Here is a 56,651-nt window from a genome sequence, read left to right as displayed (position 1 = left end):
CCGGCCAGGTCCTGCGCTTCCTCGCCGGTCAGGTGGGTCACCAGAATGGAAGACAGAGTCCTTTCATCGACGAGGTGGCCGCAGAGAGTGAGCTCGCCAACAGCAGCCGCAACCTGGCTCTCGCCTACTTCCTGAAGGACTTCGGCAACCTGCGGCGGCCCGCCCACGCAGTGGTTGAAAACTACGTCAGGCAGTGCTCCATCATGATGAGCTGCGTGGAGGTGGCCAAGGCCGGACTCTTCCTCGCGCAGGACGGCCGGGGAGCCCAAGGCACCGTGGTCTCCCGGAGCGAGGCCAAACGCATCGGCTCCATCATGCTGACCTGCGGCATGTATGACGCGGCCGGCGAGTTCGCCTACCGCGTGGGACTTCCCGGGAAGAGCGGTGTGGGCGGCGGCATCCTGGCCATCGTCCCCGGCGAGGGCGCTATCTGCGTCTGGAGCCCCCGGCTGGATGCCAAAGGCAATTCACTGGCCGGGACAGCGGCCCTCGCTGATCTGTCCGACCGCACCGGGTGGTCGGTCTTCTGACCTGACCCCGGCTGTCCCCACAATTTCCTGCTAGAACCCCCCATTTGGATCTTTGACAGGTCGAAAGGAACACCCATGCCCAACAACCCCAATGACGCGGTTGGTTTGAACGAGGCCGACGGCGGCCACGCCCACGCCCCGGATGCCCTGATCCATGCCGAAGACGCCGGCTACCACAAGGGCCTCAAGGCGCGGCAGATCCAGATGATCGCCATCGGCGGTGCCATCGGCACCGGCCTGTTCCTCGGCGCGGGCGGCCGGCTCAACGCGGCGGGCCCGTCCCTGGTCATCGCCTACGCGGTCTGCGGCTTCTTTGCTTTCCTGATCCTCCGGGCGCTGGGCGAACTGGTGCTGCACCGCCCGTCGTCGGGCTCGTTCGTCTCCTACGCCCGTGAGTTCTTCGGTGAGAAGGCGGCCTTTATCTCGGGCTGGTTCTACTGGATCAACTGGGCCACCACCACCATCGTGGACATCACCGCCGCCGCGCTCTACATGAACTTCTTCGGCAAGTACGTCCCCTGGATGGGCGCGGTGCCGCAGTGGGCCTGGGCCCTGATCGCGCTGGTGGTGGTTCTTTGCCTCAACCTCGTCTCGGTCAAGGTCTTCGGCGAACTCGAGTTCTGGTTCGCCCTGATCAAGGTGGCGGCGCTGGGGGCGTTCCTCATCATCGGCACGTACTTTGTCATCTTCGGCACGCCGGTGGACGGCCAGGATGTCGGGCTGAGCCTGCTCTCCGACAACGGCGGCATCTTCCCCAACGGCCTGCTTCCGATGATCATCCTGATGCAGGGTGTGCTGTTCGCCTACGCCTCGATTGAGCTGGTGGGCACGGCCGCGGGTGAGACCGAAAACCCGGAAAAGATCATGCCCAAGGCCATCAACTCGGTGGTGTTCCGCATCGCCGTGTTCTACGTGGGCTCGGTCATCCTGCTGGCGCTGCTGCTGCCGTACACGTCCTACGAGAAGGGTGTGAGTCCCTTCGTGACGTTCTTCGGCTCGCTGGGGATCCAGGGCGTGGACGTCATCATGAACCTGGTGGTCCTCACCGCCGCGCTGTCCTCGCTCAACGCGGGCCTGTACTCCACGGGCCGCATCCTGCGCTCCATGTCCATGGCCGGATCGGCGCCGAGGTTCGCCCAGCGCATGAACAGGGCAGGCGTCCCTTACGGCGGCATCGCCCTCACGGCGGTGGTCTCGCTGCTGGGCGTCCCGCTGAACTACCTGGTGCCCGCGCAGGCCTTCGAGATCGTGCTGAACGTCGCCTCGGTGGGAATCGTCGTCACGTGGGCCACCATCGTGGTGTGCCAGATCCAGCTCAAGCGCTGGGCGGACAGGGGCTGGGTGGAACGCCCCTCCTTCCGAATGTTTGGTGCGCCCTACACCGGCTATCTGTCGCTGCTGTTCCTGCTCGGCGTGCTGATTATGGTCTTCATCGACTCGCCGCTCACCCTGCTGGTGACCGTCGTGGCTTCTGCCCTGATGGTGGCCGGCTGGTATGCCTGCCGGAAACGGATCCACGAGATCGCCGAGACCCGGAAGGGCTATACGGGTGCCGCGCCCGTGGTGGCCAACCGGACTCCCATCCGGTAGGCGATTACCCTGCCACCGGCCCCCGGTTCCGCTGCCCAGCCCAAACCTCAAGAAACGACTGAAAGCCCGATGAAGCTACTCAATCCGCTGAGCCACAACACCCCGCCTACGGAAAGCCAGGCGACAGTCGGTTGCGAGGACGGCTGCTTCTTCTGCACCGGACCGGAAACAGACTAAGCACCACCAATCGTTCCGCTGGATTCGGCGGAACTGCCCTGCACCCTCACTCAACGCATCCAAATCCAACCCAACCCGAGAAGACAAGAAGTGATGACAACGGAGTCCGCATCCACCATGACCGCAACCGACACGCAGCCGTTCGAAGGCGACACCATCCACCAAGGCCCCGTACAGCTCGTCCCATCGACTATCCCGGCGAACCTGAATGGCGGCAGTACCCTGAAATCCGCCGGGCACGTGATTGTTGACTCCCTCGTGGCCCACGGAGTCGAACGCACCTATGTTGTTCCCGGCGAGAGCTTCCTGGACGTGCTGGACGGGCTGCACGGCTCTGACATCGACACGGTGGTCTGCCGGCATGAGGGCGGCGCCGCCTACATGGCCGAGGCTGACGGGAAGATGAACCAGCGTCCGGGCGTGGCCATGGTCACCCGTGGACCCGGCGCGGCCAACGCACATGTTGGCCTGCACACCGCCTGGCAGGACTCCACCCCGATGCTGCTCTTCGTCGGGCTCATCCCTTTTGCCCACCGGGACCGCGAAGCGTTCCAGGAATTTGATATCAAGGCCTGGTTCGACACAGGAGCCAAACGCGTTATGGTGCTTGACCATGCCGAACGGGCGTCCGAGATCGTTGCGGAAGCGATGTTCGCGTCAATGAGCGGACGGCCGGGCCCGGTGGTGGTGGGTCTGCCGGAAGACATCATCCGCCAGCAGGTGGATCCAGCCCTGCACCCCACCATCCCCGTGGCCACCGGCGGAATGAGCACCCCGGATGCCGAAGCACTCGCCGCGGCCCTGGCAAATTCCTCGAAGCCCCTTTTTGTCACCGGCGGCAACGACTGGTCCCAGGAAGCGGCCCACCAACTCACAGAATGGCTCGAAAAGCACCACATCCCGGCCGCCGCGGAATGGCGCACGCAGGGAACAGTTCCCTTCGACTCGCCGAGCTACGTGGGCCCGATCGGTTACGGCCGCCCCCGCCCCACGTACGACCTGCTCGAGGAAACCGACCTCCTCGTTTTCGTCGGGACCGTCCCGGGGGACGTGATCACGGACGGCTTTGTCTGCAGGCAGGACTGGAACAAGAAGAACTTCCTGGTGACCATAGACCCCTCGTTGCGCGGCCGCTCAGGTCCGGTCTCGAGGCAGATAGTGGCGAAACCGGATGCCTTCGTCCGGGATCTCGTTGAAATCGACCTGCCTATGAAAGAGGAGTGGAAAGCGTGGACGGCCAGGATGCGCGCCGAGCAGACTTCCTTCGCCAGCCTGCCGCCGGTCACCCCCTGCGAAGGGCCTGCAAGGATGGACACCCTGATGGCGAACCTGGTCCCGCGGCTTCCCGAGGACGCCATGGTGACTTTCGGGGCGGGCGAGCACACCAACTGGGCACACCGGTACTTCCCCACCCGGCGCTACGCTTCGATGATCAGCGCGAGAAACGGCTCCATGGGCTACTCCATTCCCTCGGCCATCGCCGCCTCGCTGGCCAGTCCGCAGCGCCGCGTGGTCACCATCGCCGGCGACGGGGAATTCCTCATGAACGGCCAGGAGCTGGCCACCGCTGCCCAGTACGGAGCCACGCCGCTCATCATCGTGATGGACAACCAGGAATACGGCACCATCCGCACCCACCAGGAACGCCACTACCCGTCCCGGGTTTCGGGCACGCAACTGAAAAACCCTGACTTCGGCCTCATGGCCCAAGCCTTCGGCGGCTTCGGCGTCACGGTCACCCAGGACAAGGACGTGCCGGCCGCCCTCGACGCTGCGCTCCAGGCCATCGACCAGGGCGGGGTGTTTGCCCTCATCCACCTCATCGTCGAACAGCGCGTAAAGGCCTACTAACGAACGCCTTCCGGCTTCCGCAGGAAGCGGAAGCGGACGACGGCGGGAACCCCCGCCGTCGTCCGCTTCCGTTAAAGCTCCGATGGGTTAGCCCTGGCGGGAAGTCCGCTCCGTACGCCGTGGCCGGCAGCACAGGTCCGGGCGGTCGGCGCGGAGCCGGGAGCGCCCAGGCCGCAAAGATCCTCGACGGCGCACTCGCACGGGTCACCGACGCGAGCACCGTGGAGCGGGTCGAAGCCCTTGCCTACGGCGCAGAGCTGGCACTCGCGCTGCAGGATCCGGACAGGGCAGCCGGACTGCTGGCCGAATTGGACGGGATCCGCTGCCCCCAAGGGACCGGAGCACTTGGCCGCAACTCTTGCTGCCGTCTCGGACTTGCGGCGGGACGGGAGCCCCGGCGCAAGCAGGAGCCACGCTAACGAGGCACGGGCCCGCTCCGGCTCGCTTGCGCAGAAGATCGGCCGCGGCGGAAATCTAGGCAGCTGTCTTGGGAGGTTCGTGGAGGCCCAAGGCTGAGCCCTGGTCATCCTTGCAGAGCTTGAACCTGCCGTACTCCGCGGCACTCTCCTCGCCGCCAAGATCAGCGTCATCGACCGAGCCGCCAAGCTTTCGGACCCGGTCCAGCGCAGCATCCATGTCGTCCACTCGGAAGAATAGGTACGGCACAGCGCCGGGGTCCCCGCCGTGCATCCCGCCGGAGATCCCGGACGTGCCGATCATGAATCCTCCTCCTTCGGAGGGTCCGGGAGTAAAGTCCCAGCCGAAGAGCGCCCCGTAGAACGCCTTGCCCCGCTGGGGATCTTCCACGCCGATCTCAAAGAATGCCGGCTCGCCGACATCGTTCCTCCTGGTCTTGGGTGAGAACGCACCACCCTAGGACCGAATGCCCCGGCGCACAATGGTGCGGTGCCTACAGCGCCGACCAGCCGCCGTCGGACGCGGCGCGCGTGGACGCGGTGGACGCGATGCCCCGGGCGGAAGGGCTCAAGCGGCCTGCAAACTTTGCCGAAGCAGCGGGAGATTCTCACCCGTTGAGACATTCCAGGGCCCCAATCGCAGGCCCTGAGGTCAGATCTCAGACGCGACGAGTCTCGCCCCGCGTACTTAAGAAAACCTTGGACGACGTCGCCACTCGGGAAGTCGTGCAGGCCGGTCGCCGCCGAGACGGGCGACTAGCGGCGGTCGGGACCGTCTTCGTGGCGGCGAATGGCGAATCGCGAGCGTGGACACGCCCTAGTCACACTTGTCCCCGCAGCGCGCGAGCAGCCCGCGCTCCAGGACCGTCTTCCGGGACAGGGTCTTGTAGCCTTCCTGCTCGAACAGCACCGTCAGGATGTCGTCGTCGTGCCGCCTCACCAGGCCCGGGCCCCATTCGCTGTGCTCCACCCGGGAGTTCAGCGGGAACGGCTCCGCGTCCGTCACGGCTCCGCCGCCGTGGTGCTCCTCCTCGCGAGGGGCGTCCACAGAACCGTCGGTGCAGTTGTCGCAATTGCCGCAGGGCCCCGGCAGATCCTCGCCGAAGTAGCCCAGCAGGAACTGGCGCCGGCAGCCGTCCGTTTCGGCGTAGCCGCGGATCATCTCGATGCGCGATTTGTCCATGCGTTCCCGCGCTTCGGCCAACTCGACTGCGCGGCCCACCACCTGGTCAAGGTCCGCCTTGCGGCTGAGCCGGACACCCCGCTTGCCCACCTTTACGGCGCCGGTTTCCTGCAACTGGTTCAGCAGCCCGGTGAGCGTGCGGGCGGGGATGCCGGTCTGCTCCGCCAGCGCCGGCCGGTGGACCGGGATCCCGGAGGCGGCGGCCTCGCGCAGCACCCTGAGGACGGCCAGCAGCCGTTCCTCGTCCGCGTTGTGACTGGCAAAGAAGCGGCGCAGGCCTAAGTCCTCGGCGCGGTAGTGCAGCACCGCGGCCGCGGGCGCACCGTCCCGCCCGGCACGGCCGAGCTGCTGGTAGTAGCTGTCCAGCGACTCGGGGATGTCCGCGTGGAGCACGAAGCGGACGTCGGGCTTGTCGATCCCCATGCCGAAGGCCGTGGTGGACACCACCACGTCCAGCTCGCCGTCGAGGAACTGCTGGTGGACGGCCTCGCGCTCGGCCGGGGTGCGGACGGCGTGATAGGCCTCGGCGCGGAGGCCGCTCCTGACCAGCTTCGCGGCGTACTTCTCGGTGTCCTTCCGCTTCGCGGCATAGACCAGCCCGCACCCGCAGCCGCCCTCGTCGGCGGGCCCGGCTTCACGGAGCCCGGCAATCAGCTCCGTGGCCTGCCGGAGTACATTGCGACGTTTGTCCTGGTCCTCCTGCTCGCGGAGCACGTCGAGGCGGATGTTGGGCCGGTCGAAGCCGCGGACGAGGGGCAGCGGGTCGCGCAGGCGGAGCCGGGCCAGGATTTCCTCGCGGACCGGGGGAGCGGCGGTGGCGGTCAGGGCGGCGGTCGTCGGGTTGCCCAGGTGCTCGCGGACCTCGCCGAGGCGCAAATAGTCGGGCCGGAAGTCATGGCCCCAGGAGGAGACGCAATGGGCCTCATCCACCACGAACAAGGCGATGTCCAGGGCTGCGATCCGTTCCACCGTGCTGGTCTTGGCCAGCTGCTCCGGGGCCACGTACAGGAAGGTGGCCTCGCCGCTCTCCACCGCCTGCCAGGCGCGCTCCTGCTCGGCGGCGCTGTGCGAGGAGTTGACCGCGACAGCGCCCCGGGGACCGAGCACCTCCCGCAGGCCGTCCAGCTGGTCCTCCTGCAGGGAGATCAGCGGGGACACGACGACGGTGGGGCGTTTCAGGCGGCGGTGCAGCTCCAGCGCGGCGACCTGGTAGATGGCCGACTTCCCGTAGCCGGTGGGCATCACGGCGAGGATGTCCCGGTCGGTGGTGAGGGCGCGAATCCCGCTCAGCTGGCCTCCACGGAGGCGGGGGAGGCCGAAGGCGACGTCGGCGAGCCGGCGGAGGCCGGCGTCGTCCGCGGCGCGGGCGGGAACCGCGGCGGGAACACCGGCGGGGGACATAGGCGGCAACTGGCGCTCAGCGTCAGAAGATAGGCCGAAGGGAGGTTCTGCGATGGTGTCGGTCATGTGGTGCTCCGCTGGGACGATCGGGGCGCCGGTGGCTTCGGCCGTCCGTCCAGCCTAACGCCGTCCGCCGCGGCGCCGCGGACTCGCCCCGGGACAAAGGACCCTCGGCACCGGGCCCGATTCTGGGTACGGTGTCCTCATGCAAAAGATATCGATCGAGGCGCTGGCCCGGCAGCAGCTCGCGGCCGCGCTGGCGGCAGGCAGCGGCCGGGCGGCGGACACGGTGTTCGGCGGGCACGAGAAGGTCCTCCGGCAGACGGTCATGGCGTTCAGGGCGGGAACCCAACTGAGCGAACACCTGAATCCCGGCGAGGCGACCGTTTTTGTGCTCCGGGGATGTGTCCGCTTGCGGGCCGGTGAGGACTCGTGGCAGGGAAAAGCCGGGGACCTCCTGATCGTTCCGGACGGCTTGCACAGCCTGGAAGCGGAAGAGGACTCGGCGATCCTGATGACGGTGGCGAAGATCCGGACCTGAGCGGCGATCGTGGCTACGCCCCCGCGAGAGCGGAAAACTGATCCTGTGGAAAGACTTGCCGGGAGCAAAGTCTGGGCTGAGTACAACGCCGCCCAGGCAACGCGATCCGTGCGCCCGCTCTGCCTCGACGCCATGGCCCTCGCCGGTCCAGGGAACGGCCGCCAGGCCATAGATCTGGGCTGCGGCGCGGGAAAAGAAACACTGGCCCTGCTGATTGAGGGCTGGCGAGTGCACGCCATTGACTCTCTCCCCGGCACACGCGAGCGGCTGCTGGCAATTGTGCCGCCGGCGAAGGACCGGTTCCTGTACGTCGACATGAGGCCGTTCGAGGACATCAGAGGCCTGCCGGAGGCGGACCTGATCTTCGCCGGCTACTCGCTGCCCTTCATCCACCCGAAGGACTTCGGACGCATCTGGCGGATGATGCTGGATTCGCTCCGGCCCGCCGGCGTCATCGCCGTGAACCTGTTCGGGGACCGGGATTCCTGGGCGGACGTTGCCGAATGGAACTTCCACACAGAGGCGGCGGCGCGGCAGCTCTTCGACGGGCTGAAGATCCTGAAGCTCGAGGTGTACGACGACGACGGTCAGTCCTTCAGGGGGCCGAAGCACTGGCACATTTTCGATGTGATCGCCCGGAAGTCGTGAAGGCGGAACCGGCCTTGTTGTGATCCCGCTCGTGCTTCGATGGCCCCTCTGCCTCGGGCATCTCCCGGCATCGACCCTTGGGTGGTTGTTGCTGGCGTGAACCTATCCGGGCAGACGTCACTGGAGGCAGTTTTTTCGGTCCCGGCCGCGCGGTCTTCCGCGGTTTTCCGGGAGATCCCGGCCGCCGCAGGGCTGAAAGTCTGCCCTGCGTGACGCGTCAACCGGCCCATGCCGCGGCATGTGGTTCGATTTAGGCTGGCGCCGTAGGACAGACTGTTGCCGTGAGCAACTCTTCCCGCAACAGCCTCGCCGTCGCCGGCCTCAGCCTGGGCACGTCTCTGAATCCGCTGAACTCGTCGATGATCGCGGTGGCCCTCGTGGTGCTGCGCGCGGATTTCGGGCTCGACGTCGCCACGGTCACCTGGGTGATCACGGCGTTCTACCTCACCTCAGCGGCGGGCCAGCCGCTGATGGGGCGGCTGGCGGACCGGTTCGGGCCGAGGCGGCTGTTCCTGTCCGGGATGCTGGTGGTGGCGGTGACGTGTGCGCTGGCGCCGTTCGCGCCAAACTTCGCACTGCTCTGCGTGGCACGGGTCTTCATGGCGCTCGGCACCGCGACGGCCTACCCGAGCGCCGTCGTCATGGTCGGGGCGCTGGTCCGCGAGGCCAAGGTGGAGTCGACGCGCCCGCTGGGGCGGATCCAGATGGCGAACACCTCGGCGGCGGCTGTCGGGCCGGTGGTGGGCGGGCTGCTGGTGAGCCTGGTGGGGTGGCAGGCCCTGTTCCTGGTCAACGTGCCGCTGTCCCTGGCCGCGATCTTCATCGTCCGGCGGTTCGCCCCGGCCGACGCCGAGCGGGAACGCGGCAGCGCCGCTGAGCTGCTGCGCAGCTCGGATATTCCCGGGATCCTGGCCTTTGTCGGAGCGCTGCTGCTGGTGATGATGGCCCTTCTGGATGTCCTGCCGGAACTCCGCTGGTGGCTGCTCGGGGGAGGGGTTGTGCTCGCCGCGCTGTTTGTGTGGCGCGAGCTGCGGTTCAGCCCGCCGTTCCTGGACCTGCGGCTTCTCGGCCGGAACCGGCCGCTGCTGCTGGTCTATCTGGGCTTCGCCGTCTTCAACGGCATCTACTACTTCGCCTTCTTTGGGCTGCCGCAACTGCTGCAGGAAGCGGGGGGCTACGATCCCGGCGTCGTGGGCCTGCTGATGCTGCCGCTGGCCGCCATGTCGGTGGTGGCGACGCCGTTCGCGGTCCGCGCGATCGACCGTTTCGGCGTGAAGCGGGTGCTGATCGCCGGCGTCGTGCTGCTGGTGGTGGCGGCCGGATCGATGTGGCTGCTGACGGCGTCGTTCGCCATCCCGCTGGTGCTCGCCGTCACGGCGCTGATGGGCGTGCCGTGGGCTGTAGTCAGCATCGCCTCCAGCCAGGGCATGTACGTCTCCACCCAGCCGCAGGAGCGGGGCGTCGCCGCCGGGATCTTCCAGACCTGCCGCTACCTCGGGGCGATCACCGCGACCGTGCTGATCGGCATCTTCTACGGCAGCGGCGTCAACCAGGACAACTGGGGGCTGATGGTATTCGTGATGCTGGGCCTGGGTGCGGTGGCGTTTGTGGTGACGCTGGGGTGGCGGGAGCAGCGGTAAGCACGACGGCGCAGGGAGCGGCTCCTGCCGGAGCCGCACCCTGCTGTTGTGATTGCCGTCAGTCCTTCTTGAAAGCGTCCTTGACTTTCTCTCCGGCCTGCTTCAGGTCCGACTTCACCTGATCGCCCTTGCCTTCGGCCTTCAGGCTTTCATCGCCGGTCGCGGCACCGGCGGCTTCTTTGCCCTTGCCGCCGATGTTTTCGGCGGTGTTCTTGATCTTGTCATCCAAACCCATGGTGATTCTCCCTGCGGTTGGTTGCTACCGGCGGGTTGCCAGCAGATCACCATTTAATCCTAGACACTGTCCGGGTCCGACCCAAGCCTTCGGCACCATGCAGTCATTGATGCGGCAGGACCGCCGGTGGAAAATCGTGGGTTTGCCGGACCCTGCCGACCCTGCCTTGAGATCCTTAGCGCTGTTCCTCACGCTGGAGGGCTTGGTCGTGCTCGGCGTGCGCCTTGTGGAGGAGGTCCATGAATTCGGTTTCGTGGCGGATGAGCCGTTTGTACTTTTCCGGGAGCTTCCTCAGCTGGGCCTCTTCGCCGGTCATCTTGTCGAAGATCCGTTCGCGTTCCGCGATGTCGGTCTCGTAGTTCAGGTCCAGGTAGTCGATGGCGTGCCGTTTGGCGCCGGACACGGCGTTCTTGGCCTTGCCCTTGGGGCTGAAGATGGAGGCCAGCACGGTGATGGCCAGGACGCCGAGGATCACGCCCAGTGAAAGGCCGGTGCTTATTTCCACTACCTTGACGTGTTCGCCGTCGTTGATGAACGGCAGGTTGTTCTCGTGCAGGGCGTGCAGGACGAGCTTCACGCCGATGAAGCCAAGGACGCCGGCGAGGCCGTAGGCGAGGTAGATGAGACGGTCCAGCAGCCCGTCGATGAGGAAGAACAGCTGCCGCAGGCCCATGAGCGAGAAGGCCGTCGCGGTGAAGACGATGAAGACGTTCTGGGTGAGGCCGAAGATGGCGGGAATCGAGTCGAGCGCGAACAGGATGTCGGTTCCGCCGATTGCCACCATCACCAGCAGCATGGGCGTGAGGACGCGTTTGCCGTTCTGGACGGTGAAGAGCTTGTCGCCGTCGTAGTGCGCGGAGGCCGGAAGGAAGCGCTTGGCGAGCCGGACCACCAGGCCGTCGGAGTCGTCGTCGTGCGAGTCGGGTTTGAGCAGGTTGCCGGCGGTGATCAGCAGGATCAGTCCGAAGATGTAGAACACCCAGGCGAAGCTGTTGATCAGGGCAGCGCCGAGGAAGATGAACGCCGTGCGGGCGATCAGCGAGAAGACGATGCCGAAGAGGAGCACTTTCTGCTGGTCGGCGCGCGGGACCCGGAAGCTGGCCATGATGATGAGGAAGACAAAGAGGTTGTCGACCGAGAGGGCCTTCTCCGTCACATAGCCGGCGAAGTATTCGGTGCCCATCGTGGGTCCGCCGAAGGCCAGGATACCGAGCCCGAAGAGCAGGGCGATCCCGACGTAGATGGCCGACCACGTGGCCGATTCCTTGAGCGTGGGCGTGTGGGCCTTCCGCACGTGGAAGAAGTAGTCGAAGACCAGCAGGCCCACGATCCCGATGACGGTCAGAATCCAAACATAGGAGGGAACTTCCATGCTCAATCCTTCGCTTGCGGCCAACACCGCTGCATGGGGGGGCGGGCATGTCACCCTCGTATTCAGCCTGCCTCGCGAACAAGCCTATCCGCAGCGGCGGAAGCGCGCGCCGTTGATGTGCCATGGCCGGAGTGGGAAACTTGGGCTGCGGTCTCATCCACTGTAAGGAGTCGGAAATGGCTGACGGGACTGGAATGATCAAGCGGTTCTACACAGAGGTGATTGGGGACGGAAATCTCGCCCTCATCGATGAACTGGTGAGTGACGACTTCGTCGATCATGATCCCCTGCCCGGGCAATCGCCCGCCAAGGACGGCGTTGCGTTCTTCGTCAACGCGATGCGGACGGCGTTCCCGGACCTCAAGGCCAAGACCACGGAACCGGCGTTGGTGGATGGAAATCTGGAGGCGCAATACGTGGTCCTGACCGGAACGCACGAAGGAGAACTGATGGGTGTCGCGCCCACCGGTCGCCGCGTCGAATTCAGCGGCGTTGACATCATCCGGGTCGATAACGGCAAAGTCGTTGAACATTGGGGAGCCACGGACACGATGACCCTCATGCAGCAGATCGGCGCCGTGCCCGAATAAGGCGCAGCAATAGTGCCCAGCAAGGGGCCCTGCCGGTCGGGAGTGCAAGCAGTCTGCCCGAGGGACTTGGCTTTGTCATGCAGCTGGCCCCCCGGGGGAGGGTCAGGACGAGTCATCGGCTGCCTCCCGCCGCAGCTTCTGGGCCAGTGAGAACGCGGCTCTGTCCCTCAGCACCAGCACGATGTCGACGCCGATGCGGGAGGCCAGTTCGGTGGAGGCATCCAGGATTGCGCGCAGTGCAGCGCCCAGGTGGTTCCCGGCCCCGCCCCCGGCGGTCCGGAAGAAGGGCAATGCCAAGAGCCGGTAGGGCCGGTGGGGCCGGTCGTCTGGATCTGGAAGAGCAGACACGGCACAGCCCACTTCAAGGCGTTCGGCGGCGGCGGACGGGCCCCATCCGCCGTCGTCGGGGACGGCCGTCATGATCGGCAGCGGTTCCGCCGGATCCCACGGGCGGACCGGCTCGGCCAGCGCGCTCCCGTTACGGAACTCTGCCGAGGCAGACGCCGCCGCCATGGTCCGCAGCTCCGGATGCGCCTGAAGCCGATGCTGCTCAATCCTGACCCTGGAGTCGGTCGGCAGCAGTCACGCGACGCACCGGAGGTTCAAGATGTCGGCCATGGCTACAAAATCATGCGGTTGCGTCATGAAATCTGTCTATCAGACGCCGCTGGTGGCGGAGACGCCGAAGCGGGGGCCCGGCATCGCGGACGGACAGATCAGGCGCCGAGTCCGAAGAGCAGGGCGATCCCGACGTAGATGGCTGACCAGGTGGCCGATTCCTTGAGGGTGGGCGTGTGGGCCTTCCGCACGTGGAAGAAGAAGTCGAAGACCAGGAGGCCCACAATTCCGGCGACGGTCAAAATCCAAACATAGGACGGAACGTCCATGCTGGTGTGCCTTTCCGTGCGACGACGGCCGTGGTGACGGGGCTGCTGCCGCACCCGCAAGACGGCAACCGGTACTGGGACCTAGCCTACCCATAGGGGTGCGTGGGCAGTGCGCCGGGTACGCGCCCCATACGCTGTCAGCGCGTGGGGCACGTACCGTACGACCTTCACAGCGGCCTAATGCCGTCCCGATTGGGCCTCCGCTGGGCGCGAGCGGAGGCCGGGCGCTTCCGTTCAGTCTCGTCGATCAAGGCGTCGCTGCAGCTGCGGACGACGTCGAGCGTCGTTTCCGTAAATCGGCTGCCCAAATGCCGGGAGTAGCGCCCTGGTGGAAGATCCGGACTGCGCTCAGTCGCGCAGGGGGAGTCCCTTGGCATCGTTCCGGAAGTAGGAGGCACCGGCGAAGATCATGATGCCTTCGACGAAGCCCCACAGAGCGACCAGCCCGAACGTGAAGATCCCCAAGAACACTGTGAGGAGAATCTGGACGATGCCGATCGTGGTGTACCCAAGGTAGAAGCGGTGAATGCCGAGTCCGCCCAGGAAAATGCCCAGGAGCCCGGCGACGAGCCTGGACTTCGGCTGCGGGTAGCCGTAGGCCGGGTTCAGCATCGGGGGCTGCTGCTGGTACTGCTGGGGAGCGGGCGGGGCGTACTGGTCGGGTGCCGCCGGTTGGTACGGCGAGGTAGCCGGGGCGGACTCGTAACCCTCCGGTACGGCTTTGGCGGGGTTTACGTTCCCCTCGGGGTGGGGCTGGGTCATGGTGGCGCCTTTCGATGACGTGAGATGTGATGCTGCCAGGGTGCCGGGCGGCTGCTCACTGTCAAAGTCGGCATCCCCCAAGAATCCAAGTGCGCAACCATTCTGACGGAACAAGCAGGTGTTGGCGCTGATTTTCAGTGTGAGTCATAACACTGATCCGGGATGCCTGCTAAGGCTTTCTCGTCACTCGAAGCGCCACGTCTCCTAGCCCTTGAGCTCGTAGGCCTTCGGGAGCTTCAGGCCGCGCTCTTCCATGACGGTCCGCAGCCGGGTCGGGTAGTCGGTGATGATGCCGTCAACGCCGAGGTCCATCAGCCGCTTCATGTCCGAAGCGGTGTTGACGGTCCACGGGAGTACGGGCAGGCCAAGCTCGTGGGCTTCGGTGATCATCTGGGGCGTGACGGAGCGGAAGGCGGGGGAGATGACGTCGTAGCCCTGGGCTGCCGCTGCCTTGGCGAGGGACCCGCCGTAGGTGTCGATGTCGATGCCGCCGAGGTTGGGGCTGGCGCCGGGCTTGCCCACCTCGAGCCAGGCGTCGCCGCTGGAGAGGGCGGCGAGCGGCAGTTCCGGGGCGATTTTCCTGGTCAGGTTCAGCGAGGACCAGTCGAACGACTGGACAGTGGTGCGCCCGGCCATGCCGGCCGTGTAGATCTCCACGATCACGGCCTTGGTCAGGGCCACCATGCCTTCGCCGCCGGACCGGCCGTCCTCCACCTTGGTCTCGATGTTGAAGCGGACCTTCCTGGCATCGGCGTCGTGCACCAGCTGGAAGACGTCCTTGAGCTCGGCGATCCGGTTGCCCTCGACCACGTCCTGCTCCGGGTAGCCCAACAGCGGTGTGAAGCCGCAGTCCAGCGTCTTGATCTGGGCGAGCGACAGCTCGGCGACCCGGTCACCGACGTAGGGGAAGCCGGTGTCGCCCGGCGTTGCCGGCGCGGTGTCGCGGCACTTGTCCGCCTGGATGGTGTCGTCATGCCAGACGATGACCTTGCCGTCCGAAGTCAGGTGGGTGTCCAGTTCCAGCGTCGTCACCCCGAGCTTCAGCGAGTTGGCGAACGCGGCCAGGGACTCCTCGGTCCGCTCGCCGCGGCCTCCGCGGTGGGACTGCAGGTCAAAGGAGCCGTTGCTCTCGTTGGTTTTGATATCGGACCTTGCGGTTCCGGCAGCGTTCGACGACGGCGCGGAGCCTGCTTCGGGGGTTGAAGCGGCGACGGCGGGGCTCGCCAAAGAGGCGATGACCGCGGCGGCGGCCGCGGCGGTCAGGATTTTGCGCATGGTGATGGTTCCTCCTGGGTGACGTGACGGTTGCCGGCGGTCCGCCGGTGACCCCACCACGGTAGGGAGGGCAGGTGGACTGCTGTGTGCGGTGAGCTGGACCCGGGGTGAACAAACGGAGCCTGCGTCAGGCAGGCCGGGTCAAGGACACCGGGTGCCGTCGGATTTACACCGGTGGTGGAGAAGGTCAGCTGATCCGGTACATCTTGCCCAGTGCCGGCATATGGATCAGGGTCTCGACGACGGGCCGGCCGGTGATCGACTGGATCGCCTCCGCGTAGCCGCGCATCTGGCCCACGTACTTGTCCTTGATATGGCCGATCGGATCCTTGCCCGGATAAGACTTGTGGTCCACCAGCACGTATCCGGCAGGCGTCTCCAGCAGGAGGTCGATCCACCCTTCCATGAGCTGGTTGTCGGCGTTCCGCCAGGCTACGGACTGCTCGGTAATGAGCGTCGCCCCGGGGTAGTGCCGGGCGAAGAACGCGAGCATGCGTTCGCCCGCTTCCACCACAATGTGAGGTTCGACGGCGGATGCCGCGCCCCAGCGGTCAAGGAGCCGCTGCGCGGCTGCGAGCCGGACGTCCTCGTCCATGTCCGCAAGGGGCAGCGCGAAATAGCCGTGGATGGCCGAGCCGACGTGGTCCCAGTGGGCGGCCCCGTGGGCGATCAGCTGCGGCCCCAGGGCTGCGGCCTCGGCGACGTCGGCCACAAAGCCGAAGCTCGCCATCGAGCTGGCTGTCACGCGCGCCGGCTTCCGGGAAACCGGGGACGTCACGGCCAGGGAATCCTCGAACTGGCCGCCTGCGCCTGCACCGTCTGCTGGCCGCCCGTCGGCCGGCTCGTAGCTGAAGGCCTCGACGGACAGCCTGCGTTCGCCGTCGCGGCCCTGGACGACCAGCGTGCCGGCCGTGCCGGCGCTGCCTTCACTGCCGGTGCCCGCGGTCCACTCCACAATCGGGCCACGCCCCAGGGTGTTGAGCGACGCCGGTGCCGGTTTGGCGGCGGCGAGGCACGTCACGCTGACCGAACGGGTCAGGCCCACGTAGAGCACCCGTGCCGAGTCGGCCTGCCGCCGCGCCAGGACACGCTGCGCGACAGCCGATTCGTCTGCCGCTGCGGAGAGCGGCTTGAATCCCTTGGCGCCGAACGGCCAGGGCCAGGCGCGGATCCACCGGCCCACGAGGGGGTTCCGGACATCGATCTCCGGCACTCCTTCGACGGCGACGCCCCACGGCTTCGCCGCGACGTCGGCATCGAGCCCGGCCAGCACCACAGCCGCCCATTCCAGCCCCTTGGCCTTGTGGTAGGTCAGGACATTGACGACGTCGTCGCCGAAGTTCTCGCTGCCCGCACTGTCGGCGTCGGCCAGGAACGTCAGCGAGCCGCTGAGGGTGACGGGCTTGCCCAGGGCGGCACAGGATTCGTAGTACCGCTCCAGCATCGAGCGCAGCGCGTCCAGGTTCTTGAGCCGGGTTCCGGGGCTGCTCCAGGACTTGATGAGCCGGGCAACACCGAGCCGGGACGTGACTTCTTCCATGATTTCCGTGGGGGTGCACAGGGTGGCCAGGCCGCGAAGCTCCACCAGCCCGGACACCAAGGGCTCGCTGGCCCAGCGCTGGAGTTCCTCCTTCGGCTCCGCGGCGTCGAACAACGCAGGGACCCAGCGGCCGAACTGCGGGTGGTCCGGATGCAGGTGGGCCAGTTCAGCCAGGGCCACCGTGTCGTCGTCGGAGGCGACGAAGGCCATCCCGGCGCGGACCAGCTGGATTTCCCGGGCGGCGAACAGGGAGGACGTGTTGGCCGTTGCCTTGACCCCGAGCGCTGTCAGTTCGGCAGCAATGTCCGCCACGCCGGCGTTGGACCGGGCGAGGACGGCGACGTCGGAACCCTTGAAGCCGCGGCGCTGGATGAGGTCCACGACGCCGGCGGCGATGGCCCGGCGCTGTTCCGGCACCGTCTTCGCCGCGAGGGTCCAGGCCTCCCGGGAACCGCCGAGGGCGTTCTTGGGATGCGAGGCATCGAGCCGGGCCTCCGGAACCGTCAGCCTGACTTCGGCGCCGGCGAGATCCGGGAACATGGCGAGGCTGATCTCGTTGGAGAGGTCGATGACGGCCTCCTTGGACCGCCACGAATCGTGCAGCTGACGTTTGTTCTCCACATGCGCGGCGACGGCCTTCATGAGTTCCGGGTCCGTGCCCCGGAACTCGTAGATAGCCTGCTTCGAATCGCCCACCCAGACAACTTTGTCCACCAGTTCGGCAAACTTCGTGAAGAGCTGGAGCTGCAGCGGGCTGGTGTCCTGGAATTCGTCCACCACCATGAACCTGATCCGCCCGGCGATGGACGCGCGGAACTCCTGGTTGTTTTCCAGCAGGTCCAGGACCAGGGTTTCCTGGTCTGCGAAGTCGATGAGCCCGTGCTGGCGCTTGAAGTCGGCGAAGCGGTCCAGGCACGACGCGGCACAGGCAAACACGAGCTCGGTGAATTCCCGCAGCTCGGTCTGGAAGGCCGGGTTGGCCGGCAGATCGGCCTCGACCGCTGAAATATAGCTTTCCAGCTGGCGTTTGGCGTCCGCGTTCGACACCCCTGCCGCGTCGATCCAGAATCGCCAGGGCGCATCCTCCGGCGACGCATGGGACAGGACGGGCTCGAGCAGGGCGATCGAGGCGGTCAGGTTCTTGGGCGGGATCTTGCCGCGGTCGGCAATGTCAGCGGCCAGCGTGCGGAGGCCCATGAGGCCCTGGAGGAGCTGGTTGGACCAGGAACCACGGTGGTCGAGGCCCGCCGGACCCAGGATCTGTTGCAGTCCCTGCCATGACAAGGAAGCGGACCGGGCCAGGCTCGCCGGGGCGATCCTGTTGCTGCGCGCGGCGTCCGTGATGTCGCGGACGATTTTCCGCCAGTCGGTGTCGCTGCCCCGGAGGTCCGCTTCGCCGTCGTGCCCCAGGCGCCGGGCAAGCGGCTGGATCCTCGGCGTGAACTCGGCGAAGACGTCGTCCGTGGCCAGCTGGAAGATCCGGAGCTGCTCGTCCTCGGCGATGACCTGCAGCGCCGGCGAGAGCCCGGCGTCGACGGCGTATTCCTGGAGCAGGCGGCTGCAGACGCTGTTGACCGTTCCCACCATGCTGACCGACATCTGCCGGGCGGCGTCGGGGCGTTCCTGGCCGAACAGCTCGGCCTGGACCCGGTCGATGAGTTCGGCGGCGGCCTTCTTGGTGAAGGTGGTGGCGAGGATCTGGCCGGGCCGGGTGCCGTTGTGGATTTCGCGGGCGATTTCGCCCATCAGGCTGTAGGTCTTGCCGGTGCCGGCGCTGGCCGTGATCATGGTGACGTTGCCCAGTGCGTGGTTCATGAAAGGTCCCCCTTGAGGCCGCAGAGGGCGGAGAAGTCGCAGAAGTTGCAGGGAGGCTTCTGGTAGAGCCTGCCGTCCGCCGTCGCGGCTTCCCTCTGCTCGTCGGAGGATCCCAGTTCCTGCCGTCCGGCGGCGAGGACCCGCCCGCCGACCACTTCCGCGATGGAGAATTCGGCGGCGCGGACGGAACGCTGCCAGGTGCCCCGGCTGGACGCGGGGCTGGCCAGGGCCGGGCCGAAGAGTTTGCTGGTGGAGGCAAACTCGCCTTGTTTGAGCAGGTAGTAGGACATCGCGGCGTCCTCGGCGACGGTGGACATCGGGTCCGGTCCGTCGTCCAGGGCCCAGTGGTACAGGGCGAGCTGCATCGCGTCGCCGTTGGTGATTTCTTCCCGGCGGTACTTTGACCGGTTGGTCCATTTGAGGTCGATCACCACCGGGTCAGCCCGGTGGTCTGCGGCGAGGACGTCGATGGAGCCGGAGACCTGGACCTCGATCCGGGCTCCGTTGACGTTGAAGGACGCCGGTTTGTTGAACTCGTGCTCGGTGGCGCGGATATGGACGCCCTGGGTCTGCAGCGTCTGGAACAGCGTGACGACGGAATTCTCGATGATCGGCCGGAGGCCGGCGAGTTTGCTGCCCTTGCCCGGCAGCAGCAGCTCCGAGGCGTAGTGCGGCACGAGCTGGTCCAGTTTGGCGTGGACCTCCGCCGGCTCCGGCACGGCCCGGTTCTCGGCATAAAGCTCGCCGAAGAGTTCCTCGACGACCTTGTGGACCAGGGTGCCGATCATGGTGTTTCCGGTGGGGACGGATTGCGCGTCCCCGACCTTCAGGCGGCCCTTCTTCTCCAGCACCCACTTCAGGGAGCAGCCGATCAGGGTGCTCAGCTGCGAGTAGGAGAGCCGCTCGGGCAGGAAGGCGGGGCGGGGGCCCAGCTCGTGGGCTGCCGGCAGGGGCCGGGCGGGGGCGGGCCGCACCGGTGTGACCGCAGCGGTCCGGCCGGCGAGGCGCCAGACGCCGTCGTGCACCAGATCGGCGGGAGTCACGGTGAAGGCCGTGATGGCGTGTTCCACCGCCTTCTTTTTCTCCTCCGGGGTTCCCGGCAGCGGCACGGGCAGGGCGCTGAAGGCGAGCGAGGACAGCACCGGGTGGGACTTCGTCGGTTCGCCGCTGATCTCGGCGGCGCGCACCAGCAACAGCTGCCGGCAGTGCCTCGCGGCGTTCACAGCTACGGAGAGTTCCAGCTCGGCCAGGGCGGCGGGATCGGGCAGCTCGACGCCGACGGCGGCCAGCGCCTGCCGTTCCGCGTCGTCCCAGTAGCGGGGCGGGGCCTGGCCGTCATCCTGGCATCCCCACCAGAGAAGCGTGTCGACGTCGTCGCAGAGCTCACCGGGGCTGCGCAGCGTGACCCACGGCGCGGCGTCGCCGCTGGCCAGGGGACCGGCACCGGCGGGAATGACGGATTCCAGGATCCGGGTAATGGTCTGGCGCGTGACCGGCTCCGGCCCGTCGATCAGGGCGGTGAATTCGTTGAGCTGGCTGAGCACGGATTCCACCTGGGGATGCAGCTGGACGCGGCGGCTGAGCTGGGTGCGCAGCCACTGCGCGCGTTCGACGACGGTGCTGCCGCTGACGGTCCCGTCGTCCGTGAGGAGTCCGGTGCTGAGCAGCAGGTTCAGCTCGGCTGCGACGCCGGGGCCGAGGGTTTCGTCGCTGCTGATGTTCGCAAGCGCGCGCAGCCATTCCTCGCCGCCGGTGCCGGGCTGGGCGGAGAGGGCGCGGAGCAGGTGCCGTGCGGCGCCGCGCCGGACGGGGCTGACCGGGAGGTTGAGGAATTCGCCCAGCAGCTGGACGTCCACCGGCCCCCAGATCACGTTGAAGAACAGCGGAATGATCTGGTCCAGGGCGCGCCAGCGGGAGCGGCTGCCGACGCCGATCCGTGGCAGGCCGCGGCGTTGCAGCTCCTGGTCCAGCAGGGCCGTGCCCGCGGAGGCGACGACGGCGGCGCGGTCCGTGCCGGGGTGTCCGGCGGAGGCGAGCCACCGGGCGGCGTGCTCCGCTGCTTCCCACTCGGTCTTGGCGACGAGGACGGTGACCTCGCCCACCGGGCCCTCCTGCGGGGCCGGCTCCATGACGCCCACGCCGCGGCGTTCGAGGGCACCGATGAGGCGCTGCCAGATGGCGGGGAAGGAGGCCCGGGGGTGCTGGAGCTCCAGCCGGCTGATTCCGAGCGGCCAGTGGGCGGTGGCATCGCGCCCGAGTTCTTGCACGAGTTCCAGGGGATAGTCGGCGAAGGCCCGGTCGAGGGGGAGCCGGCTCTGTTCGAGGGAAGCCAGGGCCTTCAGCTTGGCGGTTGACCCGTCCGGCGCGATGCCGGCCCAGCCGTTGACCACGAGCTCGTCGCGCAGGTTCAGCAGGTCCATGGCGGTGGACCAGGGGTCGACGGAGTAGGATCCGTGGAACCAGGCGTCCGGGGCGTCCTGCTCCGCGAGGCGGGCCATGAACTGCCGGATCCGGGTCGAGTGGCGGGCGTCGGGCCCGGTCAGGCCGAGCCGGGTCTGGAGCAGCTGGGTCAGCCCCAGCGGCCCCAGCCGGACCTGGCCCAGTGCGGAATCGCGGTAGGTCCACGGAGCGCGGTCCAGGTACAAGCCAAACAAAACGTTCACATCATCCCCCGGATGTGTTGGACCGACAGTTCCTCGATCATACGTGCTCCTCCGGCGCAGGCTCCGGCGCCGATTCCTCGCCGGTTGAGGGCTCCTCGCCGATTGAGCTGTCACCGTCAAGGAGATACTGTCGAAGGAGGTTGGACCGGGACGGGTCCTTGAGCTTCTTCATGGCCTTGACCTCGATCTGGCGGATGCATTCGCGGGTCATGCCGTACATTTTCCCGACCGCGTCCAGGCTCTTCTCGTCACCGCATGTCATGCCGAAGCGCATCGCAATGACCTTCGCCTCCCATTCCTCGAGCGTGTCGAGTACGGCATGTACCCGCTCCTTCATCTGTTTATGGAAGAGCGAATCCGCCGCGTCGGGATCAGTGGGATCCAACAGCTGTTCGGCCAGCGCTTCGGTTCCGCCTTTGCCATCGGGCACCTGGCTGTCCAGCGAAAAAATCGGCTTGTCCAACGTCAGCAGATATTCAACCTTTCCGATCGAATTCTCCGTCAGCCGGCAGAGATCTTCGGTGCTGCACACGGTCCCCGCCATGGCGGCCGTCCGTTGTGCTGACCGGACTTTCTGCACCTGCTCGACGACGTTGGCCGGCAGCCGGATAAGACGGGCTTGATCAGCCAGCGCCCGGGTGATGGCCTGCCGGATCCACAACGTGGCATGGGTGGAGAATCTGAAACCCTTGGTGAAGTCGAACTTGCAGACGGCCCGGTGCAGTCCCAGGTTGCCTTCCTGGATCAGGTCCAGAAAGTCGAGGCCCCGGTGGGTGTAGTGCTTGGCAATCGACACTACGAGCCGAAGATTGGCGTGGAGCAGCGCGTCGGCGGCACGCTTGCCCAGACGGACGATGGTCCGCAGTTCCCTCAAATCCCGCCCGGGCCGCGGTGTTCCGTCCGCCAGGAGCTGTTCCGCGAAAAGTCCTGCCTCGATCTCCTGGGCCAGTTCCACCTCCTGCTCGGCAGTGAGCAAGTCGTATTGGCGCAGCCGGCGCAGGTAGTCCGCGACGGCGTCGTCGGTGACCCCCTCGCTGTCTGCCAGTAATTCGGGCCGGTCGGCGTCATCCGGCTCGAATGATTCAGGGACCGGGGCGGCCGCGGCAGGCCCGGAGTCCGTCCTGTCGATTGCCTCGTGGATCAGGTCCGCCATGTCATCCCCCGGTTGGGCTCTTCAAGCTCGTGAAGGCAGACTACGTGGCGGGTGTGACAATATCCGGGCGGTTTTTCGACACCCCGAAGACTGATCCTGGGCTTGATTCTGCCCTTGTTCCCCGCCCCGGGGGATCCTTGCGCCAAGAACGAGTACAGGAGTAATGTTTTCGTTATACGATATTTGCGTGGATGTACATAATTCGGCACTCAAGCACGGGGTGAGGGCCGAAGACGCGGTTCTGGCGGCCACCAAATACATCGTGGCTGTTGACTTGGACGAGGAAAATCCGGGACGGCAACTTCGATTAGGGTTCAGCGCTGCAGGCCAGCTGCTGGAGACGGTGGTCCTGACCTTCGACAGCGGCAGGGAGTTGGTCATCCACGCAATGAAAGCACGTGCCAAATACTTGGACTTACTGCCTTGAGAGGAGAAACGGCTATGAAGGAAAACGAAACCATGAACGGCCAACCGGTCACTGAAAGCCAGATAGCCCAGTGGGCTGAAGAAGCCGTGGCTGGCTATGACGTGGCAGCCCTCAAGAAACGCGGCCGTCCCCGGATCGGAGCGGAGATTGCCCAGGTGGCCGCAATCCGGTTGGACCCGGACCTTAACGCCGCCCTCTCCAGACGGGCGGAGCAAGATCATTCAACGCGCAGTGAAGTAGTCCGCCAAGCACTCCAGGCATGGCTCAAGTCCGCATAGGTCCCGGCCGTTTAGTGCGTCAGCCGTCGAACAACCCCCGCACGTCCTCCGCCGACAGCGCCGAGGAGAACATCGCGTCGTCGTCCAGGACGGCGGTAAACAGCTTGGCCTTCTTTTCCTTGAGCGCCATGACTTTCTCCTCGATGGTGTCCCTGGCCACCAGCCGGTAGACCATGACATTCCGGTTTTGGCCGATCCTGTGGGCGCGGTCAACGGCCTGAGCCTCTGACGCGGGATTCCACCAGGGGTCCAACAGGAACACGTAGTCCGCCTCGGTCAGGTTCAGTCCGAATCCACCGGCTTTGAGGCTGATGAGGAACACCGGCGCGCTTCCGGACTTGAACTGCTCGATCACCTCGCCGCGCCGGCGGGTCTTGCCGTCCAGATAGGCGTACGGGATGCCTTCCGCATCAAGGCGTGCCGCGGCCTTGCCCAGGAAGCCGGTGAACTGGCTGAAGATCAGGGCGCGGTGTCCCTCGGCCGCGATGTCGCGGAGCTGCTCCAGCAGGGCATCGAGCTTGCTGGACGGGACGGACGCGTATTTCTCGTCCACCAGGGACGCGTCCAGGCTGAGCCTGCGCAAGGTGGTGAGGGACTTGAAGATCGCGAAGCGGTTCTTGTCCATGTCTTCCAGCATCCCCAGGACCTTCTGCCGTTCGCGCTGCAGATGCCGCTGGTAAATGGTGCGGTGCCGCGGCGCCAGATCCAGCTCCAGCACCTGTTCCTGTTTGGCGGGCAGGTCCCTGGCGACCAGGTCCTTGGTGCGCCGCATCATCAGGGTCCGGATCCGCCGTCGTAATTGCGCCAGTTTCTGGGCGTCCCCCTCTTTCTCCACCGGCTTCTGGTAGTAGTCGGCGAAATTCTTCGACGACGGGAACAGCCCGGGAGCGGTGATCGCGAACAAGGACCACAACTCCATCAGGTTGTTCTCCATGGGCGTGCCCGTGATGGCGAGCTTGAACGGGGCCGGGAAGCGGCGGGCATTCTGGCTGGCCTTGGTGGCCGGATTCTTCACAAACTGTGCCTCGTCCAGCACCAGCCCGGCCCACTGCTGCCCGGCGTAGGCCTCATAGTCGAGCCGGAAGAGCGTATAGGAAACAACCACGACGTCGGACCCGGCGGTGAGTGCCGCCGGCTCCGTCCCGCTGCGCTGCAGCGTGTCCGTGACGGCGGTGGCGCGCAGCCCGGGGGCGAACCGTCCGATTTCCGCGGCCCAGTTGGGCACCACGGAGGTCGGGGCGACCACCAGGAAGGGGCGCCGCGCGGTTTCGTCCCGGTCCGGAGCGCCGGTGCCGTTCTTGGCGTGGCAGATCAGGGCGATGGCCTGCAGGGTCTTGCCCAGGCCCATATCGTCCGCGAGCACGCCGCCCAGGCCCTGCTGCCACAGGAAGGCCAGCCAGTTGAAGCCGTCCTGCTGGTAGGGGCGCAGCGAAGCGTTGAGCCCCGCCGGCAGCGGCACGTCCAGAAGCTCCGTGAACCGCAGCAGCCCACCGACGCTCCGCCGCCAGGAATCGGCCTGTTTGGCCGTTGCGGCCAGTTCCTCGAGCTCGTCCCAGAGCCCGGCCTGGTACCGGCTGATCCGCAGGGGCCCCTCGTGGTCCTGCAGGGCCCTGGCTTCCTCGATCAGCCGGCGGAGCTGGAGGAACTCGGGCTGGTCGAGCCGGAAGTAGTTGCCGTTGGAGAGCATCAGGTGTTCTTCGCCTGCGGCCAGGGCGCGGAAGAGCTGGTCGAAGGGGACGTCTTCCCCGCCCAGGGTGACGGTGACGCGCAAGTCAAACCAGTCGCCGTCGTCCGTTCCCTGGGTGCTGACGCCGATGAGCGGTGTGTCGGTCAGCTCGCTGTAGTCCGGCGCCGGGCCCGTGGTGACCACCCGCACGTGCTCGAGCCGTTCCAGCACGGGGAGTGCCTCGGCGGTGAACCGGGCGGCGGCGAGGTTTCGGAGCACCGCCGGGACGGTGCTGCCAGGGTGGCCGGAGGGCTGGGCCGGGAACTGCTCCTGCCAGGCAGCCGCGTAGGGGGCCAGCAGTTCGGCCACCCGGGCCAGGAGCTGCGCTTCGAACGTGTGGTCGCGGTAGCCGGTGCCGGCATCGGGCAGCGGCTGGCGGGTGACGGTGCCGGCGGACGCGTACTCCCAGTGCCATTGAAGTTGCAGCGCGCCGGGATCCTGCGGCGCTGCTGCCGCGCGGCGGCGGGTCCGGCCGGACGGCGCCGCGTCTGCCGCGTCCTCACCCGGGATGTGGGCGGCTGTCAGCACCAGCTCCGGCGGCAGGATCTGCGGCAGCTCCACGGAGGTGTCGCTGCAGATGACATCTGCTGCCTGGGCCAGTTGCGGGAAGATGGCACCCAGGAAGGAATCGCGGGCCGCCGCCGGAACCAGCAGCTCCGTGCGGTGGTGGATCAGCGGACGGATGGCGTCAGGAACAGGCGCTTTGCTCGGGGCCAGATGGAAACCATGGGGAGCCGTGGAGGTGCCCGGGCCTGGGGCGGCGTCCCACCAGAACAGTCCGTGGCCGGGCTGGCCGATCACGCCCATCGCGGTGCGGTCCGCGGAACCGCCGCCGATGCCGACGTACGGTGCCAGCCCCAGCCCGCCGTCGTGATCGCGGATGTCCAGTGAAATGTTGACCGGCTCATGGATCACGACGGCGTCGCCGGACTTTGCGGCCACCAGCGCCACGCCGATTTCGCGTGCCTGGGCGAGGAGCTGCCAGAGCAGCGGGCTGTCGAAGCGCTCCAGGGGCAGGTGCGTGTACGGCCACTGCGAGCCCTCGGCAGCGTAGAGCGTGGCAAAGGTGCGCATCCAGCGGATCTGTTCCGCACTGAATTCATCGAGCTGGTATCCGTAGTGCGAACGCCCGAAGGTATCCCAGCGCAGCTGGCCCACCAGCCACTTGCCCTTGGCATTCTGTTTCACCGGCCTGGCGGTCAGGCTGAGCGGCGGGGCGGATTGGCTTTGCCACGGGTCAACGCGGCCCCGCTGGTACCAGGCGGGCTGGCTGGAACTGGATTCCTGCAGTTCCAGCTGCACACCGAGCCTCAGCGTTGGCGTGCCGGCGCTGCGGATGGCCTGTCCGCCGGAGAAACCCGGGTACCGTGGAGCCGCTTCCGGGTGAAGCAGGGAATGGATCTGCTCCTGCCAGGGCGCGGGAGGTGCCTGCTTCTGAACAGCTTTCTGAACGGGTTTCTGAACAGCGGGCGCGGGCTGCTTCGGAGCTTGAGCGCTCGCCGGGGCCGGCGGAATGCTCAGCAGCGTCGGCTGCTCCAGGACAAACCCGTTGCTGATTTCCAGGAGCAAAGCGGCGACATGCTTGCAGTTGAAGACCATAGGGCAGGAGCACTCGCCCCGCTCAACACGCAGACCCTTGACGCCGTCCTTGAACCAGACTTTAGTCCGGTAGGGGGCGCTGCGGTTGCCCTGGACCTTGCCTCTTAACTCCAAGTTCTTGGGATTCCACTCGATGCTGGAAACGGCGCCCTTGCGCGCGTAGGTGCGGCCGCGGGTCAGGGAGGTGCTGCCCACCAGGCGGGTGATCACAGGGTCGGCGAGCTGGGGCGGGCGAGTGAAAGTCACGGCTTAACGGTATCTGTTGGCAGGCGGGCCTGTCGCGAGCACCCGGTCATTGCCCACGCCTGCGGCGATCTGGTGCAGATATTGAACACTTCGCCGTAACTGTCGAATGTTCATGATCTTCACCATTTGGCGATGCTTCTTGATATGGTGAAGATATGGAACATCCGGTTGAGACTCCATTCTTTCGGGCGGTGGACGCCAAGTCGTTCGGGGCGTCGGTCCGGGCGGCCCGGCAGGAACGCGGACTGACCCAAAGCGGGCTGGCTGAGCTCATCGGTGCCAGCCGCCACACCATTGTCCGGCTGGAGCAGGGAGAGAACGTGTCCCTGGAGACGGCACTCGCAGCGGTGCGTGCCCTCGAACGGGACATTGCCCTCATCCCAAGGTTCTCGCGCCTGGACCTGAAGCGGTGACGCGCACCGGACGGCTCGCTGTCTGGCTGCACGGGCGGCAGATCGCCTGGCTCGCCGGGACCTCGTTGCGTCCCCGGCTGGAATACCTGCCGGATCTCGTCGCTGAGTATGGTGCGGGCGCGTCCCTCCTTTCGGTGTCCCTGCCGCTGCAGTCGAAACCCATCGCTGGCCCGGCGGTCCTGAACTTCTTCGACGGGCTGCTGCCGGAAGGCCAGGTGCGCGCGCATCTGGCTGATCTGCACAAGGTCGCCTCCACGGACATCAAGGCACTCCTTGCCGCCGTCGGTGCGGACTGCGCCGGAGCGGTGCAGGTTGTTCCTGAAGGCGTGGATCCTGCCGGCTCCGGGGAACTGCTGCCCATGTCGGAGGCGGAAGTCGTGACTGCCGTGGAGTCCCTGCCCACGTGGGATCTGCCGGAGAACTTCGCCATCACCACCTCCCTGGGTGGTGTTCAGTCCAAGATCCTGCTGTCCCGCGAGGGTGGCCGCTGGTACTGGCCGGCCCGGGGCGCGGCATCCACCCACATCATCAAACCCGATCCTCCTGATTCGCCCATTCCGCACCTTCTGACCGCCGAGCACTGGGCGCTGGAACTTGCCCGCGCCTCAGGACTTGCAGCAGCCAAGACCCGACTGGCAAGGTTCGGTGCCAGGAACGCCCTGGTGGTTGAGCGGTACGACCGCACCGAAGAACACGCCGAATTCACCAGGAGGATTTCACGCAGGTCCTCGGGCTCGCATCAGCGGCGAAGTATGACCAGTCGACGGCGGTACCGTCCCGCCTTGCGCAGGTGGCCGCAGCCGCTTCGCCGCACACCCGAAACCCGGCGTCCTTCAAGGCTGATCTGCTGAAGGCTGTGACCTTCAACGTCCTGATCGGCAATGGTGACGCCCATTCCAAAAACTATTCGGTGCTGATCCGCGAGACAGGAGAGGTTCTGCTGGCGCCTCTCTACGATGCCGCGCCGACGCTGCTCCTTTATGCGCCGAGCTCCAACGCCGGGCACTCCGTTGCGGGCCAGGCCCGGTTGAACTACATCACCCTCGACCACATGGTTCGCGAGGGTGTCGCTTGGGGGATGGACCCCGGGGCGGCCCGCACCGCCGCGGGTGAGGTCCTCCTGGCTGCCGCCGAGGCGCAGGTGCCAGTATCCGAGGGACTGGAGCATTTGCCGGCTCTCATCGCCTGCCGGGCTTCCGATTTGCTCGCCGGGCGCACCGCCCGGCGTCAGCAGGCATCGGACGGCTCGACGGCGTGACAGCCAGTTCTCACGGCAGCTCTACCTTGATGGCAACAAGCGGACTGCGCAGCTCATGATGCACTGCGAAGCAGGAAGCCGCTGATGGCGGCCATCCGGGACCCTGCCTTCACATCCAGGGATGCAACGGCGACGGCGGCTTCCTCCAACGCGACCAGGGCCTCCCAGCCCGGGTGGTACCAGCACTCCGCGATCATGGGCGGAAGCGAGACCGTGACCTCGGTGAATTCACGGTCTTCACGCGGGACGCGCCCGGAGGCTTTCCACGGCATGACCTTGCTGCCGTGCACAGGCCATGGCTCAGTCACCGGGCTCCTTCAAAAAGCTAAACAAGGGCATCATTATTCACACTTAATGCGTGAAATCTAAATAACGCGAGGGCCGTTGCTGGTACGGACGTCCCGTGGCCGCCTATCCTGACGACGTGCCAATGCGCCGGTTGACCCGAGATGCACTCCTGGGTGGTCTCTCCGACGATGACGATCAAAAGTGTGAGTATCGGCGCATTGTCTTCGAGGGAACACCCGCGGACCCTCGTCGCAGCCCGCTCGCCCCTCACAGGTGAAAACCTGCGGCGTACGTCGGCACCTGAGTGCGGACCTCGGACCAGGCCGCCTGAGGATCAGGGGCAGCTCCGCTCTCAGCCCTCGACGACGGACATCGGCATGCCGCCACCGTGCACGGAAGGGGCGATGCTGTCGAGCTGCCAGCCGTCCGCGGATGCCCGGAACGTCGCGGTCTGCGGCAACGAGTAGCCCGACGGGACGCTGCTCGGGCCATTCGCTTTAGAGGCGAGGTATTCCTCGGTCAATTCCTTGAAGTGGACGCTCGCCTCCGAACCAGCCACCTCGATAGACTCCACCGTCACGGTCGTCGAAAAGGACGTATACCAGAATCCGGCTGACTTGAATCCGGCCTTCGACCGGGCCACCACTGAGAGGTCCCGCTCGCGCTTGGCCCGGTAGGCCGTCGTCGTCTGCCCATCGACGAGGCGCGGGGCAGGGGGAGTGTCGAGGGCTGTGCCGTTGCGATCCTCGACGGCAGCCTGAATGATGGCCGCGAGTTCGGACGACGACGGGCTGGACACCGCTGCGGGCGATCCCGCCGTGAGCGGCCCCGCAGCCGGCTGGCACCCGGAAAGGGCGAACCCGAGCAGCGCCGCGACGGCGGCCGAGGTGCGTGGGTACTTCATCATGGTCCCCCTTGCAGGGTGTCCTCACAGCCTGCCCTGCCGGCCCCAGCCAGTCAACTGGGCCGGCAGGGCCGGCTGTGTGATGTCCCGCTTAAGGATCGGCTGCCGTGCTCGCCTCGCCCAAACAGATCCGCGCGGAACTTGAGCACATCAGCACCCGCGTATCGATCTGCGTAGACCAGCACCTGGAAGGCCGTGCTCACGGCCGGGGAAAGCGATGCGGGGGCCGGCGTCGCCGTCGTGCTGGCCCCGACCGTCTGGCGGCGGCGGCGGTACCGAGGGTCCACGCTGCGCGCCGCCGCCTGACGGGCTAGATTTTCGCGAGTTCTCTGGTTGCTTCCGCGGAAGCCGGCGGCTCGGTGTGTGTGATCCGCTGCGGCACGAACGCCAGTGCGGCCACGGCAATCACGGCTGCTGCGGCGAAGACGTAGAAACCCCACGGGTAGGCGATGCCGGCGGCCACCAGGGTGCCGGTCACGGCCGGACCCAGGATGGCGCCCAGCCGGCCGACGCCCGCGGAGTAGCCGAGGGCGGTGGCCCGCAGCCGGCTGGGGAAGAGCTGGCTCACCCAGGCGTAGACGAGGACCTGGGAGCTGAAGACGAAGACGCCGGTGATGAAGACGGCCGCGTTGAGGAGCAGTTCATTCTGCAGCTTGATGCTGAGCACGGCAAGGAGAACGGCCGAGAGGCCGAACCACAGCAGGACCACCTTTTTCGCGCCGTGCTTGTCTGCGAGGATACCGGCAACGACGAGACCGACGACGGCGCCGACGTTGAGCACCATGAGCTGGCCGATGCCTGCGGCGATGGAGTAACCGGCGGATGCCATCAGCTGCGGAAGCCAGGTGTTCAGGCCGTACACGAGCAGCAGGCCCATGAAGGACGCGATCCCGACTCCGACGACAACGATGGGGTAGGGCTTCCTGGCAAGGTCGCGGAAACTGGCGGCCTGCACCGGTTCAGCGGCCTGGCGGACCGGCGGCAGGGACTCGGGCAGCTTGAACCACAGGAACGGCAGCAGGGCCAGCCCCGCCAGGCCGCCGATGACGAACATCATCCGCCAGTTCGGGATCAGCAGGAGGGCCAGCAGAGCCGTCAGGACGGCGCCGACGTGGTAGCCGGTCATGGTCCTGGTGGTGGACCGGCCGGCGGACCCCTCCTTGGTGGCGTAGTCGTTCATGTAGGCCAGCGCCGCGGGAAGGCAAGCGCCGAGGCCCAGACCGGCCAGGAACCGAAAGAGGCTGAACACCAGGACGTTGGGCGCGATCACGACGGCGAGCGTGAACAGGGAGAACCAGGCGACGCAGGCGATCAGCAGCCGTCGGCGGCCAAGCCGGTCTGAGAGCGGGGCGATGAACAGCGCGCCCAGACCCACTCCGGCGAGGGAAATCGTGGCGGCCAGGGTGGCTCCTACGGCGTCAAATCCGAGTTCATTGGTCTTGATCAGGGTCGGGATGACGGTACCGAGCACCACCAGATCGAAACCATCAAGCACCATGGCCAGCCAGCAAAGCCAGACAGGCCAGCGGGAAGAACGGTCAGCGGACATCATTGGCATTGCAACCTCGAAGACAGGGGCTCGGCATCGAGCAGGCGTGAAGCTGAAGGTCGGGGCGGTGGTTCCGGGGCGCGACCCAGGGGGCGCTTCCGGGGTTTCCGACCTGAGATTTTTATCACCGTGGTGTGTATACTCGAACACTTCCCCCCATTCAATGGAATGGCCGTGTCCGGTTCCGAAAGAAGGTTACGTGGCCAACTCAGCCTCCGGAGATTCTGTGGTGGACCGCGTGGTGCGGGTGGTCGGGGCGTTTCCTGAGGGCGTCACCGTGCTTCAGCTTTCGGACCTGGCGGCCAGGGCCCAGTTGCCGCTGACAACGGCCCACCGCCTGGTCCGGCAACTTGCCGCGCACGGGCTCCTCGAACTGGGCGAGGGCGGGTCGGTCCGGCTTGGCCTCCGGCTCTGGGAACTGGTGATCCGGAGTTCCCCGACGCTGGCCCTGCGGGAGGCGGCGGTGCCGTTCATGGAGGACATCCAGCAGGTGCTGCACCAGAACGTGAACCTGGCCGTGCTGGAGGGCTGGGAGGCGCTCTTCGTCGAACGGCTTTCCCGGCGCAAGTCGGTGGCGAACCGTGCGCAGGTCGCCGGGCGGATGCCGGTGCATGTGTCTTCGGCCGGCCTGGCGCTGATGGCCGGTCAGCCCCCGGCCGTCCAGGCGGACTATCTCCGGCAGTTCCGGGATCCTGCCGGAAAGCTGGGCCCGGACGACGTCCGGTCACTGCTTGAGGAGACGGCGGACCAAGGTTTCGCCCAGCTGGCCGGTGTCGTGGATCCGAACACTTGGGGAATTGCCGTGCAGGTGCGGGACGCCAGAAAACGTACCGTGGCTGCGCTCGGCGTCGTGGTGCCACTCTTCGAAATGCGCTTTCAGTCGCTGCTCCCGCCTCTACAGACCGCGGCCCGGGGGATCATGCGTCAGTTGCAGAACGCGAATGAAGCGGGTCCGTTCTATTCAACGGCTTCTTCCTTATAACGTCCGTTTCCTCCCGCGCGCTGTTGCCAGGATTCCCACCGACGCGCAAACAAGGCCCAGGGCCGGCTTCGCTGAAAATGACACTGTCTATGACGCCGGTGGTGCCGGAGACGCCGACGGCGGGGCCCGGCATCGCCGACGGTCAGGGACCATCCACGAAAGCCCGGGCCCCGCCTACAGGCAAAGCGCCGTCAGGGTTTGACGGCCTCTTCTTCGGTCTCGCTCCAAATCGTGCCGGCGATCGGATTTTCGGACTCTTCCAGCAGGTGGCCCACCAGGCCAACGGCGCGGGCCATGACGCCAAGGCCCCGGGCGACGTTCCAGGGAATGCCGAGAGTGGCCGACAAGGCTCCGATGGCCCCGGTGACGTTGACGGGCAGGATCTTGCCCGAGCGTTCGCTGGCGACGGCGGAGATGGCGGTCATCAGGCGGGGGCCCGAGCCGTCGAAACCCAGTTCTGCGGCGACGGCGAAAAGCCGCTGGGCCCGGGGGTCCACGGGCTTATGCACGGGATGGCCGATCCCGGCCAGCGGTTTGCCGGCCGCTTTGTGCTCATCAACGATTTTTGCCGCCAAAGCGGTGATCTCATCGTCGCCCAGCCGGTCCTGCGGTGTGACGCCGTGCCGGCCTCCGCCGGGAAGTTCCTGCTGGCAGACCCGCGCGGCCCCCTCGATGGTCCCGACGAAGGTGTTGCCCAGGCCAAGCAGGCCGGCGGCAACGGCGCCCTGCAGGGATTCCGGAGCACCCATGATGGTCATTCTCGCGGCGATGACACTGGGCGTGACGCCGTGCTCCACGAGGGACACGAGCATGGCGTTGATGAGAACGGATTCGCGCTCGTCCGGAAGCCGCTTGAACAGTTCCAGAAAGGCAAAGTCGCCCAGGTTGACCTTCCCCAGGAGCTCGGTGAGGTCCAGCCCGTGCACGTGGACGCTCTCGGGTGTGGCCCTGGTGATGCTGGAGCGGATGGGCCGGCCGCCGCGGGTGTTTTTCGCCATTGGTTTACAACTTCCTGATTGGGGGTGGACGTTCGTTCCATTCGGTGAGTGTTCGTTCTGCTAACCGACGAAGAGCGGCAGCGCCATCTGGCCGGTCAGGGGCAGCCCGTCCTGCAGGTTCCCGATGGATTCCGCCAGCGCTGCTGCCGATGGTTCACCGATCAGCCCTTCGGCCTTGAGGACAATATCGGCCCAGGTGGCCCGGTCCTCGGGGGCGCCGCGGAAGGCGTCCTCGGACCTTTCAATGACGGTGCCGTCGGCCAGGCGGACCTGTACCTCGGCCTGCCAATGCGCCGGAAACGCGGCCTCCAGCTTTTCGCTGGTATAGCAGGTGACCTTTTCCATCCATTCCCGGAGCTCGACGGCGAGCGCGGGGGCGTCGTCGAACTGCTCCACGGTGGCCCTGCCCGTGGTCAATGCCACGGCGGCGCCGAAGGGCATGTTGAACTGGGCGTCGACCGGTGTCCGGACCTCCAGTTTCCGCTCCGCGGGCTCCGAGACCAGCGTTGCGCCGGCTTTGATGACGCCCACATTGATGGACTCGATGTCCGTGAGCGCCAGCTCCGGATGTTCAGCGTGGATGTCCCGGAGCAGGTCGATGTTGCCGTGCATGTACCGGCAGCAGGGGTAAAACTTGATGGAGGTGTCCAGGGCGCCCCGGCCGTACTCCAGCCGCAGCTCCCTGCCCTCGACGAGCCCTTCCCCGTACTGGCGCAGGAATCCGTCCCGGCCCTCCAGCGCAGTTTCCGGCGCATTGAATCCCGCGGCGGCCAGCTTCGCGGCGCGGAGACCGGTCGCGGCGGCGTGCCCGGCGTTCAGGCGCTTGGTCCAGGACCCGTCGGAGAGGAATTCCAGGGATCCGGCGGCCATGTTCGCCGCCAGGCCGAGCGCGTTGACCGTCTGGTCCTCGTCCAGGCCGGACAGGGCGGCGGCGGCCGCGGCCGCGCCCAGGGCCCCGGCTACTCCGGTGGGATGGAATCCGCGGCCGTAGCTCTCGGCTGCGCCGAGCAACACGCCCACCGAGCACATGACGTCGTACCCGGCCGCGGCAGCGGACAGTACCTTGTCGACGCTGTATCCCCTGGCGTCGGCTGCGGCCAGGACGGCCGGGAAGATGACGACGGCGGGGTGCAGCGAGGATTCCTCGAACGTGTCGTCCAGTTCCAGGCCGTGGGCCGTGATCCCGTTGACCAGGGCCGCGTCCTCCACGGTCACGAAGCCGTCCACCCCGTGCAGGGCCGCCGGGTAGAACGCATTGCGTTCGGCTGAAACCTGCACTGCCGCGCGGGCGGCGGCGGCCGACCCGCGGTTGGCGCCCCCGGCGGTCACGGCGCAGTAGTCCAGCAGCAGCAGCCGCATCCAGGCCGACAGCTCCGGGGACATCGTTTGGTTGGCCAGGACGTGGCGGGCCAGCTGGCGCGACAGGGTGGTTTCTCTCATTGTGCTTTCTCCAGTTCAGCAGTGGTTTCCGGTGATCGGGCGGGGAGGGGCTGGGCGGAGTCGGCTCCGATGCTGCTGCGTTCCCTGGCCCAGTCCCGCAGGGTCGCGGCACGGATTTTCGTCCCGTTGGTGCCTGCCGTGGTGGGCATCTCGTCGATGATATGGACCGTGGCCGGCACTTTGAACCGTGCCAGGGTTGCCTTGCACCAGGCCTGCAGCTCCTCGCCGGCCACCCCGGCGCCGGCCTCGCCGGTCACCCCGGCTACCCCGGCGGCGGGGTCGAGGGTGACAAAGCCGATGGCCTGCATCTGCCCGTCGGCGCCTTGGAGGCCCACCACCTTGGCGGTCCCCACCGAAGGGTGCTCCATCAGCCGCTGTTCGATCTCGGCCGGGTCCACCAGGAATCCCTTGAGCCGCAGCACGTCGCCCATCCGGCAGATGTAGACAAACCCGCCGTCCTCGCCGATGGTCCCCAGGTCCCCGCTGCGGAACCAGCCGTCGCGGGTGAAGGCCGCGGCTCCTTCGCCGTCATCCCCGAGGTAGGCGTTGACCACGTTGGGCCCCTGGAACTGCAGTTCGCCTTCCGCGGACGGATCGAGGATCTGTTCCGTGAACGGATCGGCGATGCGGACCTTGATCTCCGCGGAGACCGGATATCCGCCTCCGCCCCAGCGCCGCTGCACGTCGGTCTCCGGCGTCCAGAACGCGGTGAGCGCGAACAGTTCGGACGAGCCGTAGACGCCGACCGTTTCGGTACCGAATTCCCGGGAGGCCCAGGCGGCAAGGTCGCGGGACTGGCCCTGGAAGTCGGCTATGCCGATCCACTTCCAGCTGCCCAGATCCGCCCGGGTTGCCGTCCAGGCGGCGGCGATCCGGCTGATCATGTCATCGGCGCCGACGAAGTGGGTGGCCTTGTGCTCGGCCATGGCGTGCACCAGCTCGTGCTCATCGAACACCGGGTGCAGCAGGATGGCCGCGCCGCCGAAGATGGCAGCCATCGAGGAGCTGAAGCCGAAGACCCCGGAGAACGGCAGGGCGCCCACCAGCACGTCGGTGCCCGCGAAGCCGATCCTCGCGGCGTCGGCGAGGGCATGGCGGATGACCCCTGCCTCGTTGTGCGCGGCCAGCTTCGGCATCCCGGTGGAACCGGAGGTGGTGAAGGCGACGCTGAGCACGTCGGCCTCCACCGGGACGGCGGGGGACCAAGCGGCGTCGGGGACAGCGCCGTCGGGCACGGCCCAGACACCGCCGCCGAGGTCATACCCGGCAGGGTTTTCCGGACCGGTTTTCCCCGGAGCCGGGACGGGTACGACGGCGGGGATCGCCGCCGCGGCGTCGGCGGCAACGGCGGCGCGGGCACGGCCGGTCAGGTCCAGCCGCTGGAAATCATGCGCCATGACGATCACGGCAGGCTTCGCCTTGTGCAGGACATGCGCGACTTCGGCGATGTTGTACCGGGTATTGATGCCGATGACGTGCGCCCCCACGGCCGAGGCGGCGAACTGCCAGGCGTAGGCGGAGGACCAGTTGGGCAGCCACGTGGCGATGCACCGGCCGTGGCCGATGCCATGGTGCTGCAGTGCCTGGCGGGCAGCATCAACGTCCGCCAGGAACTGCCGCCGGGTGAGATGCCGGTAGCCACCGGGCGCAGGTTCAATGAAGAGGGTCTTGCCGGGATTGTCCTGTACCAAGGCGAGCAGGGACTCATACAGTGTCATGGTCTTACCTGCTTCCGTTCAGCGCGGCGCCGGCGAGGGCGGTTCGGGAACCCGTCCGGGGCCGGTCCGCGTCCCGGACCCAGCGGTCCACGTGCTCGGCGAAATCCGCCATTTCCTCCATGGGATAGTGCCCGATGCCGTCCAGGTGCGTGTACTGCGCGCCGGGAATCTCCGCGGCGGCACGCTCGACGGATTCGGCATTGATCCACAGGTCGTCGCTTCCGGCCACCAGGCGGGCCGGCGCGGTGATGGTGCGGAGGCTCTCGAAGATGTCGTGGCGGCCCCAGGCCAGCAGATCGGAAATGGAGACCTGCGGATCCTCACGGCAGTGCATCCTGGCGATCAGTTCGCGGCGGTCCTCCGCCACGGCACGGCCGACGACGGCCCGGGTGCCGTAGTAGGTGCGGTCGGAACGGCTGGGCGCGGAGATGTCCTCCAGCTCGCGGCGCAGCCCGGCGACGTTGGCGTGCCCGGCCTCGGCGTTCGCCGCCATGGCGATCACCGAATGGATGCGGTTCCCCATCCGGGCGGCGATGTCCAGGGCGATCTTGCCCCCGATGGAGCACCCGACGATAACCGGCTGCACCAGTTCCAGGGCCTCGATGAGCTGCACGCACCAGGCGGCGTAGTCGCCGAGGTCGGTGACCGGTCCTCCGTGGCGCGGCTCCGAACGGCCATGGCCGGGCAGGTCCGGAACGATGACGCGGTAGCCGAGCCGGGCCAGGCCGGCTGCTGCCTCCCGGTACTGCACGCCGCTTTGGCCGGCGGTGTGGACACAGAACACCGGCTGGCCGGCGCCCCAGATCTCCACGAAGGCCAGGGAACCGTCCAGGGTCAGGTATTGGGCATTCAAGGCGGCACTCATTTTGCGTTGTCCTTTCGGGCTGCGGCACGGGCGGCATCGACCAGGCGGATGAGGACCTTGGTCATGCGGAGGTATTCGGCTCCGCTGCCGCGGACCGTGAACTGGCCGAGCATGGCCCGCTGCATGAAATCGTTGGTGTCGCCGAGGATCAGCTGCGTCCAGGTGTATTCGTCGGCGCCGAGGGTGAAATCCGCCCCGAGCAGTGAACGGCGGGCGGCCTCGATAATCCTGCCGCGGTAGCAGCGGAAATGGACTTCCTCCTCGCCTGCGGCCAGGCCGATGGTTCCGTCGTAGGAGGCGATGGCGGCAGTGAATTCCTTGTCGTTATCCAGATAGGGGATCAGCGCCTGTCCCCAGGCAGCGGTTCCGAACTGCAGCTCCGGGGGAACATCCGCCGCGCCGCGGGCCTGGACCAGGAAAGCGGAGGTTCCCTGCTGGAGGACCGTGTTGTCCTGGTTCCGCAGCACCACGTGGCGGTGGATGATGCCCCGGCCCGCGGTCCTGGTCGGCCGTTTGCGGGTGACGGTGATCTCGCAGCTGATCGTGTCGTGGACGTAGATGGGCGCGAGATACTTCCAGTTGGTATCCAGCAGTGCCAGGGCCGGGCCGTCCAGGCCCAGCCGGCGGACGAACCCGGTGAAGATCGCGATCCCGAACGCCCCCTGGAGGACCGGCCGCTCGAACAGGCGCGCCTCGAGGTCCTCCTCTGTTTCCGTCCGGCCGGTGTGCATCGGATTGTCGTCCCCGCTGAGACGGGTAAAGAGTTCGAGATCCGCAGGGGTGACCTGCCGGGGCTCGCTCAGATAGGTGCGTCCCAGCTCGAAATCCTCGAAATACATCACTTGCACATCTTCCAACTGTTCCGCTGCCATGCCCATCTCTTCCCTTGTCATCCTTTGTGTCGTCGTATCGGCCGCGTGGGGTCCCTGCTTGGTAAGTCCGGACCGCGTTCTATACTGTTCTCGCTATGGCCAAAATTCCCTCCGCTGCCCCGCAGCGCGCGGCTCCGAAACGGATCAACAGGTCCGTGGTGCTCCAGGCCGGGCTCGCCGTATTCAGCGCGAAGGGGTTCAACGGGGCGTCCATGCGGGATATCGCCAACGAGGCCGAAACGAGCCTGTCGAACCTCTACAACTATTTCCCGTCCAAGACGTTTCTGCTGGCCCAGCTGCTGTTGGACACCGGAACCGATCTGTACAACCGGCTCGAAGCCGCCGTTTCGGAGGCCGAGGCGGCCCCCGCCGCCCGGCTGGCCGCCGCGGTGACCAGCTACATCGGGTTCATCGTCGACCGGCCGCAGGCCTCGATTGTCGGGATCAGCGAAATCCGGTATCTCGAGGGTCCTTCCCGCGCCGAAGTGACGGTGGTCCGTGACCGGACCGAGCAGCTCTTCCGGAGCATTCTCGCCGAGGGCAGTGCCGCCGGGGAGTTCTCCAGCCACTTTCCGGTGGACGCGGCCCGGGCCATCGTGACGATGTGTTCCGCCGTGTCCAACTGGTACCGTCCCGACGGCCCGCTCGGCCAGGCGGAGCTGGCCGAGCGGTATGTCGAGTTCAGCCTGGGGATCGCCGGGGCGCACTAGACCCATGTCAGCGGGCTGCCAGCCGCTGCATCGTGCGCGGATCCGCGGCGGCCTTGGCCGGATTCCAGCCGAACTTGCCGGCATCCCAGCCCTCGGCCAGCGGCCCCCAGAAGAAGAAGCTGACCTTGCGTTCAGTGAAAAGCCAGGTGCCGGCGTCGTTCTTGACCATCTTGTCCTGGTAGCGTCCGGCGGCCAGCTGCGTTTCGCCCTCGACCACACACGGCTGCAGCAGCCAGGTCTCGCCGGTTGCTTCGGTGCCGTCGAGCTCCACAGTCTCATTGGAACTGAAGTGCCACCAGGACGTGACCGAGGTGGCGTTGAGCCGGGGGAAGAACTCCAGCATTTCGCTGCGTCCCCGCGCGGTGGACAGGCCGATGAAGGCCCCGTCGGGCGTGAACAATGCGGCGAGTTCCTCCCAGCGGCCGTCGTCCAGGTACTGGCAGTACGTGGCGCGGAGCTGCTGGATGGCGTGCTGGTCCTCAAGGCGCGTGATGCGTTGTTCCAGGGTCAGTTCAGACATGGGCGGCCGCCTTGGCGTCGCGGATGTCCTCCGAGGTTTCGTGCAGGTTCGCCTGGAAGCGCTCCCGGATGGTGTAGACAGCCACCCAGGTGAGCACGGCCATCGCAAGGATGTACAGCGAGACGGTCAAGGACTGGCCGGTGGCGGCGATGAGGGAGGTCATGATGAGGGGAGCGAGGCCGCCGGCGAAGACGGAGGCGAGCTGGAAGCCCAGGGAGGCCCCGGAATAGCGGACATCCGCCGGGAACATCTCCGCAAACAGTGCGGCCTGCGGGCCGAACATCACCGCGTGGATGGTGAAACCGATGATCAGGGCCGCAATGATGACCGCCACGCTGCCGGTGTTGACCATCCAGAAGAACGGGAAGGCGAAGAGGCCCATGAGGACGGCTCCGGTCAGGTATAGCTTCCGGCGGCCGATCCTGTCGCTCAAGGCGCCGAAGAACGGGATGCTGATCATCTGGGTGGAGATGGCAACCAGGACGCAAACCAGCATGGTGGTCTTGTCCAGGCCGACGCGTTTGACGCCGTAGTCGAGCATGCCGGAGATCAGGATGTAGAACGTCGCGTTGACCACGAAGAATGCTCCGGCAGCCTGCAGGATCTGCCGCCAGTACAGGCGGACGGCCTTGGCCAGTGGCGTCTTCTGGATGGCACCGGTGGACGCCGCCGCGGCGGAACGTGCCTGCAGGGTCTTGAAGACCGGAGTGTCTTCAATCCTCAGCTGGACGAAAATGCCGACAAGCACCAGCAGCAGGCCGGAGAGGAACGGAATGCGCCAGCCCCAGGCCATGAATTCGTCGTTGCCCATGAACAGGCCGATGATCAGGAAGAAGGCGTTGCCGATGACCACGCCCATGATGGTGCCCATCTGGATGAGGCTGCCGAAGAATCCGCGGCGTTCCACGGGGGCATGCTCGGTCAGCAGCAGGGCCGCCCCGCCCCACTGGGCGCCGACGCCGAGGCCCTGGACCAGCCGGCAGATGATCAGCAGGACGGCGCCCCAGTTGCCGATGACGTCGTAGCCGGGCAGCAGGCCGATGGATGCCGTGGCCAGCCCCATCACCACCATGGAGCCGACCAGCGGGCCCTTCCGGCCGTACTTGTCGCCGAGGTGGCCGGCGATGATGCCGCCGAGGGGACGGGCGACGAAGCCGACGGCCAGGGTGGCGAAGGAGGCGATGGTGCCGCCCGCGCCGCCCAGGCCGGGAAAGAACAGGGGCCCGAAGACGAGGGCCGCCGCGGTGGAGTAGATCAGGAAGTCGAACCATTCAAGGGCCGTTGCGAGGATGGACGCCGAAGCGAGGCGCCCCATCTTGCTTTGCGGGATGTCGGCCTGGCTGTCAGCCGCGATATTGCTAGTTGTCATTTCCACTCTCTCCTTTGAGGGTGCGGAGTACATGAACGAAGTACATGAACGAACGTTCTTACTTACACACTGTGACACGAGGCACACCGCGGGTCAAGGTATTTTTTTGGGCTGATCGCCTCGATGTTGGCAGTGCTGTCGCGGGTGGCCCGGGCGCCGGGCCGGCGGCGTGCCATCGGCGGCCACTTGGCTCGGCTGCTTGGGGCACGGGCACTACTTGGAGGACGCACTTCGGTAAATACTGGTTCAATTCCGGACCGTCTGGGTTAGGTTGAACCTCGGGCTCCGGGCGTGCTGTCTCTGCCGGGAACACCCGTCACGGATCTTGGCCGCACCGCAGGGGAGGTAAGCACATGGCGCCTGACGAGGACGTTGTTGCGGCGATTTACAGTGAGCACGGCAGCGCCCTGCGCAGGTTCGTGCTGAGCGCGTCACGGGACCCTGTGCTGGCTGACGGCATCGTGCACGAAACGGTGCTGCGGGTCCAGCAAGCGCCCAAGATTACCGGCAGTATGCGCAGTTACCTGTTCCGGACGGCGCGAAACGTCCTGATCGACAACCACCGAAAGTCACAGCGCCGGCCGCAGGAGGCTGGGGAACGTGACGTGGCCGATCCCGTCCGGGCAAGGGAGCGGATCGATGAGCTGCTCAACAGGGTCCCGATGGAAGAGGCCCTGATGAGGCTCAGCAGGGAACACCTGGACGTGCTGGTGGCACTCCACTACCGCCGCTTCACGGTGGGTGAGGCGGCGGCGCAACTGAACATTCCAGCCGGCCTGGTGAAATCGCGCGCCTTCCATGCAGTCAGGGCACTCCGGACCATCCTTGATGACTGGGGGCAAATCGCTGAACAGCAGGGAACTCCATGAAGACCATCCATCCACGGCGGCTCCCGGCCCCGTGAACAGGAACTGAACCCCGGGTGCGGCGCCGGCCTACCCGTGCAGGCGCCGGTACGCTGCCGCGGCGCCCGGGTGCAGCCCGATTCCCGACGTGGAGATGAGCGACCGGGCGTCCAGGTACTGGGCGCCCAGGGCACCTGCCGGAATCAGCTCGGCGGCCCGGGCCACCAGGATTTCCACGATCGAGCCCACCGCCGACGCCGGAACGTCCGGGCGCGCCAGCAGCAGGCTGGCGACGCCGATGGTTCCCACCTCCGCGGCGGAACCATAGACCCCGGCAGGGATGTTCGCCGCCATGTAGACCTCGCCAAACCGTCCGCGCAGCACTTTCTGCTCGGCCGAGAGGTCGATCAGACGGATCGCGGTGGACCCGCGCGGCCCGGAGTCCGGGTCCACTGCCAGCACGGGGAACCCGCCGGCGAAGAGGGCCGCCTGGATCTCGCCGCGCCCCATCGCCCCGGTGACCTCGGTGAGCGGAACGGGCCGCAGGGTGATGTCCCGGGGTGTCAGTCCGCTGGCCTCCAGAATGCGCAGCCCGGTGAACTGCGTCCCCGAGTTGTCCGGTCCCAGGCTCACCACGTGGCCTTTCAGTTCCGACATCGCGCGGATCGGCGACCCTGCCGGCACGGCGAGCTGGAAATAGTTCTGATAGAGGCGGCCGACGGACTCCAGGCCTTCGGGCGCAGCGGCCGCGGCATCGGCCAGCGCGAGGGCAAGATTCACCGCTCCTGCCCGCAGCAGCTGCAGGTTCTCCGCCGTCCCGGCGGACGGCCGGGGGACAAGGCGGAAGCTGGCCCCGGCAGTTTCCACGGTCCGGGCCAGCAGGGCCGCGAATTCGTTGAAGAATCCTCCGGTTTCACCGGTTCCCAGCAGGTATTCCGGCGGCTTTCCTTCTGTGCAGGCCGCCAGCAACAGCCCGGAAGCGGCCGCGACTCCCGCGCCGAGGAACAGGCGGCGGTCCAGCAAACGCGGATGGTTCATCGGTTGTCCTCCGCGGGATCGCTCTTCCCGAAGGACTGGTCCGGTTGCTTGTCGTTCTCAACGGCGTGGGGACAGCGGACGACGGCGGTCAGCCCTCCGCCGTCGGTGTCCGCAAACTCGAGGCTGCCGCCGAAGGACGCGAGCAGCGCAGCCGCGATGGCCAGTCCCAGGCCGGTGCCGGGTTGTCCGCCGCCCGCGCGGTCCGCCGTCGGCGATCCACGGTAGAAGCGCTCGGTGAGCCGTCCGCGCTGGTCGTCGCTGACCCCCGGGCCGTTGTCCGCCACGCAGACAGCCACGCTTTCCGGGCTCCCGTCGGCCGCCGCCCGGTAGGCGCAGGACACCCGCACCTCGGCGCCGGGACCTGCATATTTGCAGGCATTGTCGATCAGAATGTCCAGGATCTGGCCGAGGGCACCTTCCGATATTGCGGCTTGCGCCCCGGTGTCCGCGCCCTTCGATGCAGCATCGGCCGGACCGGCGTCGAAGGCCAGGCGGACACCCCGCTCGGCCGCCGAACGCTGCCAGAACTCCGTCCGCTCCGCCGCGACGGCAGCAGGCACACAGCGGCCCCTCTGCTTGTCCCCGCCCTCGGGCGGAGCCTCGGCGGTGGCCAGGGCCAGCAGGTCATCGAGGATCGTGGTGAACCGCTGGGACTCCGCCGTTGCCCGCTGGTAGTTGTTGCGGCCGGCCGCGGTGACGTGCGGTTCCAGAAAATCCAGGCGCAGCTGGAGGGCCGCGAGGGGGTTCCGGAGCTGGTGCGCGGTGTCCGCCACCAGGCGGCGCTGCGAGCGGGCGGAACTCTCGACGGCGGCCGCCATCAGTTCGAAGGACCCCGAGAGCGCGCGGAGCTCCGGCGGCCCCTGCCGCGAAGGCTCCGCATCCGGCTCCGCATCCGGCGCCGCATCCGGCGCCGTCACAGGCTGGCTGAACGGCAGGCTGGCGGTCAGGCGCCCCAGCCGGCGGCTGAGGTTTTCCAGCGGACGCAGCACCCAGCGGCTGACGGCTACGGCCAGGATCCCAAACGCGATCATGGCGGCGGCCATGCCGAGAAAGACATACAGCCACAGCAGGCCAATGTCCGCCTTCGCCGCCCGGGTGGACGCAACGATCAGGACGGCACCGTTGAGCTGGCTGTCCGTGCCCACCGGTTTCGCGACCACGACGTCCTCAGGACCCCACGGGGTCAGCGCGCCAAGGTCGGCGGAGGGCTGGTTGCGAAGCGCCCGGGACACGGACTCGGAGATCCCGGGTGCATCCGGGCTGATCCCTTCGCCGTGCGGAGGGACCCCCTTGGTGGAGACCACAGCCAGCGTGTCACCGTAGAGCTCGTGGTAGACCCGCATTTCCTCGAACAGGGTTCCGGGAACCCCGGTGGTCACATAGCCGGAGGCCAGTCCCACGAAACGCTGGAGGTCGGAGTCCCTGCTGAGGACGAACTGCCGGGTCCGGGCATCCGCCGTGGAGGCGGCCAGGGGAAACCCGAATCCCGTGACCGCAAGCGCGGTCAGGACCGCCAGCACCCACAACAGCCTGTTCCGCATGGCGGGTCAGGCCGTCCAGCGGTAGCCGAAACCGCGCATGGTCTCGATCAGGCCGTCCCGTTCAAGCTTGGCCCGGAGGGCGTTCATATGGACGTCCAGGGTGCGTGAGACGGACACAAAGGCATCGCCCCAGATCCGGTCCATGAGGAACTGCCGGCTTACCGCGGTGCCCGGATTTTCCACGAGCAGGGCCAGCAGTTCGAATTCCTTGGTGGTCAGCAGGATCTGGCGCCCGGCGACAGAGAGGGTCCGGGAGGCCAGGTCCACCACGATGTCGCCGAACACCCGGAGTTGCTCCCGGTTCTTCAGGGCGGGGAGCTTCGAGGTGCGGCGTCCCACCGCCTCGATCCGGGCCAGCAATTCCGCCATCCGCACCGGCTTGACCAGGTAGTCGTCCGCTCCGCTGCGGAGTCCCCGCACCACGGAGCGTTCGTCGGCACGTGCCGTGAGGATCAGGACCGGTACCAGGCTTACCTGCCGCAACCGGCGCAACACTTCGATTCCGTCCAGGTCCGGGAGCCCCAGGTCCAGCAGCACCACGTCGAATTCGGGATGGCGGGTCAGGATGTCGAGGCCGTGGCTCATCCGCGCGGCGCCGATCTGGTGCATCGCCAGCCCGTCAACAAGGGCGCCGGCCACGCCGTCGTCGTCCTCGACGATCCCTACCTGTATCACAGCGTCTCCTGCTCATGGGGCGCCGGCGGCGCAGCATGGCTGCGCCGCCGACGTGTAGACCTAAGGCTAAGTGTAATTAGGCCCGTACCGGCTCCCGTGTGTCAGCGGGGGACTCGCTCCGTTGCAGGTCGGCTTCCAGCTGCGAAGACTTCGCCGGGTCCTTGACCATGACAGCTGCCACCAGGGTCAGGGCGATGCAGCCGGTGACGTACCAGAAGAAGACCGGCTCGTTGCCTGCCTGCTTCAGTGCCAGGGCAAGCGGCTCTGCGGTTCCACCAAAGAGGGCAGCGACGATGGCGTGGGGCAGGCCGACGCCGAGGGCCCGGACCTTGGTGGGGAACATTTCCGCCTTGACGATGGCACTCAGCGCGGTGTAGCCGGTGACGAAAATCAGGCCGGCCATCATCAGGCCGGAAGCTGCGAAGACGTTGCTGGTGTGTGACAGCAGCGTCATCAGGGGAACTGTGGCAAGGGTGCCGCCGATGGAGAAGAAGAGCATCACCTTGCGCCGGCCGTAGCGGTCGGACAACGCGCCGGCTACAGGCTGCAGGAACATGAAGATCAGGAGGGCGATAAAGCTGATGATCGAGGCGTCTTCCTTGCGGATACCCGAGGTGTTGACCATGTACTTCTGCATGTAGGTGCTGTACACGTAGAACGCCACTGTGCCGCCGAGGGCCAGCCCGAAGACGGCCAGGAGCTGGCGGGGATACTGCAGCAGGTCCCGGAGCGAACCCCCCGGCTTGGAGCCGTTGGCGCCGGACCCGCGGCCGGCCTTTTCAATCAGGTAGTGCTCGGACTCGTCCATGCCGCGGCGCAGGATCATCACGCCCAGGCCGGCCACGGCCCCGATGATGAAGGGCACGCGCCAGCCCCACGCGCTCATCTGGTCAGTGCTGAGCAGCTGTTGCAGCACGATCATGACCAGGAGCGCAGCCAGCTGGCCCAGGATGATCGAGGCGTACTGGAAGCTTGAATAGAAGCCGCGCTTGCCCGGCGTCGCGATCTCGGACAGGTACGTGGCGCTGGAACCGAACTCCCCGCCCACGCTGAGTCCCTGGAGGAGCCGGGCAACCACGAGAAGGATCGGGGCCACGATGCCGATGGAGGCGAAGGAAGGCGTCAGGGCAATGATCAATGATCCGCCGCTCATGAGCAGGACCGACAGCGCCAGGGCGCTGCGGCGTCCATACCGGTCCGCGTACATGCCCAGGATCCAGCCACCGAGGGGCCGCATCAGGAACCCGACGGCGAACACCGTGGCGGTGGAGAGCAGCTGCGCCGTGAGGTTGCCCGCCGGAAAGAATGATGCTGCGAAATAGATGCTGAATGAAGCGTAGACAAACCAGTCGAACCATTCGATCAGGTTGCCGAGGCACCCCTTGATGACGTTTCCGACGACCCGCGATTTCTGCGGGGCCCCCGTGTTGTTCTGCGGCATTGAAACTCCCTTGTTCCCGTGGCCCCGCGTGGGGCTGTGTTTGTGGCTGATTCCAATGTGGTACGGCTCACAGGGTTTGGGGAGTCGGGCCGGGGAAACTTAACCGTGCCTTAAGAATGGGACGGATTGTGCTGGATCGTTGACAAGGCGGAAAGGGGGCTGTTTAGCTTGCCGTTTGAAGTCAACCGCCGCGGAAGGAATGGTGTGGCGTGAGCTCTGCATGGCTGCCCGGGCGTGACATCCGCCCGCTCTCCGAGTCCGATGCCGAGGTCTACGTTGCCTCCGTGTGCTTCAAGACCGGGCCGCCGGGTGCTGCCGGGGTGGAAGTCGAGCGCTTGGTCCACGACGTCTCGGATCCGCGGTTTCCGGTCCCCGTTGCACGGGTCAGCGACGCCATGGCGGCATCGGAAGGACCGTTGCCTGGCGGGGGAGTGATCACCTTTGAGCCGGGCGGCCAGCTGGAGGTCAGCTCAGCCTGCGCGCCTGGTCTTCCCGCTCTCATTGCGGCGACCCGCGCGGACCTTGCAGCCGTTGAGGCCCTGCTGGCGGGCGCCGGCCTTTGCTTCGGCGCGGTGGCCCTGGACCCTGGCCGGCCACCTGTACGGACTTTGGATCATCCACGGTATGCCGCCATGGAGCAACATTTCGACCGGTTCGGCCCCGCCGGCCGGACGATGATGTGCTCCACCGCTTCCCTGCAGATTTCACTGGAGGCCGGGTTCGACAATCCCGGGCCCAGCGGCGCGGCGCAACGCTGGGCGCGGCTGCACAATCTCCTGCCGGTCCTCGTGGCCATGTTTGCCAATTCCCCGTTCCTTGACGGCGTCCCGAGCGGCTGGCACAGCAACCGGCAGCGTATCTGGCTGGCCATGGACCCCACCCGGACCGCCCCGGTTCCCCCCGCGGCGGACCCGCGCCTGGCCTGGGCGCGCTACGCCCTCGACGCGCTGGTGCTGTGCATCCCGTCAGGGGAGGCTTCATGGACAGCCCCGCGCGGGCTGACGATGCGGAACTGGCTCCGCGGGGAAGGCCCGAGGCCCGCCACGCTGGGTGACCTGGAATACCACCTGACAACCCTGTTCCCGCCGGTCCGGCCACGGGGGTTCCTGGAGACCAGGGTGATCGACGCCCAGGCAGGCAGCGATTGGGAGCCGGTCACGGCCATGGTGACGGCGCTCATGGACGATGAACACGCAGCCGGCCTCGCCGCGGAGGCCTGCGCCCCGGTTGCTTCCCTGTCCGATCCGATGAGGACCGCCGCCCGTCACGCCCTGGCGGATCCCGTGCTCGCCTCGGCGGCCCTCGGGTGCGCGGAGGCCGCCCTGATGGCATTGCCCCGTCTGGGGGTGGACGCCGCCACGCGCACCAGGGCGGAAGATTTCGTGGACCGCTATACGGCGCGGGGCCGGTGCCCGGCGGAGGAGCGGCTGGACCGGTGGCAACGAACCGGGAGCTATTCTGGTCCGTCACAGTACGAGGAGGATCGCGAAAATGCCAGATAACCTGCCCGGCGCCGGCGCCGGCACCGATCCCGGCACCGCCGGCACCGGCGCTGGCGCCGGCACCGATCCGGAAGCGCTCAGGGCTTTCATCGCCGACGGGCTGGAAAGGGCCCGGAAACGGACGCATGCCCTGACTGAGTGCGACGAGGAGGAGCTGCTGAAGCAGCACTCGCCGCTGATGTCACCGCTGGTCTGGGACCTGGCGCACGTCGGCAGCCAGGAGGAAATCTGGCTGGTGCGCGACGTCGGGAAAATGGAGCCGTTGCGGTGCGACCTCGACCGGATGTACGACGCGTTCCAGCATCCGCGCAGCGCCCGGCCGTCGCTGCCGCTGCTCTCGCCGATGGAGTCCCGAAAGTACCTTGCCCAGGTCCGTGCCAAGGCGCTCGATATCCTGGACCGGACCCCGTTGGAAGGCTCGCCGCTGGTGGACCGGGGCTTCGCCTTCGGAATGATCATCCAGCACGAGCAGCAGCACGACGAGACGATGCTGGCCACGCACCAGCTCCGCGTCGGCCTGCCGGTCCTGCAGGCCCGGCCGTTGGCGGAGGCTGTGTTGCCCACGGCCCGGCCCGCGGACCGGCACTCCCTGGCGAAGGAGGTGCTGGTCCCGGCGGGGACGTTCATGATGGGGACCTCGGTGGAGCCGTGGGCGCTGGACAACGAACGCCCGGCCCACGCGGTGGACGTGCCCGGCTACTGGATCGACACCGTTCCGGTGACCAACGGCGCCTACCGCTCTTTCGTCGACGACGGCGGGTACCGGAACCCCCTCTGGTGGACCGCCGCGGGATGGAACCATGTCCGGGAAGCCGGCCTGGTGGCGCCCCAGTACTGGGAACGCGACGGTGACCGGTGGATCAGGACCAGGTTCGGCGTCGTTGAACCGGTGCCGGACGATGAGCCGGTGCAGCACGTGTGCTGGTTCGAAGCGGACGCGTACGCCCGCTGGGCCGGGCGCCGGCTGCCGACCGAGGCGGAGTGGGAAAAGGCTGCGCGCCATGACCCCGGATCCGGGTGTTCGCGGCGCTACCCGTGGGGGGATGACGATCCGGCGCCCCATCACGCGAACCTTGGCGGATCAGCCCTGCGGCCTTCCCCGGCCGGCTCCTATCCGGCCGGAGCCTCACCGCTGGGGGTGCGCCAGCTCATCGGTGATGTCTGGGAATGGGTCTCCAGTGACTTCCGCCCCTACCCCGGATTCAGCGCGTTCCCGTATCAGGAATACAGCGAAGTGTTTTTCGGGCCCGACTACAAGGTGCTGCGCGGAGGCTCCTGGGCGGCGGACCCGGCCGCGTGCCGGGGGACCTTCCGAAATTGGGACTACCCGGTCCGCCGGCAGATCTTTGCCGGCTTCCGCACGGCGCGCGACGCCGAACCGGCCGGGGTGCGTTAGCCCGTGTGCCGTCATCTTGCTTATCTCGGGGCACCGATGCCGCTGGCGGAGCTGCTGCTCGCCCCCGCCTACGGGCTGTTGACGCAGTCCTGGGCGCCCAGGCGGCAGCGGAACGGGACGGTGAACGCTGATGGTTTCGGCGTCGGCTGGTATGCCCCGGGGGATCCTGTACCTGCCCGGTACCGCCGGGCCATACCGATCTGGGCGGACAGGTCCTTCGCCGACGTCGCCAGGGTCACCTCCAGCGGGGCGGTGCTCGCGGCCGTCCGGTCAGCGACATCGGGGATGACGCAGGAGGAGTCGGCTGCCGCCCCGTATGCGCACGGCCCCTGGCTCTTCAGCCACAACGGCCGCGTCGAGGGCTGGCCGGATGCCTTGGAAGGTCTTGCCGCTTCCCTTCCGCCCGCCCGTCTGCTGGCGCTGGAAGCCCAGGTCGACTCCGCCCTGCTCTGGGCCCTCGTCCTGGAACGGCTCGCCGCGGGGGACTCCGCCGGGGATGCGCTGGCGCACGTGGTCGGCACTGTCGCTGCCGTCACCGGCGGCCGGCTGAACTTTCTGCTCACCGACGGCACGGGCATCGCGGCCACGGCCGCCGGCGACACCCTTTTCTGGCGGACCGGCCCGGGGAACGTCGTGGTGGCCAGTGAACCCTTCGACGACGGCCCCGGCTGGCATGAGGTGCCGGACGGCTGCCTCCTGACCGCCACCGCCGGCCACATCGACATACGTCCGATTCCCAACCTCACGAAGGAACAGGTGGCCCCATGAGCCTCTCCACCGACCGCCCCGACATCATCCACCACCTGCCTCCGGACCACCTGGGACGCAGCCTGCGCGCCGATGTGCGGGCCGGGCTCACCGCGTCGCCGAAAACGCTGCCACCCAAGTGGTTCTATGACAAGCTGGGCAGCGAACTGTTTGAGCGCATCACGGGCCTGCCGGAGTACTATCCGACCCGGGCCGAACGTGAGGTGCTGGAGCTCTTTGCAGCAGAGATGGCGGCCGCGAGTCCTGCGGAGACGCTGATCGAGCTCGGGTCCGGATCGTCCCGGAAAACCCCGCTGCTCCTCAATGCGCTGCGGGGGGAGGGATCCCTGCGCCGCTACGTGGCCGTGGATGTCAGCCACAGCGCACTGCTGGAGGCCCGCAACGAACTGGCCCCTGCCTTTCCCGACCTTGAGCTTCAGGCCGTGGCAGCGGATTTCGAGACCCAGCTGCACCTGCTGCCGCGGGCGGGCCGCCGCATGGTGGCGTTCCTGGGCGGCACCATCGGTAATTTTGAGCCGGCGGCGAGGGCCCGCTTTCTCTCCAGCGTCCGCGAGTTGCTGGGGGACGACGGCGGTTCGCTGCTTCTTGGCACGGACCTGGTGAAGTCACCGCACGTCCTTGTTCCGGCCTACGCCGACGCCGAGGGCGTCACCGCGGACTTCAACCGGAACGTGCTGCGCGTCCTCAACGCCGAGCTGGGCGCCGACTTCGACGTGATGGCGTTTGAGCATGTGGCGGTGTGGAAGCCCCAGGAGGAGTGGATCGAGATGCGGCTGCGCGCCAGCAGGCCGATGCTGGTGCGCCTGCCGGGGGTTGGCATGGACGTCCGGTTCGACGAGGGGGAGGAACTGCGGACGGAGATTTCGGCCAAGTTCCGCCTCGAGGGCGTGGTCGAAGAGATGGAGGCGGCGGGGTTCTCCGCCGTCGGGCAGTGGACCGATCGGCAGAACCGTTACGCCATGACCCTGGCCGAAGCCAACTAGGCTGGCCGGCCGACGGACACCGTCAGGTACCCTACGACGTTCCCTGAAGGAAGCCGACCAGTCGCTGGATCTCGGTCTCGGTGTTGTAGTAGTGCACCGAGGCCCGCACCACCAGGTCCTCCCCCTGTCGCCTCCCTGCGGGGGCGGAGTCGGCCTGGGCGGAGGGCAGGGGTGCCACGGAGACATTGATCCGGTGGTCCGCCAGCCGGGTCTTGATGTTCCTGGCGTCGCTTCCCTTCACTGAAAACGTGACGATGCCGCACCGGGTGATCCCGCGGTCGTGGACAATGACCGCGGGAACCGCCGCCAGCTCGGACCGCAGCTGCTCCGCGAGCCCGGCCACACGCTCCTGCACGGCGTCCAGGCCCAGGGCCAGGGCGTAATCGACTGCCCGGCCCAGGCCCAGCCGTCCGGCGGCACCGCTCTCCCAGCTCTCGAAGCGCCGGGCATCGCCGCGAACTTCAAAGCCCGCGGCGCCGGTCGGAACCGCGGAATGCCCGTCCAGCATGGCCGGCTCAAGCCGTTCCAGGACCGAGGCGCGGACATAGAGGAACGCGGTGCCGCGCGGTCCGCGCAGAAACTTCCGTCCCGTTCCCGCCAGCACGTCGCAGCCCAATGCCTGCACGTCCAACGGCATCTGGCCCACCGACTGGCAGGCGTCGAGCACAAACATCACCCCGGCAGCGCGGCAGCGTCTGCCCACCTCCGCCGCCGGATTTACCAGGCCGTTGGCCATGGGCACATGTGTCAGGGCGAGCATGGCCACGTTTCCGCGGTCTAGCTCCCGCTGCAGGTGCTCCACGTCAACCTGCCCGTGGGGATCGTCGTCGAGCACCACAATCTGCAGGTCGTTGCGACGCGCAAGCTGCCGCAGCGCAATGACATTGCCTGCGTACTCGGTGCGGCCGATGAGCAGCCGCGTCCGGGGGACAAAGGGGAAGCTGTACACCGCCATCGCCCAGGCGCGGCTGCCGCTTTCGGCCAGGGCTATCTCGCTCGGCCCCGCCCCGATCAGCCGCGCCACCGAGGAGTACACGCCCTCCAGCCGATCGGCAGCCTCCTCCGCCGCTTCATAGCCGCCGACCTCCTCCTCACGGCGTAAATGACCCACCACAGTGTCCACTACAGGACTGGGGGCCAGCGAGCTCCCCGCATTGTTCAGATGGGTCACGCTCAGGACACCACGAGTCTGCCTGCGCACCGCTTCGACATCAATTGGCATAGACCACATCCTGCCGCAAATGGGTGAGGAAGTGATCCCGGCCCTCGCCGCAAGGATGCCCGGGCCAGGAGCTCGGGGTCCACGGCCGGGGCCATGCCTGCCGTGCGGGTAGCGGGCGGTTTCGGGGTCTGAGGAGGATCGGTACGGAAATTCACGGTAAGGGGCCCGGCGGCTGTTGAATTGGTTGCATGGCGGTCGATTTACTAAGTGATGAGCAGGCCGCCGGGTTCGGCCGATTCCCTGATGAAGTATCGCGGGAGGACCTGGAACGCTTTTGGTGGTTGGACGATACTGACTTGTCGATAGCCGGCCGCCGCCGGCTTTTGCGGCGGTTCTGTGGTCCCGTTTGGGGAACCCCTTGCGGGACGGTTCCGCCATGGTGTGGTCCGAGTGCGTCGTTGATCTCTCCACGGCGCCCCTCTTGCTGCACGCTGCTGAGTCGACTCTCAGCGGACATCGCCCTTTTTCACTTCTCTGGCGGCCGAGGTCTCGCCAGCTTTGGAAGGGGCTTTTCGCAAGATCCTAGCCTCGGTCTTTCATGAGGGAGTGGCTGGAACGCGTGTTTAAAGCCTGAAAGGTGCCCTGACGTGGGAAAATGTAGTTACCACACAACATTTTTCATGACACATCAGGAGCACCCTGCAGGTGAGTTACTTTACCGGCTTTTACCCGTCTGTCCGTGTTGATTCTTCCGGGGACGGGGTGGTGTCGCAGGCTGGCGGGGTGATCCTGACGTCGATGGTGAAGGGGGCTGGTCTTGGCGCTGGTTTGTCGGAGGCTTTGGAGCCGTGGCGCAAGCCCTTTGCCACGCACGACCCGGGCAAAATCCTCACCGACCTCGCCCTGTCGTTGGCCACGGGCGGCGACAGTGTGTCTGACATTGACCGGCTTCGCAACCAGCCCGAGGTGTACGGGCTCGTGGCCTCGGATCCGACGATCAGCCGGCTGTTCAAGATCCTGGCAACAGTAAAGCCTGCCAGGGCGCTGGCGGCCATCAACGGCGCCCGCGCCAAGGCTCGGGCCCATGTGTGGGCGCAAGCCGGGAAGGATTCACCCCTGCACGCGGTGAGCGCCGGGAATCCGCTGGTCATCGACCTCGACGCGTCCCTCCTGAATTCCCATTCAGAGAAGGAAGACGCCCGTCCAACGTGGAAGAAGGGCTTCGGATTCCACCCGCTGTGTTCCTTCCTTGACCACGGGATTCTGGGCACCGGTGAGCCGCTGGTGACCCTGCTGCGGCCCGGCAATGCCGGCTCCAACACGGTCAGTGATCACATCCAGGTCGTAAGGACTCTGTCAAACAACTCCCGAAAGGGTACCGGTCGGGGAGGAAGATTATGATCCGCACCGATTCCGCCGGCGGCACGCACGGGTTCCTGGACTGGCTGACTGCCAAGGGTCGCAACTTCTCCTACTCCGTGGGGTTCCCGATCCACGGTGCGGTGGCCGCTGTCCTGCCCCTGGTCGCCAAAGACGGGTGGACCAAGGCGTACGACAGCGACGGGGTTGAGCGTGACGGCGCCTGGGTCGCCGACATCACCGGCATGCTGGACCTGTCCTCATGGCCTGCCGGGATGCGGGTCATCGTCCGCAAGGAAATCCCGCACGTCGGCGCCCAGCTGCGGATCACCGACATCGACGGGCACCGGTACACGGCCATCGCGACGAACCAGGAAAAGGGCCAGCTGGCCACGTTGGAGGTCCGCCACCGGCTCCGGGCACGCTGCGAGGACAGGATCCGCAACGCCAAAGACACCGGCCTGGCCAACCTGCCCTTCCACGCCTTTACCGGCAATGAACTCTGGTGCCACGTGGTCATGCTCGCCGCTGAGATCATGGCCTGGACCCAAATGATTGCCTTCACCGGCACAAAGGCCAGACGCTGGGAGCCTAAGAAACTCCGCGCCAGGCTGTTCGAAATCGGCGGCAAAATCGCCAGCCACGCCCGCCAAACCACCTTGCACCTGGCCGCGACAGCACCGGACGTGACGCTGCTGCTCAAAGGAATGAAACGCCTCGCAGTACTGAGCCGCCATAACCTGGACCGCCAACCGTCCGCCGCTCATCCAGAAAGCACCAGCATCACTGACCGGTGTGGAACCTGTCACCGACAACCGCCATCAGGCCAGCGGTCCAAATGTCACACCCAAATGCCACCATAGGAACCGTCAGGCAGCCGGTAAGCCCAGACCCACTGGAAACCACGCCTCATGAAAGATCGAGGCTAGAGCCGGCGTTGGGAATAAACGCAGAATAACGAGAAGTCATAACAATGGATAAGTGAATAAGCATTGATACACTCAACCAATGTCCACGTTTGAGGAGAAGGCGCCCTGGCCGTCGCTTGGCTATGAAGAACGGCCCTGGCACAGCGTCCAGGACGAGTATGGCTCACGAACGCAGAAGCGTCTGGCCGCGGGGCCGTACTTGGCGGCGGTGCCCGCATTCATCGCCGATCAGACAATCTCGCTCGATAGCGAGCTGCACGCGCTGACTGAAGAGGCCGCGAGCGAGCTGGCGCGCTTCGATGCGGAAGTAGGTCAAATCGCGGCACCATTCGCGTCCATTCTCCTGCGCACCGAGAGCGCCTCCAGCTCGGAAATCGAGAACCTCACGAGCGGCGCACGGCAGATCGCCTTGGCGGAGCTCGGTGAGCACGCCTCGAAGAATGCGCAGCTCATCGTCGGCAATGTCCGAGCCATGCAAGCAGCTCTTTCCCTGTCCGAGTCCATCGACGGCCACGCCATCCTGGAAATGCATCGCGCACTGCTCGAGCAAAGCAATCCCGACATCGTCGGCCATTGGCGTGACCAGCAGGTCTGGATCGGTGGCGGGAGCCTCGGACCGCACACCGCGCAGTTTGTCCCTCCCCATCAGGATCGGGTCCCCGCGCTCATGGACGACCTCTTCGCCTTCGCCAATCGCGTCGACCTTCCCGTGCTCGTTCACACCGCGATCGCCCACGCCCAATTCGAGACAATCCACCCGTTCCCCGATGGCAACGGGAGGGTCGGTCGCGCCCTCATCCAGTCGATGCTGCGCGGCGGGCAGCTCACTCGAAACGTTGCCGTTCCTGTCTCAGCAGGTTTGCTCCACAACACCAGCCAATACTTTGATTCCCTGGGTGCGTACCGGTCCGGAGACATCGCCCCGATTGTTCGTTCAATCGCCGAGGCATCCCTCGCGGCGGTACACAACGGCCGTATCCTCGTCGACGACCTGGAAATCGTGCAGGTCGAATGGCGCGGGCGCATCAGCGCGAGACGAGACTCGGCAGCCCACCGGCTCGTGGACGTTCTCCTTCGCCAACCCGTGATTGGCGCAGCCGCAGCCGCAGCTCAGCTTGGCATATCGACCGTCAACGCTCAGGTCGCTATCGACCGCCTCGTTGACGCCAACATTCTGACCCAAATCACAGACGGACGACGAAACCGAATTTGGCTAGCGAAGGACGTCGTTCAGGTACTTGACGAGTTCGCCGCCCGAGCAAAGCGGCGCCGATAGTCGGACGGTGAACGGACGCACTCTGAGCCGACCGAGCGCTGCCCGATTTGGAGTCCAGCTCCTGCCCGCAACGGAACCCTGACCGGGCGGAAAACTCAGGCCTTATCGGACCCTGTCCCGCCGGCGCGGGAGACGCCCGAGAGGTCCTCGCCCCGGCTGGACCCGTACAGCCGGCAATCGAGGTCTGGTGCTGAACAGCGTGCCCCTATGTTTTTCGTCAAGTAGCGTGCTGTTGGCTTCTGGGTGTAGATAGTTCAGGATTTGAGCATCAGGTTTAGTGGCATTGGCGGAGGACAGCCGAGCCCTTGCACCACTACTCGTGCTTAGGGGGAAGCGGACGATGAGCGGAATCGACGATCTCATGCCCCGGTCCGGCGACCGTTGGGCCACCGCCACGCGACGAGCGCAGGGCATTGCAGATCAGGGCCTGGGCGATGCCCTGAAGACCTACTACACTCTCTATTTCCCGGCCGGGGTGATCATCCTCGTCACGGCGGGGACCGTTCTCGGGATCCTGGCCTTCGGAGGCGGACCGGCGGACTGGCCGTCCTTTCTCGTGTTCGGATTCTTCCTTGCAGTGCTGGGTGCCCCCATCGGGGGCCTCATTTACAATGCGAAGAAAATCGCGCCTGCAGCGGAGACGGGCAGGATCGACGTGCTGCTTTCGCTGGAAGACGAAGAGCGAAAAGACATCCGGCGCCAGCTTCTCGGGAAGACACCCGTTGACCCGGAGCATCTTGTCGTCTCGGAGGCCGCCGCCGTGCAACTGCGAAAGAATCTCGCCACACAGCTCATCTGGATGTCAGTGTTCCCGCTTGTATTCATTCCCCAAGTCATGCGAGGAGCCGGGTTCATCTCATGGTTCATGGCGGCTGGCGTGCTTGTCATGGTGATTGGGGCGATGTACGTTGTCCGGGACTTCCAGCGGGGTGGCAGGTTCCTTGACCGCACGGCAGAGCCGGGCGCAAAGGGACCACCGGAGTGACCCGTTCGAGGATCCTTGACCGGACGATGCTGCATCTCAGACTGCTGTGGCCCGCCCGCTGAATTTGCATTGAGCTGCGTGGACGGTAATACCGACACTGACGGCCGTACTAAGGAGCAATGCCAGGAAGCCGGCGCCTACGGCGAGAGAGTAGCTTGCCGGATCTGGTACTGAGTCCACGACGGGTTCCATATGGAACCATATGGTGGCTCCAGCACTGACTCCGAGTAGCAGGATGAGGCCAGTGACAACCCACGCGACGATTGCAAGGACAACGATTTTCATATTTCCCCCCATTGAACGGCAGTCCGTTTTACCCA

47 protein-coding genes and 3 pseudogenes (1 of these 50 running past the window's edge) are annotated in these 56,651 nt (G+C 66.7%); 23 read left to right on the top strand and 27 right to left on the bottom strand.

Features of this window, described 5'->3' with window-relative positions; genetic code table 11:
- The 4 genes from ACQCSZ_RS15120 to ACQCSZ_RS15105 form a co-directional block, all read left to right on the top strand.
- On the top strand, positions 1–530 hold the 3' portion of the coding sequence (locus ACQCSZ_RS15120; protein ID WP_427004553.1) for a glutaminase. 415 nt of this gene lie to the left of the window's left edge; only the last 530 of its 945 coding nucleotides appear in the window; the start codon falls outside the window, past its left edge; the stop codon is at positions 528–530.
- 75 nt (positions 531–605) lie between these two features.
- The gene (locus tag ACQCSZ_RS15115; RefSeq protein WP_427004552.1) at positions 606–2,120 is read left to right on the top strand and encodes an amino acid permease; all 1,515 of its coding nucleotides are present in this window, start codon (positions 606–608) and stop codon (positions 2,118–2,120) included.
- A 270-nt stretch (positions 2,121–2,390) separates the two neighbouring features.
- Positions 2,391–4,148, top strand: a complete 1,758-nt coding sequence (locus tag ACQCSZ_RS15110) for a thiamine pyrophosphate-dependent enzyme (protein ID WP_427004551.1) — start codon at positions 2,391–2,393, stop codon at positions 4,146–4,148.
- A 119-nt stretch (positions 4,149–4,267) separates the two neighbouring features.
- Positions 4,268–4,567 carry a hypothetical protein gene (locus ACQCSZ_RS15105; RefSeq protein WP_427004550.1) on the top strand — a complete coding sequence of 100 codons (300 nt, stop codon included), beginning with the start codon at positions 4,268–4,270 and terminating at the stop codon, positions 4,565–4,567.
- A gap of 55 nt (positions 4,568–4,622) precedes the next feature.
- Here the strand turns inward: ACQCSZ_RS15105 and ACQCSZ_RS15100 are convergent, their stop codons facing one another.
- On the bottom strand, positions 4,623–4,955 hold the full coding sequence (locus ACQCSZ_RS15100) for a VOC family protein (RefSeq protein ID WP_427004549.1): 333 nt from the start codon (positions 4,953–4,955) through the stop codon (positions 4,623–4,625).
- A 426-nt stretch (positions 4,956–5,381) separates the two neighbouring features.
- The gene (locus ACQCSZ_RS15095) at positions 5,382–7,148 is read right to left on the bottom strand and encodes a RecQ family ATP-dependent DNA helicase (RefSeq protein WP_427008359.1); all 1,767 of its coding nucleotides are present in this window, start codon (positions 7,146–7,148) and stop codon (positions 5,382–5,384) included.
- 205 nt (positions 7,149–7,353) lie between these two features.
- Here ACQCSZ_RS15095 and ACQCSZ_RS15090 point away from each other — a divergent pair, with 205 nt between their 5' ends.
- The 3 genes from ACQCSZ_RS15090 to ACQCSZ_RS15080 all read left to right on the top strand — a co-directional run bounded on the left by ACQCSZ_RS15090 (position 7,354) and on the right by ACQCSZ_RS15080 (position 9,977).
- Positions 7,354–7,689 carry a cupin domain-containing protein gene (locus ACQCSZ_RS15090; RefSeq protein ID WP_427004548.1) on the top strand — a complete coding sequence of 112 codons (336 nt, stop codon included), beginning with the start codon at positions 7,354–7,356 and terminating at the stop codon, positions 7,687–7,689.
- Positions 7,690–7,734: 45 nt separating this feature from the next.
- On the top strand, positions 7,735–8,337 hold the full coding sequence (locus tag ACQCSZ_RS15085; RefSeq protein WP_427004547.1) for a class I SAM-dependent methyltransferase: 603 nt from the start codon (positions 7,735–7,737) through the stop codon (positions 8,335–8,337).
- 281 nt (positions 8,338–8,618) lie between these two features.
- The gene (locus ACQCSZ_RS15080) at positions 8,619–9,977 is read left to right on the top strand and encodes an MFS transporter (RefSeq protein WP_427004546.1); all 1,359 of its coding nucleotides are present in this window, start codon (positions 8,619–8,621) and stop codon (positions 9,975–9,977) included.
- Between the two features lie 58 nt (positions 9,978–10,035).
- Here the strand turns inward: ACQCSZ_RS15080 and ACQCSZ_RS15075 are convergent, their stop codons facing one another.
- A complete protein-coding gene (locus ACQCSZ_RS15075; protein ID WP_427004545.1) occupies positions 10,036–10,212 on the bottom strand; it encodes a CsbD family protein in 177 nt (58 codons plus the stop codon).
- A gap of 175 nt (positions 10,213–10,387) precedes the next feature.
- The gene (locus tag ACQCSZ_RS15070) at positions 10,388–11,584 is read right to left on the bottom strand and encodes a TerC family protein (RefSeq protein ID WP_427004544.1); all 1,197 of its coding nucleotides are present in this window, start codon (positions 11,582–11,584) and stop codon (positions 10,388–10,390) included.
- Positions 11,585–11,760: 176 nt separating this feature from the next.
- Here ACQCSZ_RS15070 and ACQCSZ_RS15065 point away from each other — a divergent pair, with 176 nt between their 5' ends.
- On the top strand, positions 11,761–12,174 hold the full coding sequence (locus tag ACQCSZ_RS15065; RefSeq protein WP_427004543.1) for an ester cyclase: 414 nt from the start codon (positions 11,761–11,763) through the stop codon (positions 12,172–12,174).
- A 102-nt stretch (positions 12,175–12,276) separates the two neighbouring features.
- On the opposite strand, the gene ACQCSZ_RS15060 is transcribed toward ACQCSZ_RS15065, so the two are convergent.
- The 7 genes and pseudogenes from ACQCSZ_RS15060 to ACQCSZ_RS15030 form a co-directional block, all read right to left on the bottom strand.
- Positions 12,277–12,687, bottom strand: a complete 411-nt coding sequence (locus tag ACQCSZ_RS15060) for a hypothetical protein (RefSeq protein WP_427004542.1) — start codon at positions 12,685–12,687, stop codon at positions 12,277–12,279.
- 209 nt (positions 12,688–12,896) lie between these two features.
- Positions 12,897–13,061 (bottom strand): annotated as a pseudogene (locus ACQCSZ_RS15055) (TerC family protein); the annotation flags it as partial.
- A gap of 348 nt (positions 13,062–13,409) precedes the next feature.
- Positions 13,410–13,823: a TM2 domain-containing protein gene (locus ACQCSZ_RS15050; protein WP_427004541.1), complete on the bottom strand. Its 414-nt coding sequence runs from the start codon at positions 13,821–13,823 to the stop codon at positions 13,410–13,412.
- A gap of 204 nt (positions 13,824–14,027) precedes the next feature.
- Positions 14,028–15,098 (bottom strand): glycerophosphodiester phosphodiesterase family protein, encoded by a 1,071-nt coding sequence (locus ACQCSZ_RS15045; RefSeq protein ID WP_427004540.1) that lies wholly within the window; start codon positions 15,096–15,098, stop codon positions 14,028–14,030.
- 187 nt (positions 15,099–15,285) lie between these two features.
- The gene (locus tag ACQCSZ_RS15040) at positions 15,286–18,453 is read right to left on the bottom strand and encodes a UvrD-helicase domain-containing protein (protein WP_427004539.1); all 3,168 of its coding nucleotides are present in this window, start codon (positions 18,451–18,453) and stop codon (positions 15,286–15,288) included.
- Positions 18,450–21,116 carry a PD-(D/E)XK nuclease family protein gene (locus tag ACQCSZ_RS15035; RefSeq protein WP_427004538.1) on the bottom strand — a complete coding sequence of 889 codons (2,667 nt, stop codon included), beginning with the start codon at positions 21,114–21,116 and terminating at the stop codon, positions 18,450–18,452. The genes ACQCSZ_RS15040 and ACQCSZ_RS15035 overlap by 4 nt, the downstream gene beginning before the upstream one ends.
- A 37-nt stretch (positions 21,117–21,153) precedes the next feature.
- Positions 21,154–22,269 carry a sigma-70 family RNA polymerase sigma factor gene (locus ACQCSZ_RS15030; protein WP_427004537.1) on the bottom strand — a complete coding sequence of 372 codons (1,116 nt, stop codon included), beginning with the start codon at positions 22,267–22,269 and terminating at the stop codon, positions 21,154–21,156.
- 163 nt (positions 22,270–22,432) lie between these two features.
- Here ACQCSZ_RS15030 and ACQCSZ_RS15025 point away from each other — a divergent pair, with 163 nt between their 5' ends.
- Together ACQCSZ_RS15025 and ACQCSZ_RS15020 are read left to right on the top strand one after the other, a co-directional pair.
- Positions 22,433–22,696, top strand: coding sequence for a toxin (locus ACQCSZ_RS15025; RefSeq protein ID WP_427004536.1), 264 nt, complete (start codon positions 22,433–22,435; stop codon positions 22,694–22,696).
- A gap of 14 nt (positions 22,697–22,710) precedes the next feature.
- Positions 22,711–22,974: a ribbon-helix-helix protein, CopG family gene (locus ACQCSZ_RS15020; RefSeq protein WP_427004535.1), complete on the top strand. Its 264-nt coding sequence runs from the start codon at positions 22,711–22,713 to the stop codon at positions 22,972–22,974.
- A 19-nt stretch (positions 22,975–22,993) separates the two neighbouring features.
- Here ACQCSZ_RS15020 and ACQCSZ_RS15015 read toward each other — a convergent pair whose 3' ends face one another.
- Positions 22,994–26,545, bottom strand: a complete 3,552-nt coding sequence (locus tag ACQCSZ_RS15015) for an SNF2-related protein (RefSeq protein WP_427004534.1) — start codon at positions 26,543–26,545, stop codon at positions 22,994–22,996.
- 155 nt (positions 26,546–26,700) lie between these two features.
- Between ACQCSZ_RS15015 and ACQCSZ_RS15010 the strand changes: the two genes are divergently transcribed.
- Both ACQCSZ_RS15010 and ACQCSZ_RS15005 read left to right on the top strand, forming a co-directional pair.
- A complete protein-coding gene (locus ACQCSZ_RS15010) occupies positions 26,701–26,958 on the top strand; it encodes a helix-turn-helix transcriptional regulator (RefSeq protein ID WP_427004533.1) in 258 nt (85 codons plus the stop codon).
- Positions 26,955–28,216 (top strand): annotated as a pseudogene (locus tag ACQCSZ_RS15005) (type II toxin-antitoxin system HipA family toxin). The gene ACQCSZ_RS15010 and the pseudogene ACQCSZ_RS15005 overlap by 4 nt, the downstream one beginning before the upstream one ends.
- A 53-nt stretch (positions 28,217–28,269) precedes the next feature.
- Here ACQCSZ_RS15005 and ACQCSZ_RS15000 read toward each other — a convergent pair.
- The 3 genes from ACQCSZ_RS15000 to ACQCSZ_RS14990 form a co-directional block, all read right to left on the bottom strand.
- Positions 28,270–28,524, bottom strand: a complete 255-nt coding sequence (locus ACQCSZ_RS15000; RefSeq protein WP_427004532.1) for a hypothetical protein — start codon at positions 28,522–28,524, stop codon at positions 28,270–28,272.
- A gap of 332 nt (positions 28,525–28,856) precedes the next feature.
- A complete protein-coding gene (locus ACQCSZ_RS14995; RefSeq protein ID WP_427004531.1) occupies positions 28,857–29,411 on the bottom strand; it encodes a hypothetical protein in 555 nt (184 codons plus the stop codon).
- Between the two features lie 307 nt (positions 29,412–29,718).
- Positions 29,719–30,957 carry an MFS transporter gene (locus tag ACQCSZ_RS14990; protein ID WP_427008358.1) on the bottom strand — a complete coding sequence of 413 codons (1,239 nt, stop codon included), beginning with the start codon at positions 30,955–30,957 and terminating at the stop codon, positions 29,719–29,721.
- Positions 30,958–31,156: 199 nt separating this feature from the next.
- Here ACQCSZ_RS14990 and ACQCSZ_RS14985 point away from each other — a divergent pair, with 199 nt between their 5' ends.
- Complete coding sequence (locus ACQCSZ_RS14985) at positions 31,157–31,939, top strand: IclR family transcriptional regulator (protein WP_427004530.1); 783 nt, start codon at positions 31,157–31,159, stop codon at positions 31,937–31,939.
- Positions 31,940–32,130: 191 nt separating this feature from the next.
- On the opposite strand, the gene ACQCSZ_RS14980 is transcribed toward ACQCSZ_RS14985, so the two are convergent.
- The 5 genes from ACQCSZ_RS14980 to ACQCSZ_RS14960 are packed head-to-tail and all read right to left on the bottom strand — an operon-like array spanning position 32,131 to position 37,832.
- Positions 32,131–32,937, bottom strand: coding sequence for a citryl-CoA lyase (locus ACQCSZ_RS14980; protein ID WP_427004529.1), 807 nt, complete (start codon positions 32,935–32,937; stop codon positions 32,131–32,133).
- Between the two features lie 60 nt (positions 32,938–32,997).
- The gene (locus tag ACQCSZ_RS14975) at positions 32,998–34,377 is read right to left on the bottom strand and encodes an MmgE/PrpD family protein (RefSeq protein WP_427004528.1); all 1,380 of its coding nucleotides are present in this window, start codon (positions 34,375–34,377) and stop codon (positions 32,998–33,000) included.
- Complete coding sequence (locus ACQCSZ_RS14970; RefSeq protein ID WP_427004527.1) at positions 34,374–36,095, bottom strand: AMP-binding protein; 1,722 nt, start codon at positions 36,093–36,095, stop codon at positions 34,374–34,376. Before ACQCSZ_RS14970 ends, ACQCSZ_RS14975 begins: the two co-directional genes overlap by 4 nt.
- A 4-nt stretch (positions 36,096–36,099) precedes the next feature.
- Positions 36,100–36,960: an alpha/beta fold hydrolase gene (locus ACQCSZ_RS14965; protein WP_427004526.1), complete on the bottom strand. Its 861-nt coding sequence runs from the start codon at positions 36,958–36,960 to the stop codon at positions 36,100–36,102.
- On the bottom strand, positions 36,957–37,832 hold the full coding sequence (locus ACQCSZ_RS14960) for a MaoC family dehydratase (protein ID WP_427004525.1): 876 nt from the start codon (positions 37,830–37,832) through the stop codon (positions 36,957–36,959). The genes ACQCSZ_RS14965 and ACQCSZ_RS14960 overlap by 4 nt, the downstream gene beginning before the upstream one ends.
- Before the next feature lie 95 nt (positions 37,833–37,927).
- Between ACQCSZ_RS14960 and ACQCSZ_RS14955 the strand changes: the two genes are divergently transcribed.
- Entirely contained in the window at positions 37,928–38,542 is a 615-nt protein-coding gene (locus ACQCSZ_RS14955; RefSeq protein WP_427004524.1) for a TetR/AcrR family transcriptional regulator, read from the top strand.
- A gap of 7 nt (positions 38,543–38,549) precedes the next feature.
- Here the strand turns inward: ACQCSZ_RS14955 and ACQCSZ_RS14950 are convergent, their stop codons facing one another.
- Positions 38,550–39,062 carry a nuclear transport factor 2 family protein gene (locus ACQCSZ_RS14950; protein ID WP_427004523.1) on the bottom strand — a complete coding sequence of 171 codons (513 nt, stop codon included), beginning with the start codon at positions 39,060–39,062 and terminating at the stop codon, positions 38,550–38,552.
- Positions 39,055–40,431 (bottom strand): MFS transporter, encoded by a 1,377-nt coding sequence (locus ACQCSZ_RS14945; protein ID WP_427004522.1) that lies wholly within the window; start codon positions 40,429–40,431, stop codon positions 39,055–39,057. The genes ACQCSZ_RS14950 and ACQCSZ_RS14945 overlap by 8 nt, the downstream gene beginning before the upstream one ends.
- A gap of 353 nt (positions 40,432–40,784) precedes the next feature.
- Between ACQCSZ_RS14945 and ACQCSZ_RS14940 the strand changes: the two genes are divergently transcribed.
- On the top strand, positions 40,785–41,300 hold the full coding sequence (locus tag ACQCSZ_RS14940; RefSeq protein ID WP_427004521.1) for a sigma-70 family RNA polymerase sigma factor: 516 nt from the start codon (positions 40,785–40,787) through the stop codon (positions 41,298–41,300).
- A 66-nt stretch (positions 41,301–41,366) separates the two neighbouring features.
- Here the strand turns inward: ACQCSZ_RS14940 and ACQCSZ_RS14935 are convergent, their stop codons facing one another.
- The 4 genes from ACQCSZ_RS14935 to ACQCSZ_RS14920 all read right to left on the bottom strand — a co-directional run bounded on the left by ACQCSZ_RS14935 (position 41,367) and on the right by ACQCSZ_RS14920 (position 45,971).
- Positions 41,367–42,314 (bottom strand): TAXI family TRAP transporter solute-binding subunit, encoded by a 948-nt coding sequence (locus ACQCSZ_RS14935; protein WP_427004520.1) that lies wholly within the window; start codon positions 42,312–42,314, stop codon positions 41,367–41,369.
- The gene (locus tag ACQCSZ_RS14930; RefSeq protein WP_427004519.1) at positions 42,311–43,855 is read right to left on the bottom strand and encodes a sensor histidine kinase; all 1,545 of its coding nucleotides are present in this window, start codon (positions 43,853–43,855) and stop codon (positions 42,311–42,313) included. Before ACQCSZ_RS14930 ends, ACQCSZ_RS14935 begins: the two co-directional genes overlap by 4 nt.
- 6 nt (positions 43,856–43,861) lie before the next feature.
- On the bottom strand, positions 43,862–44,527 hold the full coding sequence (locus ACQCSZ_RS14925; protein WP_427008357.1) for a response regulator transcription factor: 666 nt from the start codon (positions 44,525–44,527) through the stop codon (positions 43,862–43,864).
- A 79-nt stretch (positions 44,528–44,606) separates the two neighbouring features.
- A complete protein-coding gene (locus ACQCSZ_RS14920; protein WP_427004518.1) occupies positions 44,607–45,971 on the bottom strand; it encodes an MFS transporter in 1,365 nt (454 codons plus the stop codon).
- 209 nt (positions 45,972–46,180) lie between these two features.
- On the opposite strand from ACQCSZ_RS14920, the gene egtA reads away from it, so the two are divergent.
- The 4 genes from egtA to egtD are packed head-to-tail and all read left to right on the top strand — an operon-like array spanning position 46,181 to position 50,620.
- Positions 46,181–47,473 (top strand): ergothioneine biosynthesis glutamate--cysteine ligase EgtA, encoded by a 1,293-nt coding sequence (gene egtA, locus ACQCSZ_RS14915; RefSeq protein WP_427004517.1) that lies wholly within the window; start codon positions 46,181–46,183, stop codon positions 47,471–47,473.
- Entirely contained in the window at positions 47,463–48,869 is a 1,407-nt protein-coding gene (egtB, locus tag ACQCSZ_RS14910; RefSeq protein WP_427004516.1) for an ergothioneine biosynthesis protein EgtB, read from the top strand. Before egtA ends, egtB begins: the two co-directional genes overlap by 11 nt.
- Before the next feature lie 3 nt (positions 48,870–48,872).
- A complete protein-coding gene (gene egtC / locus ACQCSZ_RS14905) occupies positions 48,873–49,637 on the top strand; it encodes an ergothioneine biosynthesis protein EgtC (RefSeq protein WP_427004515.1) in 765 nt (254 codons plus the stop codon).
- The gene (gene egtD / locus ACQCSZ_RS14900) at positions 49,634–50,620 is read left to right on the top strand and encodes an L-histidine N(alpha)-methyltransferase (RefSeq protein ID WP_427004514.1); all 987 of its coding nucleotides are present in this window, start codon (positions 49,634–49,636) and stop codon (positions 50,618–50,620) included. The genes egtC and egtD overlap by 4 nt, the downstream gene beginning before the upstream one ends.
- A 31-nt stretch (positions 50,621–50,651) precedes the next feature.
- Here the strand turns inward: egtD and ACQCSZ_RS14895 are convergent, their stop codons facing one another.
- Positions 50,652–51,842, bottom strand: a complete 1,191-nt coding sequence (locus ACQCSZ_RS14895; protein WP_427004513.1) for an aminotransferase class V-fold PLP-dependent enzyme — start codon at positions 51,840–51,842, stop codon at positions 50,652–50,654.
- Between the two features lie 188 nt (positions 51,843–52,030).
- Here ACQCSZ_RS14895 and ACQCSZ_RS14890 point away from each other — a divergent pair, with 188 nt between their 5' ends.
- From ACQCSZ_RS14890 to ACQCSZ_RS14875, 4 genes and pseudogenes are all read left to right on the top strand, one after another.
- A complete protein-coding gene (locus tag ACQCSZ_RS14890; RefSeq protein ID WP_427004512.1) occupies positions 52,031–52,384 on the top strand; it encodes a DUF4158 domain-containing protein in 354 nt (117 codons plus the stop codon).
- A gap of 103 nt (positions 52,385–52,487) precedes the next feature.
- A pseudogene (locus ACQCSZ_RS14885) lies at positions 52,488–53,869 on the top strand (IS1380 family transposase); the annotation flags it as partial.
- Positions 53,870–54,149: 280 nt separating this feature from the next.
- A complete protein-coding gene (locus ACQCSZ_RS14880) occupies positions 54,150–55,346 on the top strand; it encodes a Fic family protein (protein WP_427004511.1) in 1,197 nt (398 codons plus the stop codon).
- 340 nt (positions 55,347–55,686) lie between these two features.
- On the top strand, positions 55,687–56,331 hold the full coding sequence (locus ACQCSZ_RS14875; protein ID WP_427004510.1) for a hypothetical protein: 645 nt from the start codon (positions 55,687–55,689) through the stop codon (positions 56,329–56,331).
- Positions 56,332–56,651 lie beyond the last annotated feature (320 nt).

It is taken from the genome of Pseudarthrobacter sp. H2 (genome assembly GCF_050157045.1).
Lineage (GTDB): Bacteria > Actinomycetota > Actinomycetes > Actinomycetales > Micrococcaceae > Arthrobacter.
Note: the sequence above shows the minus strand (reverse complement) of the source record. Positions and strands in the feature narration are given on the sequence as shown.

Excerpts from the sequence above, each read along its gene's own strand:
- ACQCSZ_RS15115 (WP_427004552.1), top strand. The coding sequence starts at position 606 with ATGCCCAACAACCCCAATGACGCGGTTGGTTTGAACGAGGCCGACGGC.
- ACQCSZ_RS15110 (WP_427004551.1), top strand. The coding sequence starts at position 2,391 with ATGACAACGGAGTCCGCATCCACCATGACCGCAACCGACACGCAGCCG.
- ACQCSZ_RS15095 (WP_427008359.1), bottom strand. The coding sequence starts at position 7,148 with ATGTCCCCCGCCGGTGTTCCCGCCGCGGTTCCCGCCCGCGCCGCGGAC.
- ACQCSZ_RS15090 (WP_427004548.1), top strand. The coding sequence starts at position 7,354 with ATGCAAAAGATATCGATCGAGGCGCTGGCCCGGCAGCAGCTCGCGGCC.
- ACQCSZ_RS15075 (WP_427004545.1), bottom strand. The coding sequence starts at position 10,212 with ATGGGTTTGGATGACAAGATCAAGAACACCGCCGAAAACATCGGCGGC.
- ACQCSZ_RS15070 (WP_427004544.1), bottom strand. The coding sequence starts at position 11,584 with ATGGAAGTTCCCTCCTATGTTTGGATTCTGACCGTCATCGGGATCGTG.
- ACQCSZ_RS15065 (WP_427004543.1), top strand. The coding sequence starts at position 11,761 with ATGGCTGACGGGACTGGAATGATCAAGCGGTTCTACACAGAGGTGATT.
- ACQCSZ_RS15060 (WP_427004542.1), bottom strand. The coding sequence starts at position 12,687 with ATGGCGGCGGCGTCTGCCTCGGCAGAGTTCCGTAACGGGAGCGCGCTG.
- ACQCSZ_RS15050 (WP_427004541.1), bottom strand. The coding sequence starts at position 13,823 with ATGACCCAGCCCCACCCCGAGGGGAACGTAAACCCCGCCAAAGCCGTA.
- ACQCSZ_RS15045 (WP_427004540.1), bottom strand. The coding sequence starts at position 15,098 with ATGCGCAAAATCCTGACCGCCGCGGCCGCCGCCGCGGTCATCGCCTCT.
- ACQCSZ_RS15040 (WP_427004539.1), bottom strand. The coding sequence starts at position 18,453 with ATGAACCACGCACTGGGCAACGTCACCATGATCACGGCCAGCGCCGGC.
- ACQCSZ_RS15030 (WP_427004537.1), bottom strand. The coding sequence starts at position 22,269 with ATGGCGGACCTGATCCACGAGGCAATCGACAGGACGGACTCCGGGCCT.
- ACQCSZ_RS15025 (WP_427004536.1), top strand. The coding sequence starts at position 22,433 with ATGTTTTCGTTATACGATATTTGCGTGGATGTACATAATTCGGCACTC.
- ACQCSZ_RS15020 (WP_427004535.1), top strand. The coding sequence starts at position 22,711 with ATGAAGGAAAACGAAACCATGAACGGCCAACCGGTCACTGAAAGCCAG.
- ACQCSZ_RS15010 (WP_427004533.1), top strand. The coding sequence starts at position 26,701 with ATGGAACATCCGGTTGAGACTCCATTCTTTCGGGCGGTGGACGCCAAG.
- ACQCSZ_RS14995 (WP_427004531.1), bottom strand. The coding sequence starts at position 29,411 with ATGATGAAGTACCCACGCACCTCGGCCGCCGTCGCGGCGCTGCTCGGG.
- ACQCSZ_RS14990 (WP_427008358.1), bottom strand. The coding sequence starts at position 30,957 with ATGTCCGCTGACCGTTCTTCCCGCTGGCCTGTCTGGCTTTGCTGGCTG.
- ACQCSZ_RS14980 (WP_427004529.1), bottom strand. The coding sequence starts at position 32,937 with ATGGCGAAAAACACCCGCGGCGGCCGGCCCATCCGCTCCAGCATCACC.
- ACQCSZ_RS14975 (WP_427004528.1), bottom strand. The coding sequence starts at position 34,377 with ATGAGAGAAACCACCCTGTCGCGCCAGCTGGCCCGCCACGTCCTGGCC.
- ACQCSZ_RS14970 (WP_427004527.1), bottom strand. The coding sequence starts at position 36,095 with ATGACACTGTATGAGTCCCTGCTCGCCTTGGTACAGGACAATCCCGGC.
- ACQCSZ_RS14965 (WP_427004526.1), bottom strand. The coding sequence starts at position 36,960 with ATGAGTGCCGCCTTGAATGCCCAATACCTGACCCTGGACGGTTCCCTG.
- ACQCSZ_RS14960 (WP_427004525.1), bottom strand. The coding sequence starts at position 37,832 with ATGGCAGCGGAACAGTTGGAAGATGTGCAAGTGATGTATTTCGAGGAT.
- ACQCSZ_RS14955 (WP_427004524.1), top strand. The coding sequence starts at position 37,928 with ATGGCCAAAATTCCCTCCGCTGCCCCGCAGCGCGCGGCTCCGAAACGG.
- ACQCSZ_RS14950 (WP_427004523.1), bottom strand. The coding sequence starts at position 39,062 with ATGTCTGAACTGACCCTGGAACAACGCATCACGCGCCTTGAGGACCAG.
- ACQCSZ_RS14945 (WP_427004522.1), bottom strand. The coding sequence starts at position 40,431 with ATGACAACTAGCAATATCGCGGCTGACAGCCAGGCCGACATCCCGCAA.
- ACQCSZ_RS14940 (WP_427004521.1), top strand. The coding sequence starts at position 40,785 with ATGGCGCCTGACGAGGACGTTGTTGCGGCGATTTACAGTGAGCACGGC.
- ACQCSZ_RS14935 (WP_427004520.1), bottom strand. The coding sequence starts at position 42,314 with ATGAACCATCCGCGTTTGCTGGACCGCCGCCTGTTCCTCGGCGCGGGA.
- ACQCSZ_RS14930 (WP_427004519.1), bottom strand. The coding sequence starts at position 43,855 with ATGCGGAACAGGCTGTTGTGGGTGCTGGCGGTCCTGACCGCGCTTGCG.
- ACQCSZ_RS14920 (WP_427004518.1), bottom strand. The coding sequence starts at position 45,971 with ATGCCGCAGAACAACACGGGGGCCCCGCAGAAATCGCGGGTCGTCGGA.
- egtB (WP_427004516.1), top strand. The coding sequence starts at position 47,463 with ATGCCAGATAACCTGCCCGGCGCCGGCGCCGGCACCGATCCCGGCACC.
- egtD (WP_427004514.1), top strand. The coding sequence starts at position 49,634 with ATGAGCCTCTCCACCGACCGCCCCGACATCATCCACCACCTGCCTCCG.
- ACQCSZ_RS14895 (WP_427004513.1), bottom strand. The coding sequence starts at position 51,842 with ATGCCAATTGATGTCGAAGCGGTGCGCAGGCAGACTCGTGGTGTCCTG.
- ACQCSZ_RS14890 (WP_427004512.1), top strand. The coding sequence starts at position 52,031 with ATGGCGGTCGATTTACTAAGTGATGAGCAGGCCGCCGGGTTCGGCCGA.
- ACQCSZ_RS14880 (WP_427004511.1), top strand. The coding sequence starts at position 54,150 with ATGTCCACGTTTGAGGAGAAGGCGCCCTGGCCGTCGCTTGGCTATGAA.
- ACQCSZ_RS14875 (WP_427004510.1), top strand. The coding sequence starts at position 55,687 with ATGAGCGGAATCGACGATCTCATGCCCCGGTCCGGCGACCGTTGGGCC.